The 57,540-nt window shown below is 36.8% G+C and carries 60 protein-coding genes and 3 pseudogenes (2 of these 63 only partly in view); 12 read left to right on the forward strand and 51 right to left on the reverse strand.

What is annotated here, in order from left to right; all coding sequences use genetic code 11:
• The 4 genes in view from ATCC51562_RS01920 to ATCC51562_RS01935 are tightly spaced (at most 48 nt apart) and all read right to left on the reverse strand, a layout consistent with a single transcriptional unit that may run on beyond the window.
• On the reverse strand, nt 1-17 hold the 5' end (the start) of the coding sequence (locus ATCC51562_RS01920; RefSeq protein WP_021090584.1) for a hypothetical protein. The gene continues 415 nt to the left of window position 1, outside the view; the window shows 17 of its 432 coding nt (coding positions 1-17); the start codon lies at nt 15-17; its stop codon lies off the left edge, out of view.
• Entirely contained in the window at nt 10-264 is a 255-nt protein-coding gene (locus tag ATCC51562_RS01925) for a DUF2018 family protein (RefSeq protein WP_012001636.1), read from the reverse strand. Before ATCC51562_RS01925 ends, ATCC51562_RS01920 begins: the two co-directional genes overlap by 8 nt.
• A gap of 48 nt (nt 265-312) precedes the next feature.
• On the reverse strand, nt 313-936 hold the full coding sequence (locus ATCC51562_RS01930) for an HAD family hydrolase (RefSeq protein WP_021090612.1): 624 nt from the start codon (nt 934-936) through the stop codon (nt 313-315).
• A complete protein-coding gene (locus ATCC51562_RS01935; protein WP_021091008.1) occupies nt 933-1,265 on the reverse strand; it encodes a hypothetical protein in 333 nt (110 codons plus the stop codon). The genes ATCC51562_RS01930 and ATCC51562_RS01935 overlap by 4 nt, the downstream gene beginning before the upstream one ends.
• A gap of 106 nt (nt 1,266-1,371) precedes the next feature.
• On the opposite strand from ATCC51562_RS01935, the gene ATCC51562_RS01940 reads away from it, so the two are divergent.
• Nucleotides 1,372-2,643 (forward strand): O-acetylhomoserine aminocarboxypropyltransferase/cysteine synthase family protein, encoded by a 1,272-nt coding sequence (locus ATCC51562_RS01940; protein WP_021090554.1) that lies wholly within the window; start codon nt 1,372-1,374, stop codon nt 2,641-2,643.
• Nucleotides 2,644-2,681: 38 nt separating this feature from the next.
• Here ATCC51562_RS01940 and ATCC51562_RS01945 read toward each other — a convergent pair whose 3' ends face one another.
• From ATCC51562_RS01945 to ATCC51562_RS01970, 6 genes and pseudogenes are all read right to left on the reverse strand, one after another.
• A complete protein-coding gene (locus ATCC51562_RS01945; protein WP_021090815.1) occupies nt 2,682-2,861 on the reverse strand; it encodes a hypothetical protein in 180 nt (59 codons plus the stop codon).
• Nucleotides 2,862-3,364: 503 nt separating this feature from the next.
• Nucleotides 3,365-4,807 carry a potassium/proton antiporter gene (locus ATCC51562_RS01950; protein WP_021091042.1) on the reverse strand — a complete coding sequence of 481 codons (1,443 nt, stop codon included), beginning with the start codon at nt 4,805-4,807 and terminating at the stop codon, nt 3,365-3,367.
• 20 nt (nt 4,808-4,827) lie between these two features.
• Nucleotides 4,828-5,265 (reverse strand): hypothetical protein, encoded by a 438-nt coding sequence (locus tag ATCC51562_RS01955; protein WP_021090991.1) that lies wholly within the window; start codon nt 5,263-5,265, stop codon nt 4,828-4,830.
• A 31-nt stretch (nt 5,266-5,296) separates the two neighbouring features.
• Nucleotides 5,297-6,538, reverse strand: coding sequence for an ArsS family sensor histidine kinase (locus ATCC51562_RS01960; protein ID WP_021090943.1), 1,242 nt, complete (start codon nt 6,536-6,538; stop codon nt 5,297-5,299).
• The gene (locus ATCC51562_RS01965) at nt 6,538-7,215 is read right to left on the reverse strand and encodes a response regulator transcription factor (RefSeq protein WP_021090796.1); all 678 of its coding nucleotides are present in this window, start codon (nt 7,213-7,215) and stop codon (nt 6,538-6,540) included. Before ATCC51562_RS01965 ends, ATCC51562_RS01960 begins: the two co-directional genes overlap by 1 nt.
• A 97-nt stretch (nt 7,216-7,312) precedes the next feature.
• A pseudogene (locus ATCC51562_RS01970) lies at nt 7,313-8,716 on the reverse strand (Do family serine endopeptidase).
• 155 nt (nt 8,717-8,871) lie between these two features.
• Between ATCC51562_RS01970 and ATCC51562_RS01975 the strand changes: the two are divergent.
• The 3 genes from ATCC51562_RS01975 to ATCC51562_RS01985 are packed head-to-tail and all read left to right on the forward strand — an operon-like array spanning nt 8,872 to nt 11,775.
• The gene (locus ATCC51562_RS01975; protein ID WP_021090570.1) at nt 8,872-9,768 is read left to right on the forward strand and encodes a DnaJ C-terminal domain-containing protein; all 897 of its coding nucleotides are present in this window, start codon (nt 8,872-8,874) and stop codon (nt 9,766-9,768) included.
• 3 nt (nt 9,769-9,771) lie between these two features.
• A complete protein-coding gene (locus tag ATCC51562_RS01980) occupies nt 9,772-10,146 on the forward strand; it encodes a heat shock protein transcriptional repressor HspR (protein WP_021090676.1) in 375 nt (124 codons plus the stop codon).
• 3 nt (nt 10,147-10,149) lie between these two features.
• The gene (locus tag ATCC51562_RS01985) at nt 10,150-11,775 is read left to right on the forward strand and encodes a cation:proton antiporter (protein WP_021090872.1); all 1,626 of its coding nucleotides are present in this window, start codon (nt 10,150-10,152) and stop codon (nt 11,773-11,775) included.
• A 103-nt stretch (nt 11,776-11,878) separates the two neighbouring features.
• On the opposite strand, the gene ATCC51562_RS01990 is transcribed toward ATCC51562_RS01985, so the two are convergent.
• From ATCC51562_RS01990 to secA, 3 genes and pseudogenes are all read right to left on the reverse strand, one after another.
• Nucleotides 11,879-13,078: an ABC transporter permease gene (locus ATCC51562_RS01990; protein WP_021090655.1), complete on the reverse strand. Its 1,200-nt coding sequence runs from the start codon at nt 13,076-13,078 to the stop codon at nt 11,879-11,881.
• A 52-nt stretch (nt 13,079-13,130) separates the two neighbouring features.
• Nucleotides 13,131-13,232 (reverse strand): annotated as a pseudogene (locus ATCC51562_RS09950) (SEC-C metal-binding domain-containing protein); the annotation flags it as partial.
• A 108-nt stretch (nt 13,233-13,340) separates the two neighbouring features.
• Nucleotides 13,341-15,737, reverse strand: a pseudogene (gene secA / locus ATCC51562_RS01995) (preprotein translocase subunit SecA); the annotation flags it as partial.
• 97 nt (nt 15,738-15,834) lie between these two features.
• Here secA and lolA point away from each other — a divergent pair.
• The gene (gene lolA / locus ATCC51562_RS02000; RefSeq protein ID WP_021090819.1) at nt 15,835-16,347 is read left to right on the forward strand and encodes a LolA-like outer membrane lipoprotein chaperone; all 513 of its coding nucleotides are present in this window, start codon (nt 15,835-15,837) and stop codon (nt 16,345-16,347) included.
• A gap of 26 nt (nt 16,348-16,373) precedes the next feature.
• Here lolA and ATCC51562_RS02005 read toward each other — a convergent pair whose 3' ends face one another.
• From ATCC51562_RS02005 to ATCC51562_RS02025, 5 genes are all read right to left on the reverse strand, one after another.
• Nucleotides 16,374-16,913, reverse strand: a complete 540-nt coding sequence (locus ATCC51562_RS02005; protein WP_021090947.1) for a hypothetical protein — start codon at nt 16,911-16,913, stop codon at nt 16,374-16,376.
• Nucleotides 16,910-18,229 carry an ATP-dependent DNA helicase gene (locus tag ATCC51562_RS02010; RefSeq protein ID WP_021090788.1) on the reverse strand — a complete coding sequence of 440 codons (1,320 nt, stop codon included), beginning with the start codon at nt 18,227-18,229 and terminating at the stop codon, nt 16,910-16,912. Before ATCC51562_RS02010 ends, ATCC51562_RS02005 begins: the two co-directional genes overlap by 4 nt.
• Nucleotides 18,230-20,239, reverse strand: a complete 2,010-nt coding sequence (locus ATCC51562_RS02015) for an SH3 domain-containing protein (protein WP_021090850.1) — start codon at nt 20,237-20,239, stop codon at nt 18,230-18,232.
• A gap of 231 nt (nt 20,240-20,470) precedes the next feature.
• A complete protein-coding gene (locus ATCC51562_RS02020) occupies nt 20,471-20,917 on the reverse strand; it encodes a DUF523 domain-containing protein (RefSeq protein WP_021090936.1) in 447 nt (148 codons plus the stop codon).
• Nucleotides 20,914-21,780: a D-amino-acid transaminase gene (locus ATCC51562_RS02025; RefSeq protein WP_021090894.1), complete on the reverse strand. Its 867-nt coding sequence runs from the start codon at nt 21,778-21,780 to the stop codon at nt 20,914-20,916. The genes ATCC51562_RS02020 and ATCC51562_RS02025 overlap by 4 nt, the downstream gene beginning before the upstream one ends.
• Nucleotides 21,781-21,884: 104 nt before the next feature.
• On the opposite strand from ATCC51562_RS02025, the gene ATCC51562_RS02030 reads away from it, so the two are divergent.
• Nucleotides 21,885-22,388: a hypothetical protein gene (locus ATCC51562_RS02030; RefSeq protein WP_021090515.1), complete on the forward strand. Its 504-nt coding sequence runs from the start codon at nt 21,885-21,887 to the stop codon at nt 22,386-22,388.
• A gap of 137 nt (nt 22,389-22,525) precedes the next feature.
• Here ATCC51562_RS02030 and ATCC51562_RS02035 read toward each other — a convergent pair whose 3' ends face one another.
• A complete protein-coding gene (locus ATCC51562_RS02035; RefSeq protein WP_021090986.1) occupies nt 22,526-22,819 on the reverse strand; it encodes a hypothetical protein in 294 nt (97 codons plus the stop codon).
• Nucleotides 22,820-22,821: 2 nt separating this feature from the next.
• Nucleotides 22,822-23,745 carry a 16S rRNA (cytosine(1402)-N(4))-methyltransferase RsmH gene (rsmH, locus tag ATCC51562_RS02040; RefSeq protein ID WP_021090942.1) on the reverse strand — a complete coding sequence of 308 codons (924 nt, stop codon included), beginning with the start codon at nt 23,743-23,745 and terminating at the stop codon, nt 22,822-22,824.
• Nucleotides 23,746-23,872: 127 nt separating this feature from the next.
• On the opposite strand from rsmH, the gene ATCC51562_RS02045 reads away from it, so the two are divergent.
• The 4 genes from ATCC51562_RS02045 (at nt 23,873) to ftsZ (ending at nt 28,645) form a co-directional block, all read left to right on the forward strand.
• Nucleotides 23,873-24,460, forward strand: coding sequence for a class II aldolase and adducin N-terminal domain-containing protein (locus ATCC51562_RS02045; protein WP_021090776.1), 588 nt, complete (start codon nt 23,873-23,875; stop codon nt 24,458-24,460).
• 139 nt (nt 24,461-24,599) lie between these two features.
• Nucleotides 24,600-26,057: a peptidylprolyl isomerase gene (locus ATCC51562_RS02050; RefSeq protein WP_021090834.1), complete on the forward strand. Its 1,458-nt coding sequence runs from the start codon at nt 24,600-24,602 to the stop codon at nt 26,055-26,057.
• Nucleotides 26,058-26,063: 6 nt separating this feature from the next.
• Complete coding sequence (gene ftsA / locus ATCC51562_RS02055; RefSeq protein ID WP_021090773.1) at nt 26,064-27,491, forward strand: cell division protein FtsA; 1,428 nt, start codon at nt 26,064-26,066, stop codon at nt 27,489-27,491.
• Nucleotides 27,492-27,505: 14 nt separating this feature from the next.
• Nucleotides 27,506-28,645 (forward strand): cell division protein FtsZ, encoded by a 1,140-nt coding sequence (gene ftsZ, locus ATCC51562_RS02060; RefSeq protein ID WP_021090604.1) that lies wholly within the window; start codon nt 27,506-27,508, stop codon nt 28,643-28,645.
• Between the two features lie 89 nt (nt 28,646-28,734).
• Here the strand turns inward: ftsZ and ATCC51562_RS02065 are convergent, their stop codons facing one another.
• The 17 genes from ATCC51562_RS02065 to rpmH form a co-directional block, all read right to left on the reverse strand.
• Nucleotides 28,735-29,028 (reverse strand): metal-sulfur cluster assembly factor, encoded by a 294-nt coding sequence (locus ATCC51562_RS02065; RefSeq protein WP_021091019.1) that lies wholly within the window; start codon nt 29,026-29,028, stop codon nt 28,735-28,737.
• A gap of 3 nt (nt 29,029-29,031) precedes the next feature.
• Complete coding sequence (locus ATCC51562_RS02070) at nt 29,032-30,222, reverse strand: hypothetical protein (RefSeq protein ID WP_021090759.1); 1,191 nt, start codon at nt 30,220-30,222, stop codon at nt 29,032-29,034.
• Nucleotide 30,223: 1 nt separating this feature from the next.
• A complete protein-coding gene (locus ATCC51562_RS02075) occupies nt 30,224-30,562 on the reverse strand; it encodes a hypothetical protein (protein WP_021090578.1) in 339 nt (112 codons plus the stop codon).
• 73 nt (nt 30,563-30,635) lie between these two features.
• Nucleotides 30,636-31,676, reverse strand: coding sequence for a peptide-methionine (R)-S-oxide reductase MsrB (msrB, locus tag ATCC51562_RS02080; protein ID WP_021090851.1), 1,041 nt, complete (start codon nt 31,674-31,676; stop codon nt 30,636-30,638).
• 176 nt (nt 31,677-31,852) lie between these two features.
• Nucleotides 31,853-32,500, reverse strand: coding sequence for a TIR domain-containing protein (locus ATCC51562_RS09520; protein ID WP_021090805.1), 648 nt, complete (start codon nt 32,498-32,500; stop codon nt 31,853-31,855).
• 17 nt (nt 32,501-32,517) lie between these two features.
• Entirely contained in the window at nt 32,518-34,050 is a 1,533-nt protein-coding gene (purH, locus tag ATCC51562_RS02090) for a bifunctional phosphoribosylaminoimidazolecarboxamide formyltransferase/IMP cyclohydrolase (RefSeq protein ID WP_021090869.1), read from the reverse strand.
• A gap of 22 nt (nt 34,051-34,072) precedes the next feature.
• Nucleotides 34,073-34,645 (reverse strand): hypothetical protein, encoded by a 573-nt coding sequence (locus ATCC51562_RS02095; protein WP_021090448.1) that lies wholly within the window; start codon nt 34,643-34,645, stop codon nt 34,073-34,075.
• Nucleotides 34,646-35,380: a TerB family tellurite resistance protein gene (locus ATCC51562_RS02100; protein ID WP_035167181.1), complete on the reverse strand. Its 735-nt coding sequence runs from the start codon at nt 35,378-35,380 to the stop codon at nt 34,646-34,648.
• A 1-nt stretch (nt 35,381) separates the two neighbouring features.
• Nucleotides 35,382-36,443 carry an SDH family Clp fold serine proteinase gene (locus ATCC51562_RS02105; protein WP_021090859.1) on the reverse strand — a complete coding sequence of 354 codons (1,062 nt, stop codon included), beginning with the start codon at nt 36,441-36,443 and terminating at the stop codon, nt 35,382-35,384.
• A gap of 3 nt (nt 36,444-36,446) precedes the next feature.
• On the reverse strand, nt 36,447-38,636 hold the full coding sequence (gene purL, locus ATCC51562_RS02110) for a phosphoribosylformylglycinamidine synthase subunit PurL (RefSeq protein WP_021090695.1): 2,190 nt from the start codon (nt 38,634-38,636) through the stop codon (nt 36,447-36,449).
• 259 nt (nt 38,637-38,895) lie between these two features.
• Nucleotides 38,896-39,483, reverse strand: a complete 588-nt coding sequence (locus ATCC51562_RS02115) for an NAD(P)H-dependent oxidoreductase (protein WP_021090662.1) — start codon at nt 39,481-39,483, stop codon at nt 38,896-38,898.
• 41 nt (nt 39,484-39,524) lie between these two features.
• Nucleotides 39,525-40,850, reverse strand: a complete 1,326-nt coding sequence (mnmE, locus tag ATCC51562_RS02120; protein WP_021090767.1) for a tRNA uridine-5-carboxymethylaminomethyl(34) synthesis GTPase MnmE — start codon at nt 40,848-40,850, stop codon at nt 39,525-39,527.
• On the reverse strand, nt 40,847-41,908 hold the full coding sequence (locus ATCC51562_RS02125) for a Jag N-terminal domain-containing protein (RefSeq protein ID WP_021090789.1): 1,062 nt from the start codon (nt 41,906-41,908) through the stop codon (nt 40,847-40,849). The genes mnmE and ATCC51562_RS02125 overlap by 4 nt, the downstream gene beginning before the upstream one ends.
• Entirely contained in the window at nt 41,908-43,461 is a 1,554-nt protein-coding gene (gene yidC / locus ATCC51562_RS02130; protein WP_021090463.1) for a membrane protein insertase YidC, read from the reverse strand. The genes ATCC51562_RS02125 and yidC overlap by 1 nt, the downstream gene beginning before the upstream one ends.
• A 1-nt stretch (nt 43,462) precedes the next feature.
• Nucleotides 43,463-43,804 (reverse strand): membrane protein insertion efficiency factor YidD, encoded by a 342-nt coding sequence (gene yidD / locus ATCC51562_RS02135; protein ID WP_035167183.1) that lies wholly within the window; start codon nt 43,802-43,804, stop codon nt 43,463-43,465.
• Complete coding sequence (gene rnpA / locus ATCC51562_RS02140; RefSeq protein WP_080658720.1) at nt 43,801-44,136, reverse strand: ribonuclease P protein component; 336 nt, start codon at nt 44,134-44,136, stop codon at nt 43,801-43,803. The genes yidD and rnpA overlap by 4 nt, the downstream gene beginning before the upstream one ends.
• The gene (gene rpmH / locus ATCC51562_RS02145; RefSeq protein WP_002940373.1) at nt 44,124-44,258 is read right to left on the reverse strand and encodes a 50S ribosomal protein L34; all 135 of its coding nucleotides are present in this window, start codon (nt 44,256-44,258) and stop codon (nt 44,124-44,126) included. Before rpmH ends, rnpA begins: the two co-directional genes overlap by 13 nt.
• A gap of 122 nt (nt 44,259-44,380) precedes the next feature.
• Between rpmH and ATCC51562_RS02150 the strand changes: the two genes are divergently transcribed.
• Both ATCC51562_RS02150 and ATCC51562_RS02155 read left to right on the forward strand, forming a co-directional pair.
• Nucleotides 44,381-45,034: a uracil-DNA glycosylase gene (locus ATCC51562_RS02150; protein WP_021090513.1), complete on the forward strand. Its 654-nt coding sequence runs from the start codon at nt 44,381-44,383 to the stop codon at nt 45,032-45,034.
• Nucleotides 45,031-46,281 carry a periplasmic protein gene (locus ATCC51562_RS02155; protein ID WP_021090476.1) on the forward strand — a complete coding sequence of 417 codons (1,251 nt, stop codon included), beginning with the start codon at nt 45,031-45,033 and terminating at the stop codon, nt 46,279-46,281. The genes ATCC51562_RS02150 and ATCC51562_RS02155 overlap by 4 nt, the downstream gene beginning before the upstream one ends.
• Nucleotides 46,282-46,325: 44 nt before the next feature.
• Here ATCC51562_RS02155 and ATCC51562_RS02160 read toward each other — a convergent pair whose 3' ends face one another.
• From ATCC51562_RS02160 to ATCC51562_RS02220, 14 genes are all read right to left on the reverse strand, one after another.
• Nucleotides 46,326-46,715, reverse strand: a complete 390-nt coding sequence (locus ATCC51562_RS02160) for a YbgC/FadM family acyl-CoA thioesterase (RefSeq protein ID WP_021090498.1) — start codon at nt 46,713-46,715, stop codon at nt 46,326-46,328.
• Between the two features lie 9 nt (nt 46,716-46,724).
• Nucleotides 46,725-46,877: a hypothetical protein gene (locus tag ATCC51562_RS09605; RefSeq protein WP_021091007.1), complete on the reverse strand. Its 153-nt coding sequence runs from the start codon at nt 46,875-46,877 to the stop codon at nt 46,725-46,727.
• A gap of 10 nt (nt 46,878-46,887) precedes the next feature.
• Complete coding sequence (locus ATCC51562_RS02165; RefSeq protein ID WP_021091043.1) at nt 46,888-48,081, reverse strand: Cj0814 family flagellar-dependent secreted protein; 1,194 nt, start codon at nt 48,079-48,081, stop codon at nt 46,888-46,890.
• Nucleotides 48,082-48,194: 113 nt separating this feature from the next.
• On the reverse strand, nt 48,195-48,719 hold the full coding sequence (locus ATCC51562_RS02170; RefSeq protein WP_021090760.1) for a threonine/serine exporter family protein: 525 nt from the start codon (nt 48,717-48,719) through the stop codon (nt 48,195-48,197).
• Nucleotides 48,712-49,494, reverse strand: coding sequence for a threonine/serine exporter family protein (locus tag ATCC51562_RS02175; protein WP_021090502.1), 783 nt, complete (start codon nt 49,492-49,494; stop codon nt 48,712-48,714). The genes ATCC51562_RS02170 and ATCC51562_RS02175 overlap by 8 nt, the downstream gene beginning before the upstream one ends.
• Entirely contained in the window at nt 49,478-49,957 is a 480-nt protein-coding gene (locus tag ATCC51562_RS02180; RefSeq protein ID WP_021090786.1) for a DUF4149 domain-containing protein, read from the reverse strand. The genes ATCC51562_RS02175 and ATCC51562_RS02180 overlap by 17 nt, the downstream gene beginning before the upstream one ends.
• Nucleotides 49,958-49,967: 10 nt before the next feature.
• The gene (gene prmC, locus ATCC51562_RS02185) at nt 49,968-50,780 is read right to left on the reverse strand and encodes a peptide chain release factor N(5)-glutamine methyltransferase (protein WP_021090981.1); all 813 of its coding nucleotides are present in this window, start codon (nt 50,778-50,780) and stop codon (nt 49,968-49,970) included.
• Nucleotides 50,770-51,972, reverse strand: a complete 1,203-nt coding sequence (locus tag ATCC51562_RS02190) for a M48 family metallopeptidase (protein ID WP_021090785.1) — start codon at nt 51,970-51,972, stop codon at nt 50,770-50,772. The genes prmC and ATCC51562_RS02190 overlap by 11 nt, the downstream gene beginning before the upstream one ends.
• An 11-nt stretch (nt 51,973-51,983) precedes the next feature.
• On the reverse strand, nt 51,984-53,357 hold the full coding sequence (locus ATCC51562_RS02195; RefSeq protein ID WP_021090886.1) for a sodium-dependent transporter: 1,374 nt from the start codon (nt 53,355-53,357) through the stop codon (nt 51,984-51,986).
• A 180-nt stretch (nt 53,358-53,537) separates the two neighbouring features.
• A complete protein-coding gene (locus ATCC51562_RS02200; RefSeq protein ID WP_021090888.1) occupies nt 53,538-53,978 on the reverse strand; it encodes a hypothetical protein in 441 nt (146 codons plus the stop codon).
• 106 nt (nt 53,979-54,084) lie between these two features.
• Complete coding sequence (locus tag ATCC51562_RS02205; RefSeq protein ID WP_021090954.1) at nt 54,085-54,885, reverse strand: 3'-5' exonuclease; 801 nt, start codon at nt 54,883-54,885, stop codon at nt 54,085-54,087.
• Nucleotides 54,882-55,529: a ribulose-phosphate 3-epimerase gene (rpe, locus tag ATCC51562_RS02210; protein ID WP_021090444.1), complete on the reverse strand. Its 648-nt coding sequence runs from the start codon at nt 55,527-55,529 to the stop codon at nt 54,882-54,884. The genes ATCC51562_RS02205 and rpe overlap by 4 nt, the downstream gene beginning before the upstream one ends.
• 9 nt (nt 55,530-55,538) lie before the next feature.
• Nucleotides 55,539-56,861 (reverse strand): hypothetical protein, encoded by a 1,323-nt coding sequence (locus tag ATCC51562_RS02215; RefSeq protein ID WP_021090945.1) that lies wholly within the window; start codon nt 56,859-56,861, stop codon nt 55,539-55,541.
• A gap of 47 nt (nt 56,862-56,908) precedes the next feature.
• On the reverse strand, nt 56,909-57,540 hold the 3' portion of the coding sequence (locus tag ATCC51562_RS02220) for a hypothetical protein (RefSeq protein WP_021090464.1). It continues 115 nt past the right edge of the window; only the last 632 of its 747 coding nucleotides appear in the window; the start codon falls outside the window, past its right edge; it ends in the stop codon at nt 56,909-56,911.

Below are 57,540 nucleotides of genomic sequence, written 5' to 3' on the forward strand. Positions count from 1 at the left end.
GCGAAAATCTTACTCATTTTGGCTTAAAATTTCTCCGCTAAGCTCGATATATAAGTCATTTACTCCGTTATAAACTTTATCTTGCTCTGAGGCTATAAAATTTCTGATCTCGTCCTCGCTAACGCCATGCTTTTCACAAAGCTCGCTCATAGCCACAAATTTCTCAAAAATTTTATCTATCTCGTTTTTAACTAAAACGGCATTTGCGTTAAACAAAATGTCATAAAATTTATCTCTCGCACTGCCCTCAAATATATCTATCATCGCTGTTTCTTTGAAAATTTCTTAAGATTATAGCCAATTAAAACTAAGTTAAAAATTTAATATTATCTCCCACGCCTCGCTGACATTTTTAGCGTTATAAGTTGCAGTTTTGCTCTCCTCGCCAAATCCCCAGCTAACTTGCAAGAAAGGCATATTTGCATTTTTGGCAGCTAGCTCGTCCTTTAAGCTATCTCCGACAAAGATCGCCTTGTTAGCTTTAGTTTTACTAACAGCTAGGTAAAGCATCGCAGGATCTGGTTTTTGCGGTATCTCCTTGCTAGCGCCGATAACCTCGTCAAATAGCTCATAAATTTCATTTTTTTTTAAAATTTTCTCTAGCGTATCATGTGGCGCGTTGCTTGCCAAAACGACTTTGTAGCCAGTATCTCTGCACTTTTGCAAAAGCTCTTTTATACCCTCATATGTAGTCGCGCACTCATCGTAAAATTTCTTAAATTTCTCTTCAAAACCCTCTTTTAAGCTCCTGCTTGGCGTGTCGATGCCGTAAAATTCAAGGGCTAAATTTCTACCTGGCTCGTTTATCGCTTTTATGATAAATTCTTTTTCAAGTGGCGGCAAATTTAGCTCATCTCTTACTTCATTTACCGTTTTATATATCGCCTCGCCGCTATCGATCACCGTGCCATCCATATCGAAAATAACTACTTTCAATCCTCATCCTTAAATTTATTTTTATGTTTTTCTTTTTTATATGTCTTTTGATTTTTGAGCTTATCAAGTAGATTTGCCGCCTTTAAAAGCTCATCTTTTGGGGCATTTTTGATAAGCAAATTTATAAAATTTTCTAGTGCCTTTGAGTATGGCTGATCAAGATAGACAGCCTCGACTTTTTCGATGACTTTCGAATTTTTCTCAACTCTTTGGCGAAATTCAGCCTCGTCAAAATCATCTCTTTTTAGTCCGTTTATCGCTGATTTTGCAAATTTTTCTAGCGCACGAAGGTATTTTACACGCTTAAATTTGTCCGTAACTTGGTTCAAATTTTTCCTTTTTTTTGGCAAATTATATCAAAAATTGATTTTATCCCCTAAATTTTGGCTTTGCTAATGTATAATTTACGCCAAAATTACCTTAAAAGGAGCAAAAATGAAGCAAGAAACCGCTGCGATTCACGTAGGCTACGATACACATGAAGGCTTTGGCACGATGGCTGTGCCTATTTTTCAAAGCACGGCTTACGACTTTGGAAGTGCCGAGACCGCAGCTGCTAGGTTTGATTTAAAAGATAGTGGTTACATCTACACAAGACTTAGCAACCCAACGACAGATATCTTTGAAAAAAGGGTCGCCGCACTTGAGGGCGGAGCCGCTGCGATAGCGACTGCGAGCGGTCAATCAGCTTTGTTTTACAGCATCATAAATTTAGCCCAAGCAGGCGATAACATCATCATCGCCAAAAAAATTTATGGCGGCACGACAGTACTTTTTACGCACACGCTAAAAAGATTTGGCATAGAGGCTAGAGTCTTTGACAGCGACACTGCTGATGATCTGGAGGACTTGATAGATGATAAAACGAGGGCTATATTTTTTGAAACGCTTTCAAATCCGCAAATTTCTATCCCAAATATCGAAAAAATCGTAGAAATTTCAAACAAATATGGCATCATCAGCATCACTGATAACACCGTACCAACGCCTATCATCTTTCAGCCACTTCGCCACGGTGTCGATGTTTGCGTGCATAGTGCGAGCAAATATATGAGCGGTCAGGGCCTTAGCCTAGCAGGTGCGGTCGTAAGTGCAAATCACCTAAACGAGAAGCTAAAAGGCAACAAGAGATATGAGCATTTTAACGTGCCAGATGCGAGCTATCACGACATCGTCTATGCTGATATGACGGATCGTTTTGACATCTATACGCTAAGAATGAGGCTTGCTATCGTGCGCGATATCGGTGCTGTAATCTCTCCGTTTAACTCTTGGCAACTCATACAAGGGCTTGAAACGCTTGCTGTTAGGGTTGAGAGACACTCGCAAAACGCGCTAAAAGTAGCTAAATTTCTAAACTCTCACAAACATATAAAAAGCGTGGCTTATCCTGGACTTGCCGACAACGTAGATCACGCAAAGGCGCAAAAATACTTTAAAGACGGCATGGCAAATGGACTATTTTGCTTTGAGACTGATAGCTTTGAGCGCGCAAAAAAGATGCTAGAGCGCGTAAAACTCTTTAAGATCGTGGTAAATATCGGCGATACAAAGTCGCTCATCACACACCCAGCATCAACTACGCACCAACAGCTAAGCAGTGAAGAGCTTATAAAAGCTGGCATCACAAAAGAGCTAATAAGAGTTAGTATAGGCCTTGAAAACGCCGAGGATCTGATCGCTGATTTAGCTCAAGCTTTAGAATAAAGAAATTTCTAGCTCATTTTGGGCTAGAAATTTAAATTTTACTCAAGCTTGCCACATATCCTCTCGCACTCTTTTGCGTGCCTTATAAATTTTATAACGATATAGATGACAAGTAGCGGCATGCTTATATACCAAAAGGCAAAAAAGGCAAGCAGAAAAAACAAAAATAAGAATGTTGCAAAATATACCAAGACCGCAAGGATGATATTATCAAGCATTTTGCCTCCCATTTTGCTAGTGTTTTAGTGATTTTAAAAAAGCAAAATAAAATGAGACTGAACGGATTTATTTTCGGCTCTAAAATTTGAGCTAAATGGTAAGCGAAGCCAAATTTTTAGTAGGTAACTCTTGCGAGTAAATAGAATTTCAAAAATTTGTAAAAATATAAAATCCCATTTGTGATACTTCTATTCAAAAGGGAGACAAGGGGACTCAAGTTACGGTCTGCTTGCAGTTGCGAGCTTGCGAAGCAAAGCCGTCCCCTTATCCCCCTTTAATCCCTCAATCACCTCGCACATCAGAGGTAGCACACAAAGGTGCTAACGCACCGCATGCTATTAAAAGCTCTGGCAAATTTTAAAATTTATGAGCGAGCATATCACGGCTCTAAATTTAGTGCTAAACGAAGTGTAGCCTAAATTTAGTAGTCTGCTAAGGCAAGCGAGTAAAGTTTTAAAAATTTACAAAGAGAAATGAAATGTGGCAAGTTTTATCAAAAATTTTAATAGGTCAAATACTTAATCGTATCTTGATAAAGCACTTGATTTTCGCATTGTATCAGTAACAGGTCATTTTCTTCAAAGATTGTTGAGCCAGTCGGCTTTTGATACTCGTTTTTACGCTTTATTAGGATGATTAAAAACTCAGTTGGAAGCTCAAGCTGAGCCAAATCTTTGCCAATTAGTTTTGAGCCATAGTGGATGGTATGCTGGCGAAGTGTGTAGCTTAAGATCGGCGAGTTTTCTACTACCTTAACATCCTCTTGCTCACTCTCTTTGACCTTAAATTTATCAGCCGCAAAGCCAAGCGACATGCCCTGTATCAAAATAGAAATCAAAACCATAAAAAATATAATGTTAAAAATCATATCTGCATCACGTACGCCATCGACATAAACATAGGTAGCTAGCACAACTGGCACGACGCCTCTTAGCCCAACCCAGGAGATAAAAATTTGCTCATTTATCTTAAATTTTGAAAATGCAAGTGATGCAAAAACACCAAGTGGCCTTGCAAAAAACATAAGCCACAAGGCCAAAACAAGCGCCATTAGTGCTGTTGCTGGAAGCTCGGAAGGATTTACCAAAAGACCAAGTGTTAAAAAGACAACTATTTGCATCGTCCAAGCGATACCGTCATGAAAACCGACTAAATTTTTCTTATGAGAAAACTCTTTTTTATTTATAAAAATTCCAGCTATATAAACAGCCAAATAGCCATTGCCACCAACCTTAAAGCAAAGCGTGTATAAAAGCAATATCCAAGCGATAGAAAAAACTGGATAAAGGCCCCAACTTTTTAGGCGAAGTCTATTAAAAATGGCTGGCAAAGCAACACCAAATAAATAACCCATAGCGATACCTATGCCAAACTGCTTAACTAGTGTAATCGCCCACTCTGACGCACTTGGAGTGCTATTTAATGAGATCATTTGAATGATGGTCATAGTTAAAAATATCGCCATTGGATCGTTTGAGCCAGATTCAAGTTCAAGCAATGGCGCAATGCTATTTTTAAGTGAAATTTTCTTAGCTCTTAGTATGGCAAATACCGCTGCTGCGTCCGTTGAAGAGATGATGGAGCCTAGCAAAAAGGCCTCTGCCCAAGTAAAATCAAGCAGATATTTTGCTACTGGAGCGATAGCTAGCGCGGTTAAGGAAACACCGAGTGTAGCAAGCGCTAAACCTCTACCAAAAATAGGCTTAATCGCTACAAAATCAGTATCTAGCCCGCCAGCATAAAGTATAAAAATAAGTGCTAGCATGCCCACATTTTGAGCGATCATTTGATCATCAAAATTTACGCCAAGCAGCCCATCTGAGCCAGCTAGCATACCAACACCTAAAAATATTATTAAAGATGGAATTCCAAATTTATCAGAGATCTTACTTAAAAGAATGCTAGTTATAAGCAAAACTGCAAAAAATAGTAGTAAATTCTCCAAACAAACTCCACAAAATTATATTAAATCATACTTTCAAAAGCTTCAAATTTTTCTTGATTTGAAAGCATTTCAAGCAATACACCGTAGTTATCTTTTATCTCATCTTGAAGCTTAGTAGTAAGCTCTTTAGCGTTTCTTCCGTCTTTTGGATAGCTCACTATCAAATCAATTGGCTCAGCGTTTAAAAACTCTTGAATACCTGATAATAGTTCGCTAGCTCCTCTTTCATTTGTTCCATGAAGTACAACCACATAATGTTCATTCTCTCTTACAACAACATCAGTTTGTCTTAAAAATTTTTCAAAGAGTTCACTATACTCTTTAGTACTTGGCAAAGAAAAATATATCAAAGATAAATTTTTTGCATAATCTTTTACATTTTTATAACGATTTATAAAAGCTATTTCAAGATCTATTATTGATAAGATATCAACTGGTGAGAAAATTTTTGCTGCCATTTTTAGCCCTCTTTTGTTTATTATGTTTTATTTAAGTCACTATTATATCTTGTAAATTTTCAAAAACAAAGACATTCATTCCATTTTTGTATTCGTATCTAAATTTGAGTCCATGAGCATCAAGTATATTGCTAACAATATATAAACCTAGGCCAAAACTCTTTTGCGTATCCTCTCCTTTGATAAATGGCTGGATATAAAAGTCAAGATCATTTTTTAGCTTCTCGCCTTGAGTTATAAATTTCATATGATCCTTGCTAACAACGATATTTACGTGCTTATCAGTTGAATATTTTATGCCATTGTCTATCATATTTTTTATAGCAACTGAAAATAGCTTGAAATCAACGAGCACCCTAACCTCATCAAGCTCACTGACACCAACACACTCTTTTTCTACCATGGCTATATCGATGGCCTCATCGATGAGATCCCTCATAAAACATGGCGTTTTACTGCTAAGTCCTATTTTTGATGTTATTTGCTCTATCGCTGCAAGTTCGTTTATCAAATTTTCAAGCTTGTGAAAGACAGAGATTAGCCTCTCTTGATTTTTGCTTTTTTCTATCATTTGAGCGGCTATTAGGCCTTTTGTGATAGGAGTTTTTAGCTCGTGCATTATATTTCTTAAAAAAAGATGCCTTGAGTCATTAAGCGCCTTGATCTGACAAACTGCCTCATAAAATGCCTCTGAAACCTCAGAAATTTCATCCTTGCCGTTGCCAACATTTTGCACGCCATCAAGCTCACCATTTGCAAATTTTACGATCTGACGCTTTAGCTTTCTAAGTGGTTTTATCTTATAGATAACAAAAATGTAAGCACCTAGCAAAATGACCGCAACCACCAAAAAAACAGCCTTTATCACCTCGTATCTGTAAGGCTGAAATTCTTTATCCATTAAAAGCTTTAGCTCGTCTAAATGCTCAATCCTTAAGTAATGATGCTTATCATAAAGCAAGATCGCACTTGAGCCTAGATCACTTGAAATTTCTTCTAAAACGGTCGCTTGTTTTAAAATTTCATCCTTTTTCTTCTCGTCTTTGATCTCTGGCATATCGATATTTGAAAGCTGGCGGTCGTACTGAGCTTTATTTATGATGCCACCCATATAAAATAAATTTGTCCTAGCAACGTTTGAGTATTTGTTATTTAGCTCTCTTGTATAGTTTTGCTTATCAAAGCCCATGAGCCATAAAAAAGCTAGAAATATCGAAACGAGCGCAAGAGCAAAGATAAAAGTTATGGTTATAAAAATAGACGATCTTGGCATCAAAGAACCAATTTATAGCCGATACCGCGGATCGCGTGGATGTATTTTGGCTCTTTTGGATTTTCATTTAGTTTTTGGCGAATCCTGCCGATGATGACGTCAATACTTTTGTTTGAGCTATCTTCATTTATGCTCTCGCAGTTATAGATGAGTTCCTCTCTAGTAACCGCTCCGCCCTCTTTTAAAAGTAGATATTTTAAGATGTCGTATTCTGCGGCAGTTAAATTTAGTACGTTTCCTTTAAATAAAATTTCATGTTCAAATTCTTTTAAAACTAGGTCTTTATTTAAATTTCTCGCCTCACTTGCTGGAGTGATGCTCTGCCTTCTTAGATGACTTTTGATACGAGCCAAAAGCTCTTGTGGGTCATATGGCTTTGGCAAATAATCATCTGCTCCGTTATCAAGAGCATTTACCTTATCTGTTATATCATGCCTTGCACTTGATATGATAATAGGGATATTGTGATTTTTCCTGATCTCTTTACAAACTTCCAATCCATCCATACCAGGCAATGTAAGATCTAGTATCACTAAGTCAAACTTACTTGTATTTAGCGTAGAAAGTCCGATATATGGCTCTTCAGCAGTTACTACTTCAATATCGTAGTTTTCTAGATATTCAGTTAAAATTTCAGCAAGCTCCATATCATCTTCTATCATTAAAATTCTAGTCATGATCTTTCCTGTTGTAAATTTATTTTTAAGGATTATAGCAGATTAAGATTTTAAAAATTTAAAAGAAAAAAGAGCTGAAATTTCAGCTCTTAGATGATTATTTTATAACAAGGCCTTGTATGATACCACCGCGATTTATCCACACTAGCGTCTTTTTACCTTTTGTATTTTTGACCGTATTTGCAAATGTTTGAAGATCTTTTATACTCTCTTCGCCAACTTGAACGATCACATCACCTCTTTCAAAGCCAAAGTCTTCAGCTTTTGAGCCTGATTTCACATCAGTTACTAGCACGCCTTGAGTATCTGGGCTGATTTTGTATTTATATCTTATCTCATCGCTTAGATTACTGACGCTAAGTCCTTCGATGATAATGCTTTTTGCTATGTCTTTTGAATTGTGATCAGCGTTTGCAAGCTTGATTTTTGCATTCATTATTTTATTTGATCGCTCGTAAGTTATATCAACACTACTATTTGGAGTTAGTGAGCCAATGAAATTTTTAAGATCATTTGCATTTTTTATGGCTTTATCATTAGCTGATATGACCAAATCGCCTCTTTTTAGCCCAGCCTCATCTGCTGGCATGCCTTGCTCTACGCCACTTATTAAAGCACCCTCTTTATTTGTATAAAGCTCTTTTTGCTCGTCAGTTAAATTTGCAATCGTAACGCCTATAAAGCCACGCTAGATCTTGCCGTCAGTTATCAGCTTTTTAGCGATATCTTTGACCATATTTGATGGGATTGCAAAACCAATGCCGTTATTGCCACCACTTTTTGAAAGTATGGCTGAGTTTATTCCAACCAAATAGCCCCTGCTATCAACCAAAGCGCCGCCTGAATTTCCTGGGTTTATAGAGGCGTCTGTTTGGATAAAATTTTCATATTGATTAAGGCCGATATTATCTTTATTTAGGCCTGAAATGATACCTTGAGTGATACTTTCACCAACGCCAAATGGATTACCTATTGCAAATACAACATCTGCATCAAGTAGCTTTGACGAGTCTGCAAAAGTGATCGCGTTTAACCCGTTTGCTTCTATCTTTACGACGGCTAGATCGGTTTTTGGATCACTTCCTATTAATTTGGCTTTAAATTCTTTGCCACCATTTGCAAGAGTTACGACTATTTGATCACTATCTTCTATAACGTGGTTATTTGTAACGATATATCCATCATTTGAGATGATAACACCAGAACCAAGCGAAGTAGTTTTTTCTTTTTCTTTTGGTTTTGCAAAGTTAAATCCAAAAAATTCATTGAAGAATGGGTCATTAAACATCTGCTCAATGCCTGCGTTATTTACTGTTTTTGTAGTTGAGATATTTACAACTGAAAGTTTTGCCTGAGCGATCGAGTCATAATAAGAAAGTACGCTATTTTTATCGCTAAGTGGCGAGACTCTCGTGATATTAGAGTTAGCTTCATTAAATTTAATATCAGCCCCCACTAAAAAAGAAGCTGCTACTAATGAAATTAGCACAATCTTTTTCATTTTTTTCCTTTAAACTAAAAATTTTTGCAAATTATAAATATAGTGAAAAAATAAAATCTTAACACTTTTTCTTGTTATTAAACAAAAATAAACTTGACTTGCATAGACTAAAGCTTTGTGATATAATCCGTATCAAAAAAATATAAGGAGAATATATGAGTGAAAGCTTGTATGAGACTTTAGGGGTTTCAAAGGGTGCCTCAAGTGACGAGATAAAAAAAGCTTATAGAAAACTTGCTAGAAAATATCACCCAGACATCAACAAAGACCCTGGAGCAGAAGATAAATTTAAAGAGATAAATGCCGCTTATGAAATTTTAAGCGACGATAAAAAACGAGCTCAATACGACCAGTACGGCGATACTATGTTTGGCGGTCAAAATTTCCACGACTTTGCTAGTAGTTCAGCCGATATGGGCGATCTAAATGAAATTTTAAAGAATATCTTCTCAGGTAGCTTTGGCGGCGGTGGAGCTAAATTTAGCAGCGGATTTGGTAGCAATTTTGGAGGATTTGACGGATTTAGTAGTGGTGGATTTGGCTTTGGCGGAGCTGATCTAGACGTAAATGCAAAAATTTCTATACCATTTGACGTAGCTGTAACTGGCGGTGAACATAAGATAAATTTTAATGGCGAAAGCATTAAGATAAAAATTCCAAGTGGCATAGAAGGCGGCGAGAAGCTTCGTGTAAAAGGCAAAGGTAAAAGCGCTGGTGGTCAAAAAGGCGATCTTATACTTGCTATTAGCGTTGAGCCAAGCGACGAATATGAAAGAGTTGGAGACGATCTTTATAAAGATATAGAAATTCCACTAAAAACTATGCTTTTTGGCGGAAAAGTCGATGTACATACTTACAAAAAAGATGTCACGATTAAGATCGCTGAGAACTCAAAAACAGGCACAAAGATCCGCTTAAAAGGATATGGTGTGCAAAATAGAAAGAGCGGAATTTATGGCGATCTTTACTTAAAAGCCAGGGTAAAACTTCCAAATATCAGTGAGCTTGATGAAGGCTTAGTAAAAGAGTTAAAAGAAAAATTACCGGAGTAAAAAATGCAAAATTATGAAGAACCACTTTTTTTAATAAGCGTTGTTGCAAAGGTTTTGAGCATACATCCACAAACTTTAAGACAATATGAAAGAGAGGGACTTATCGAGCCATCAAGAACAGATGGCAAGATGAGGCTCTACTCACAAAAAGACGTTGATCGCGTAAAAACTATACTAAATTTAACCCGCGAATTAGGTGTAAATTTAGCCGGCGTTGATGTGATACTTCAGTTGAAAGAAAAAATTGACGATTTAGAATCAACTATTGATGAGCTAAATAAAAAATTACACGAAGCTACCAGCCAAGCTAGCACAAAAAGATCGCTCGTAAAAAGAAAAAATAGCTTTGATCTAGTCTTTTATGAAGGTAAAAAATAATTTATGGAACAAATTTTAGAAGGCTTCTTGCTTGTTGCAGCGATCTCAGTTGCATTAAACGTCATTTTTAAAAAATTTCAGATACCAACTATTATCGGCTACATCGTAACAGGTACGCTTATATCAGAATTTTTCAACCTAAAAAGCAATGATGAAATTTCTCATATCGCGGAATTTGGTATCGCGTTTTTGATGTTTACCATTGGGCTTGAGTTTAGCTTTAAACACTTAATGGGAATGAAAAAAGAGGTTTTTTTAAACGGTGGCTTACAGGTTTGTTTAAGTGGCTTTATAATGGGCGTTATGCTTTATTATGCCCTTCACTTAAAAGACGAAACGGCACTTATTGCAGGTCTTGCGCTTGCACTCTCATCAACTGCGATCGTGCTAAAGACGCTAAACGATAGTGGCGATGTAAGTAAAATTTACGGCAGAAAAGCACTTGGAATTTTACTATTTCAAGATATTGCAGTCATTCCTATTTTGCTTATGATAGATATGTTTAGCTCGCAAGATGCTTCAATAAATGAGCTTTTGCTAAAGACATTTACAAGTGCGATTATTCTTATTGTTGTGCTATTTTTACTTGGTAAATATGTTATCAACTGGATATTTTATAAAGTCATTCAAACAAATTCGCAAGAAGTTTTTATAGCTACGATTTTATTTATGGTCGTTGGCTCCAGTACTTTGGCTCACTTCTTTGGCTTCTCATACTCTTTGGGTGCATTTTTAGCCGGTATGATGATGGCTGAGACACAGTATAAACACCAAATCGAAGTTGATCTCATACCTTTTAGAGATTTGCTCTTAGGGCTATTTTTTATAACCGTTGGTATGCAAATAAATTTTGCTGTAGTTATCTCAAACATCTGGCTTGTTCTTGGCCTAGTATTTAGTGTCATGGTGATAAAAGCAGTTGTCGTTTTTGCTATCTTAAACATCTACTTAAAGCGAAGAGTTGCTGCAAAAACTGCACTTAGTGTTTGTCAAATAGGCGAATTTGCACTAGCTGTTTTTGGACTAATGACTACTAGAAATTTACTTGATATACAAACTGCTCAAATTTTTATCGCAGCCTCAGTTGTGTCGATGTTTGCTACGCCTTTTATACTTAAAAAACTAGACGCAATAGCAGACCTCATAGAACGTGAGATCGTTGTTGAACCAAATGAAACTCTAAAGCCGCAAAAAATAAAAAATCACATCGTAGTCTTTGGCTATGAAAGGCTTGGACAAGAGGTCGTTTTAAGGCTAAAAGAGACAAAGCTTTTATACCTTGTGCTTGATAATGATATTAGTCTAGTTGAGCTTGGTAGGAGCCGCGGGGAAAATGTATTTTTAGGTAATGTTCTTCAAAGCCACACACTTGAAAATGCCTGCCTAAGCGATGCAGCCGCTGTTATTATAACTGTTAACAATGAGCAAAGAGTGGAGCTCATCGCGCAAAAGATAAAAGACTACGGTGTAAATACCCAAACTATAATAAAAATAAATGGTGAGGGTAATAAAGATATTTTTGGTGAGTTAGGTAAAAATTTCCACCTAATAAACGAAGAGCGTGTCATGGCAAAAACACTCGTACACGAGGCTCTTCAATGCAAAATCGATCATGATATAAGAGCGTAAAAGTATAAATTTATCCTAGAATTTTTACGAGTTTATGTTCGGTTTTAAAATAATCTTTTAAAAATAACTTTTACAAGCAATGAGTAAGCCTAAATCTCTAGGCTTACTCATTTCTTAACGTTTGAAGCACATTTACTTCCGTGGCTTTTTTAGCTGGGTAATAAGACGATATAGCCACGATAAATACAGCTCCAACTACAATAAGCACAAGATCGATGGTTGAAAGCTCGAGTGGTAGTTTGCTTGAGCCATAAACGTCAGCCGGCAAATCTATGATGTTGAAATTTCCAAGTAAAAATAGCCCCAAAAAGCCAAGTATCAAGCCAAATATAATGCCGCTTCCGCCTATTACTAGCCCTTGATAAAAGAAACTTCTTTTTATCTCACCTTTGCTAGCACCAAGTGCTAAAAGCAAAGCGATCTCCTGCCTGCGGTTCATCACTGTCATTAGCAGCGAGCTTATGATATTTAGCGACGCCACAAGTATAATTAGCATCAAAACGATAAAAAGTGCTCGTTTTTCAAGTGCGAGCGCTGAGAAAAAATTGCCATTTTGCTCCCACCAGCCAATAGCTACCGTGCCAGCCGGAAGTCCCTCACGCACTCTTTTTATATCATCAAATGGCTTATTTGAAAAGATATGAATTCCATCATAAACGCCTTTTGGATAGTCTAAAATTTTCCTCAAAGCATCAACTGAAGTATATGAAAATGCCTTATCATAGGCGATTAGCCCAGATGTAAATGAGCCACCTATATCAAAGCGCTTCATCTTTGGTGTTAGCGAAAAGCCAGCTGGATCGGCCTTTGTAAAGATAAGCGTTAATTTCTCATCATTTCTTAGTCTAAACTCACTCGTTATGCCACTTCCCACAAGTATCTCAAAACCATCTAGCTCTTTATCTTTTAAAGCTTCATTTACGACTGAGTTTATCTGTTTTTCATCTTTAAAATTTACGCCATAAACCAGTCCGCCCTCAAGAGCATTTGCCGAGCGGTAAATGACCTGTGTGCTTATAAATGGACTAAATTTTAGGTCGCTAAATCTAACCTTGAGCTCATCAACAAAATCATCATCAATAGAGCCTTTAAAGGCACTTTGAACGGTTATTGGATAGTTCATCGTAAAAAGTTTGCGCTCAAATTCCTTATCAAATCCATTCATAATAGCCATCGCAACGATCAAAACCATAAGCCCTATGCTAACACCAAGAAAGGCGAGCAAGGCACTTAGAGTGATAAATGGCTGAGTTTTATCAAATCTTAAATATTTAAAAAGTAGGTACTTTGGTAAGCTTGTCATTAAATAGCCTTTAAAAGATTAAGGCGCTTTACACGCCTTAAAAGTAGAAATTTTAAGCAAATATGCCTTTTTTAGGACCACTTTTTCCGTGGCAATCTTTATATTTTTTACCGCTTCCACAAGGGCATGGAGCGTTTCTTGGTATCTTTTTTTCAGGCGTAAATTTATCGTCCTCGCCTTGGTTGTTGTAGCTTAAATTTTCATTTTCAGCATTTTGACTAGCTTCAAGCATCATTCTAGCTTGCTCTTCTTGCTCCTCACGACTCTTAAATCTAACAACCTGAAGCGTCTTAACACTCTCACTTTTTAGCCTACTAACTAGCTCCATAAAGAGGTTATAGCTCTCTTTTTTGTATTCAACAAGCGGATCTTTTTGATTATACCCTCTAAGGCCGATACCAGTTTTTAGGATATCCATTTGATAAAGGTGCTCTCTCCACGCATTATCAAGCACTTGAAGGTATAAAATTTTCTCTATCTCTTTTCTTTGATCTTCATTTAGCACGCTCATTTTTTCGTTATATCTTACTTCAAAAATTTGTGCAAGCTTTTCTATTAGCTCATCATACTCTAGACCTTTTAACTCACTCTCGTCTATTTCTTCACCGCAGTCTGCAAGGATGATAGAGCATAAATTTTTAATATCAAAGTCATCTTTCAAGCCGCCATGGAAAATTTCAGCCGCGTCAAGTAAATTTGCAGCGTACTCTTTTCTATTTTGAGCTATCTTTTCGCTCATATCGTAGTTTTTATCAAGTAGCTCGTCGCGGTATTTATAGATAGTCTTTCTTTGCTCATTTGCCACATCGTCATACTCAAGCAAGTGCTTTCTAGCCTCAAAGTGCAAGCTCTCAACTTTCTTTTGGGCGTTTTCAACAGCCCTTGTTACCATTCGACTCTCGATGCTCTCGCCCTCGTCGATACCAAGCCTATCCATGATCGCCTTTATGCGGTCGCTACCAAAAATTCTCAAAAGATTATCTTCAAGACTTAGATAAAATCTACTCATACCAGGGTCGCCTTGACGTCCAGCACGACCACGGAGCTGATTATCTATCCTTCTACTCTCGTGCCTTTCGGTACCGATGATATATAGACCGCCTAAATTTCTAACCTCATCATCGATCCTGATATCAACACCGCGTCCTGCCATGTTTGTGGCGATAGTCACAGCACCTTTTACACCAGCTTGTGCGATGATCTCGGCCTCTTTTTCGTGGTTTTTAGCATTTAAGACAGAGTGTGGGATGCCAGCTTTTTTAAGCATCTCATGAAGCACCTCACTACGCTCGATACTTGCAGTTCCTACAAGCACTGGCTGACCTTTTTCGTGAGCTTTTTTAATCTCGTCGATGACCGCTTTAAATTTCTCGTTTTGAGTTTTGTAGATAAGGTCGTTTTGATCGATCCTCTTAACTGGCACGTTTGTCGGGATCGAGATAACTTCAAGGTTATAAATTTGAGAAAACTCAGTAGCCTCAGTCTGAGCCGTACCAGTCATACCTGCAAGCTTTTTATACATCCTAAAGTAGTTTTGATATGTTGTATCGGCAAGAGTTTGGCTCTCTTCTTGAATCTTCACGCCCTCTTTTGCCTCAAGTGCTTGGTGAAGCCCCTCACTAAAGCGTCTGCCTTCACTTAGGCGTCCTGTAAATTCATCAACTATGACAACCTCGCCATCTTTTACGACGTAATGAACGTCTTTTTCAAAGAGATTGTGAGCTTTTAGAGCTTGATCTAAGTGGTGGCTTAGCACGGCGTTTTCAAGGTTGTATAAATTTTCAACTCCAAAGAGCTTTTCAGCCTTGCTTATGCCAGCTTCTGTGATCATTATCGTTCTATTTTTTTCATCTACTATAAAATCCCCCGTTGGCTTTGAGCCTGGTACGTTTGGATCAGCTGGAGTGCCTCTGGTAAGCTGTTTTGCGACTTGATCAGCTCTTATGTAACCATCAAGTGTGCGGTTTGTTGGACCAGAGATTATAAGTGGTGTTCTAGCTTCATCTATCAAGATACTATCGACCTCATCGACGATAACGAAGTTATGGCCTCTTTGCACCTTTTGACCAGCTTCAAATTTCATATTATCACGCAGATAGTCAAAGCCAAATTCTGAGTTTGTGCCGTATGTTATGTCAGCGTTATAGGCAGCTTGCCTTACCTCGTCGTCGTATCCACCACTTAGTATCACATCAACGCTTAAGCCCAAAAAGTTATAAAGCTCGCCCATTTGCGTCGCGTCACGCTTTGCAAGGTAGTCATTTACTGTTACTACATGCACACCCTTGCCACTCATCGCGTTTAATATAACTGGCAAAGTCGCAACCAAGGTCTTACCCTCGCCTGTCTTCATCTCAGCGATCCTGCCCTCGTTTAGCACCATGCCGCCTATTAGCTGCACGTCAAAATGGCGCATCTTAAGCACCCTTTTACTAGCCTCTCTAACGATCGCAAAGACATCATTTAAAATTTGATCTAAAGTGACTTTCTCTTCGACGACTTGGGCTTTAAGCTCGTTAAATTTGATCTTAAGCTCATCATCGCTCATCTTCTCATATGTAGGCTCTAGCGCGTTTATCTGCGCCACGCGTTTTATGTATTTTTTGACTTCTCTATCGTTTTTCGTGCCAAAAATCTTTCTAAATACCGATGAAATCATTACTTTACCTTCCTAAATTTTTAAACTTTGGATCTTAGCATAGTTTAACTATTTATTTAATTAAACTGGGCTAGAATACGCCAAAAAAGGATAAAAAATGAGAAAATTTTTAGTTGCATCTCTTGTCGCAGTTTGCTCATTTGGTTCTGGCTTAAATTTTAAAAGCCTGCAAAGTGACTTTACGCAAACTGTATTTAGCGAAGGCAAAAGTATAAATTATAAGGGTAGATTTTACGCGAAAAATGACAATACTGCACTTTGGATATATGAAAGTCCAACGCCAAAGAGAATTTATTTTAACAAAGAGCGTGTGATCGTGATTGAGGACGAGCTTGAGCAAGCCATCATTTCAAAGCTTGATGATACGCCAAATTTGACGCAAATTTTAGCTCACGCAGAGCAAATTCAGCCGACACTTTATAAGGCGATATATGACGGAGTTGAGTATTTTATAACTATTAAAAACACGCTTCCAACGACGATTGACTATAAAGATAAACTTTCAAATAAAATAAAAATAACCTTAAGCAATCCAGTAAAAGACGCGCTCATACCGCAAGAGACGCTAACTCCTGTCATTCCTCAAGGTTACGACATCGTAAATCAATAAATTTGGCTAGCTTTAGCCAAATTTACTCACTTCTCTCCAAAATCTTTTCCAAATTCTTGAACATTATTTAGATCAATAGGCTTTTGAACTACATCATTTGGATCTGGCGAAATGATGATCTCATTGCCCTTTTTCTTCTTTTCTGGTTTTGTTACAATCTCTTCATTAGCACTTGGATCGGAGCATAAATTTTGGCTTTTTATTGCTTTTATGATCTCGCTTAGCTCAAGATTATTTATCACTTTTATATTTAAGATAAGCACATCATCAATATCAAGAGAGTGCTTTTTGGCTGCGTATTTTATGAAAAGCTCTTTAAATTTCTCTTTTCCCATTGAGGTTAGGATATCCTCCACGTAAAAGCTACCAACTATTATGTTTAAAGCATCAAGCACATACGCTTCATTTTCTTCAACGTCACGTCCGACAACTTCAAGGTTCATATTTATCTTTTTTGTTAAATTTTGTCCAGCTTTTGAGTAGATATCTGTTTGAAAATCTCTTACTTTTAGCACGTCTGCAAATACAAAAACACAAAAAGCAAGGCTTAAAAATAGCTTTTTCATAAATTCTCCTTAATATGCAAAAATACGTTTTCTTGGTAAAATTTCTTAACTTCGTCGTCAATTTTAACCACTTTTCTTAAATGCTGCCTAAAATCACTTTTTTTATCATAAAAAAGTTTTAAATTTTTAGGACTTATTGCACGAGAAAGTGCGACATAGAGTTGTCCTTTGGCAAAAATGTGGTTGATATTACAAATGAGCGAGTTTATGCTCATTCCTTGAGATTTATGGATAGTTAGAGCGTAAGCAAGCTTAAATGGAAACTGATAGAGCGATGCCTGTACATTTTCTTCGATCTCATCTTCGTTTAAATTTAAAGAACTAAATATATAAGCGGCTTTTTCTATCTCACAAATTTCGCCGCTATCTTTTTTCACGATCACGCTTGAAATGACGCCATTTTCTTTTAAAATTTGCATGATCTTGCCTTGCTCGCCGTTATAGTACTCGCCCCATTTATTTGAAGTAAAGATGATTTTTGCACCTATCTTCATCTCCAAATCCCTTGAGATATTTAGCGTATTTGCCCATTTTTCAAACTCTTTTTTATCTAAATTTTCATCCAAAATGCTCACATCTGAGTTTGAAATTTCAAGCGGCGTGCCAAGCTCTGAAAGCCTTTTTTGATTTAGCATTTCAGCCTCGGCGTTTCTGCCAAAAAGCACACTCGTATCATCATCTGGCTCTATCTTGGCCACTCTTAAACTCTCTATATAGCTCATTATTTCATCATCTAGCTCGCCTACCCTTAGGCGGGAGAGAATTTCGTAGAATTTAAGATCGCTTGTACGCTTTGAGACCAGTAGCTCGACATTTGTAAATTTCATATCCTCCCACGCACTGGAGTTAAAAGCGTATAAAAAATTAAAAAGCCTATTTTCGTTTTGCTCCTTTTGCACTGGAGGAAGCTGATAAAAATCACCCACTATAAGCACCCTACCTTTAAATTTGGAAGTAAGTAAGCGGTATCTTATCATCTCCATTAAATCTGAGCTCACCATTGAAATTTCATCAATTACAAGCAGATCACATGCATCTAGCATATTTCTTAGCTTGCTTAGTTTGTCTTTTTGATGATAGTCAAAGTGCCTTAGCTCCTCATAGTCCTTACAGTAGCCAAATTTAAAAAAACTATGCAAGCTAACTCCTCCAAGACTAACGGCACTTATGCCAGTTGAGCCAAGGATTATGACGTTTTTAAAATTTTCTTTGTAGTGTCTGATGACAGAGGCAGTTAGATAGCTCTTGCCAACACCGCCACCGCCTGTTAAAAAGACGTTTGAGTGAGATAAAATTTCTAAAATTTGCTCTTTCATCTACTCAAACATCTCTGGGCGATACTCAAAGTGCATCGTATCAAAGTGCTTCCAGCGTCCACCCCAGATAAATTTATGTTTTTCAAAAACACGCACTATCTTTTCAGGAATTAGGTTTTGATAGCCATTGCTCCACTGCCAATAGTGGCTCTTTTTCACATTTATATCGATCGCAATGCCGTAGCTGTGAGCGCTCAAGCGGTTTGTGCCAGCGATGATGCGCCATTTAAATGTCCCGCCTGGATCTTTTAAATACTCAAGCAAGCTCGCATCACTTTTTACCATCTCATTTAGCTCATTGCTTACGTCTTGCAAGGCGGCTGCAGCTCCATTTTTAGAGTTAAATGGTAGTTTCAGCGCAAGGCTATCTTTTAGCCAAATGACATCTACTAAATTTGCCTTTACCGCGCTCTCGCTTGAGCCATAAATTTTGCCTAAAAGCTCGTAGTTTCTACATCTACCAGCATCACTTAAAGACGCGCTAAGTGGCGCAAACGCAGCGTAATCAAGCGCGTTCATATCCTCTATGTCAGCCCCAGTGCTACACTCATCATCTTTTTGTTTAAAGTCATCATAGACAAATATTACTCCATCACCGAATTTGACCAAATTATCCTCAACCTTAACACCATAAGCCCTTTGTAAAGCTGAAATTTTTCTAGCTTTATCACTTATTACACTTTCGGGCTTTATCACATTTATAGAATCGACCTTTGAAATGAGCAAATTTGAGTTTTGTATATCGCTTCTATTTTGTCCGATATTTAGCGTAGTTACTGCCGTAGCACCGATTAGCGCACGGCCGTTGTTTTCAGTCTTTATCCCCCAAGCGTCATGCACCACGTAGATATCATCGCCCTTGTATCCAGCATAAAGCATGATATGCCCTGGCAGATGCACAAGCGTAAGATATGGCACGCCTTTTTCTTTTATCTCTTTTGTCTTAGCGGCGTTACTAAGTCCTTTTAGATCAAATTTTTGTCCCATATTTGCTTGAGCTCTTGAGTTTCTGGGCAACCACACGCCAAAACTTGCTAGCAAATCTTTGGTAAAAAGCGAGCAATCCCTTAGCTTATCGACCCCACCCCAACCATAAGGCTGAGTAAGAAGAGAGCTAATAAGTGTTTTTAGATTTGAGTCATTAAATTTAAGAGGAAAAAGAGCGCCAACAGACTTTGGCAACACAAATTCTCTCAAGAGATTTCTTACATAAATTTTTCCGTAGTAGTTTTTACTATCCTGCGCCAAAACAGGCAGTATCGCTCCAACTCTTGAATAAAATAAAAAATTTCCAGCCTTGTCATAAACTGGCATTTTATCCGTTTTTATAGTCACAAAACTTGACTTTTGATAGGCATTTGCCTCATCATCGCTTATAAATTTTATATCCTCGACCTTTACCCAGCCCCAAACCGCATCATCGCTAACAAACGCCCATGCCCTGTCTTTAGAAAGATGTGACACAAAAAGTGGATGAGCGATGCTTAGTGTTGATTCTTGCAGATAATCAAACGGATAGCCCTCTCCTGGAGTTTGCGGATTTAAAAATATCGGCTCATCGGTTGGAAAATTTCTTAAAGCTGTGTTTGCCGAAGTTAGAGCATAAGCAGAGATGCTTGAAAGAGCTGAAAAATTTGCATTGTCCTTTTGTGTGTCAAACCAGCTTTGTGGTATCTGCCTAAAATTTGAACCAAAATACTTTCTCTTTTCGCTTGGCTTATATATATTAAATGCCCAAAAGACATCGTTTGGATTAAATTTTACGCCCCTTAATGTAAAAACCTTAAACCTTCTTTTTAAAATTTCCTCTTGGTCAAAGCTTGCACTTTGCATATTTTGCGGTAGCGACGAGGCATCTTGCCTCATTTCAAAATCAAGCAAACTAATGCGTTCATTTGGCTTATATACATTTTCATCTGGTAAAGAATTTTGCAAACTTGGCTTTGGCTGGGTCTGCGAACATCCCAAAAATAAAGCAACACTAAATGCTAAAAATATACCCTTTTTCAACTTTTTTCCTTATCCTTAAATATAGCTTCTACAAATCAAAACAAAAATATAAAACAACTTTTCATCGTTATTTTTACAAATTTGCCTCATCGTCTCATTCTTTTTTACTTTTATATCGTTTGAGCTTTTTCATTAAAGCCTCGCCTACTTTTACATCATTGAGAGCATTTACAAAACCTTACCACGACGCACTTAAAGATCACCTCAAGCATAATGTTGTCTTTTAGTCTATCAAGCATCAAGCCCTGCTATCTCATCTTCGCCGTAAACTAAAATTTCATTTTCTTTTAACAGTTTTGCTGTGATACCATCGCCCAAAATAAGTCTCTTACTAAAGCTTCCATCATAAATTTGCCCACTTCCACAACTTGGACTTTTTGATTTTAAAATAGCCTTTTTACAACCATTTAGTTTGGCTATCTTTAGGCAAATTTCTGCTCCTTTTTTAAAATTTTCACTCACATCTTTACCTGAAAATTTACAAATAACTGCACCATTTTTCATCTCAGCTGGTTCCCTTGGCGTACTAAGCCCACCATAAACCTCTGGACAGATAAAAAGCAGATGATATCTCTTTGAAATTTCATCTAAAACATCTTTATTTAAGAGATTATTTTCGCCGTTAAATTTACAATTTATGCCGACTAGACAAGCACTTATTAAGATTTTTTCTCTCAAAGCCCGGCTTCTTTTAAAAGTTCACCAGCATAAATTTCACGAAGTTTGCTTGAAATTTTTCCCACTTTTGCGCCATTTATCGCCTTGCCATCAGCATAAACGACTGGTAGGAGTATGAGCGTCGCAGCCGAGATAAAGACTTCATCAGCGCCATAAACTTCATCCATGCTAAATTTTCGCTCCTCTATCTTAAGGCCAATATCTTTAGCAATCCTTAAAAGTCTCATACGGCGAATCCCTGGCAAAATTTCATTTGAAAGCGGTTTTGTGATTAGAGTTTTATCCTTGATGATAAAAGCACTTGAGCTACAGCCCTCTGTAACAAAGCCATTTTCTACCATAAAGCCCTCATCTGCACCCTTTTTGTGAGCTTCATTTTTAGCGTAGCACTGAGCTAGAAGTGAGATAGACTTGATATCACGCCTCTTCCACCTAATATCCTCGACGCTTACGACTTTTATGCCAGTTTTTGCAGCAGGATTATTTAAAATTTCACTCTCGTAGCAAAAGATAAAGACGCTTGGTGTTAAATTTTCTATGAAATAGAAATTTCTAAATGCCACGCCTCTTGTTACTTGCATGTAAATTCCGCCCTCTTTTAAGGTGTTTTTAGCGATTATCTCGTTTAAAATCGCTTCAAATTTTTCCTTTTCGTAGGGCAAGCTTATATCTATCTCGTTTAAGCTTCTTTCAAATCTCGCCCAAAATCCATCTTTATCAACCATTTTTGAATTTATCACAGGCACAACCTCATAAATTCCATCGCCAAATATAAATCCTCTATCAAAAGCACTAACTTTTGCCTCGTCTTTTTGCAAAAATTCTCCATTTAAAAAGACGGTTTGTAAAGCTTGATCTGCCATTTTTAGCTCCTTAAATTTTGGGCAAATTGTATCTAATTTTGTTTGAATTTATAGATTCTTAGATATAATGAGCCAAAATTTCAAAGGTAAAAAGTCTATAAAAAATGCAAGAAACTTTAAAAGATAGAATCATAAAAAACGTTTTTTTTGTTTCAAAACAGCCAGTTTTATTCAGGGATCTACTTGAAGCAAATGCCCTTTTTAACGAAGGTATGCTAATAGATGGAGCAAAGCTAAATTTTAGATTTAATCACATCAAGCTCTATCAAATTTACGCACTTATCTGTTTTGTCATTTTATTTCCATTGTTAATCATCACGCATCATTTTTTAGCAAAAACTGACGCACATATATCGATAATAGCGACTGCTGTCGTCACTTCGGCCGTTTTCATTGGCTTTGATATGTTTAAAGTTTGGGCAAGAAGAGAGATAAGCCACGATCTTATCAAGAAAGCTTGGAGCGTGCATTTTCCTTATTTTAGCTATGAAAAATACTCAAGCAAGGTCGAAGAAATTTATAATACTGCTATAAAAAATGACATATCAAAAAAAGATTTAGAACAATATATATATGAAAAGCTAATCTCTCAAAAAGAGAGTAATTAATTAGTAAGTTAAGCTAGGCTTTGTTTATTGAGCTAATTTTATTTTTGTGCAGTTATATACAAAATGGCTATATTATTTGCCAATATAATTGAATCGCCAAGATTTAGATGAGAATAAATAAAAATTTAAATATTTCGTTATTTCCATTGACGCTCTTGCATATTGTTTAAAATTTGATTTTTATAACGTAAATTTTCAAGCTTTATATTAAGAGCTCTATTTTCCTCTAAAAGCATATCTCGTTTACCGCTAATGTCCGCTATATCTCTACTTATATAATAAATTTGATTTGCTATGTAAATTTTTGGCAAAAATATAGCTAGAGCTATAAAAACAGCTAAATAGACCATCACTAATGTCTTAAAGCTTAAATTTACCTCACGTTTTTGCTCCTCGTCGTGAAGCGTTAGTAGCTCTTCTTTTTCTTGCATCTTTATCCCTTTATCTTAAAAACCCGCAGTTTTGCGCTCTTGCTTCGTGAGTTTATCTTTAGCTCATTTTGGCTTGCTGTTAGTGGCTTCTTGGTTAAAATTTCTCCTAGCTCATGGTTATTCCCGCACTCACATCGGTAGACGCCAGGCAGGCAGATACAGCTATTTGCCCATTTTTTAAAGCGCTCTTTTACGATCCTATCTTCAAGCGAGTGAAATGTAATAATCGCCACAAGACAATCTTTAAACCCACATTTTTCTATACTATCAAGTAAATTTGTTAGCTCATCTAGCTCACCATTTACCTCTATCCTGATGGCTTGAAAGGCAAGTATTGCAGGGCTAACTCCGCGCCCTTTTATCTGGGCTGTACCTATTAAATTTGCAAGCTCTTTTGCACTCGTTATCTTGCCTAAATTTCTAGCATTTATAATCTTGTTTGCGATCCCGGCAGCATTTTTTAGCTCGCCATAATCTCTAAAAATTCTAACCAACTCATCAAAAGAGTATCCATTTACAACGTCATATGCGCTAAAATTTCGCTCTTTATCCATTCTCATATCAAGCGTGCTTGAGCCAAGACTAAAGCCTCTATCATCTTTATCTATCTGAAGTGAGCTAACACCGATGTCAGCCAAAATTCCTCTAACATTTAAAATTTCTTCTTGACTTAGCTTGCTAGTCAATTCAGAGAAGTTACTTTTATAAATTTTAACCCTACTACCAAATGGCTCAAGTTTTTTTATTGAAAAATTTATAGCTTCATTATCTCTATCACAGGCAATTAAATTTAAATTTTCATTTTGAGACAAAATGGCACTAGAATGTCCGGCATATCCAAGCGTGTAATCTATAAAATTTCCATTTAAATTTTTAAAAAAAGATAGAACTTCATCAAGTAAAACACTAATATGTGGACTTTGCAACACTGCCTCTTTATAGTAAATAGTGTGGAAAATTTATCGAAATTTTACTTAAAAAGCTATCATTACACAAAATTTTACATAAATTTTAAGATAGCTTAAATATAATCACTTAAACGTAGGAGAAAAAATGGAGCTAGAACACTCAATAAACGAGATAAAAACAATATCACTTTCTATGTTTAGAAAGAATTTTTTTGGCGTCTTTCACGGCTCGATTTCGGCAAGAGTCGAAAAAAATCAATTTATAATCAATAAACAAAATGCCATTTTTGATAATTTAAAAGATGATGACTTGACGCTTCTTTCATCAAAAAAAGACTATCGTTGGAATGAAGCTAGTCTTGATGCTGATATACACTTAAATATTTATAAAAATATAAATGAGGCAAGATTTGTTTGCTACGCGATGCCACCATACGCAACTGCCTACGCAATGAAACATGAAAAAATTGTACCGAAAGATTATTTTGGGTATATGAGATTTGATAAAATTTCTGTTTATGATCCAAAACAATATGATGACTGGTATGAGCGCGCAGAAACTGAAATTTATAGATATATGCTAGAAAAAAATACAAACATTATTATCATTAAAGGATATGGCATTTATGCCTACAGCAGAAGCCCTCAGCTTCTTGCAAAAGAGATAGCTTTGCTAGAAAATAGCTGCAAATTGCTTCATTTAACTAGTGGTTATAGCGATTATAGTATTTAAAAATTTTGCTAACAATACTAAAAAATTGTTAGCAAAATCCTCCACAAAGATATTTTTAAAGCCCCTATTTTAAGCTTATTTAAGGCAATTTTATATAATATATCATACAAATTTCGTTAGTCTTTTAAAGGAAAATTTAATGTTGTCTTGGATGCAAAAACATAAAAAATACCTAGTTGTTACCATTTGGGTAAGTACAATAGCCTTTGTCGGAGCAGGCTTTGTAGGCTGGGGAGCATATGATTTAAACAGCAATCGAGCCACTTCAGTAGCAAAAGTAGGACACAGAAATATAAGCATTCAAGAACTGCAACAAAAATACGATAGTTTGTATCAATACTATAATAATCTTTTCGATGGTAAATTAACACAAGAAAAGGCCAATGAGTTAGGATTACAAAATGCTGCACTTCAGGCTACAATTCAAGAGAATTTACTGTTAAACTTTGCAGACGATATAGGTCTTAGTGTTAGTAAAGATGATATTTTAAAATATATAATCGTTGATCCAACATTTCAAAAAGATGGTGCTTTTGATAAAAATTTATACTACGATATTTTAAGAAGAGCCAGAATAAATCCAACCGATTTTGAAGAAAATTTAAAACTAACAATACTACTTGATAAACTTAGAACTATTTTAAATTTACCAGCCAATAAAGAAGACATTGCAATGATGGAAGCAAGCTTTTTTATGCAAGACAAATTAGCAATACAGATAATAAATGCTAATCAAAGTGATATAAAAATAGATGAAAAAGAGCTAAAGAATCTTTGGGAAACAAATAAAAACAACTATATGACAAAGACTATATATGGTCTAGAAACATACTTTATAGAGTCAAACAAAAATGATGTAAATCAAACTACTTTGAGTGACTACTATAACGAAAACAAGGAGAGATATAAAGGTTCTGATGATAAAATCAAATCATTTGACGAAGTAAAGACTGAAGTTATCAAAGACTACAATATCGAAAAAAGCAAGACTGATGCTTTAAAAAAATATACCTCTATCAAAAAAGCTGAGCTTGCAACAAATGAATTTGTTAGTATAAATGAAGATAATGCGACATTCTCACTCGATGAAATAAAAGGTGCAAAAGTTGGTGAAGTTATAAAACCATTTACATATAAAGATGGATATTTGATAGTTAGGGTAAAAAGCATAACTCCTCCACAACCTATGAGTTTTGACCAAGCAAGAGCAATGGTACTTGAAATTTACAAAGATAAAAAGAAAAAAGAAAACTTAACAACTATGGCAAAAGAGTCTTTACAAAATTTCAAAGGTACTGATATAGGCTTTATTAGTAGAGACATAAATAGCTCTATCTTAGGACTAAATGAAAGTGAGACTAGAGCTTTTGTTTCTCAACTTTTTGAAACTAACAACAAAAAAGATTATGTTATATTAGAAGATAAGGCCGTTGTATACGATATTTTGGAACAAAGGTTGCTTGTAGATAATATAGATAATAACTATAAGCAAATAACACAGCAAAACGTTACAATGCTTAAAAATAATGAGTTAATAAAAGATTTAACAAACAAACTAAAAAAATACTATGAAATTAAAGAATATATCAAAAGGTAATTTATCTTGAGTACAAAAATTTTAGGTATAGATATCGGCTCTTTCCAGATTTGTGCAGTAATAGCACAACATGATGAAAATGGTATTAAGATAATTGGAATTGGAACTGAAAAAACGCAGGGAATAAGAAAAGGTGTTATAACTAATATTGAACAAGCTGCAAAGTCGATAAAAAATGCATTAATAGAAGCACAAAGAGTTGCAGGAACACGCTATGAAAAAGTCATAGTTTCTATTTCTGGTGCGTATACAAAAAGCGTTGACAGTAGTGGTGTAGTGAATATACCAAATCATGAAATAGGCATAAAAGAGATCGAACGTGCTATGCAAATGGCCGATCATACAGCTGATATACCTCATGAATATGAAAAATTACATGTTCTTCCTTATAATTTTAAAGTAGATGGACAAGAACACATTGAAGATCCAATAGGCATGAATGGTAGTAGACTGGAAGTGCAAACACATATTGTTACAGTACAAAAATCATCTATTAGCAACCTAAGAAAAGCCGTAAATTTAGCAGGCGTTCAACTAGATAACATAGTCCTTTCAGGATATGCTTCTGCGATAGCAACATTAACAAAAGATGAGAAAGAACTTGGTGCCGCACTTGTTGATATGGGTGGTGCGACTTGTAATCTTGTGGTACATTCTGGAAATTCTATAAGATACAATGAATTTTTACCTGTTGGCTCAGCAAACATTACAAATGATCTTTCTATGGCTCTGCATACACCACTTCCAAAGGCAGAAGAGATAAAATTAGGCTATGGCGCTTTAATAAATAAGTCAGTTGATCTAATAGAGCTCCCGATCCTTGGAGATGAAACAAAAAGCCACGAAGTTTCACTAGACATAATATCAAATGTTATATATGCCAGAGCAGAAGAAACCCTTATGGTACTTGCTAAGATGCTAGAAGATAGCGGCTATAAAGATAGCATTGGTGCTGGAATAATACTTACTGGTGGCATGACTAAATTAGAAGGTATTAGAGATCTTGCATCTGCGATATTTGATAAAATGCCAGTTCGTATAGCAAAACCAAAAGAAATGGATGGATTATTTGAAATTTTAAGAGATCCAGCAAATTCTTGTGCTATAGGGCTTTGTTTGTATGGTGCTGGCAACTTTAGCCCATACGAGATTGATTCTGAGAAAAAAATGAGATACCAAGGGGAAATAGCCTCAAAACCGAAAGCAAATTTTAGAAATGTTTTTGTAGAAGAAGAAAACGTACAAAATTTTGGACAAGAGGTGCAGGATCCAAATGAAAAAGAGGATAGTTTTTCTGATAAAGATTTTGAATTAGAGATAGCAAATAAATCAAAAAACAAAGAAGAGCTTGCCAATATTGCAGATATTAGCAAACAAGAAAAAAAGCCAAATGCTTTTGCAAAATTTTGGTATAGTATTACACAATTATTTTAAGGAGAATTTCAAAAATGAGTAGCTTCACAGTAGAAGAAAATAAAAGCATCTATGGTGCAAAGATAAAGGTCGTAGGTGTAGGTGGAGGTGGTGGCAATATGGTCAACCACATAATAAGAGTTAATCCGAATTTAAATATAGATCTTATTGTTGCTAATACAGATGCTAAGGCTCTTGAAAATTCTCTTGCACATACAAAAATACAGCTTGGAGAAAAGACAACAAAAGGTCTAGGTGCAGGCATGAGACCTGAAATAGGAAAAGCTGCTGCTGAAGAGAGCTACGATGAAGTAAAAAGTGCACTTGAGACATCAGATATAGTTTTCATTGGTACAGGACTTGGTGGGGGAACTGGTACAGGCGCAGCTCCAGTAGTTGCTCAAGCTGCAAAAGATATTGGTGCACTAACAGTTGCAGTTGTTACTATGCCTTTTATGTTTGAAGGAAAAAAACGTAGAAAATTGGCTGATTGTGGCCTTGAAGAGCTCAGGAAAGAAAGCGATTCTATTGTTGTCATTCCAAACGATAAACTCCTAACATTAATTGATAAAAATGCTGGCATAAAAGAAAGCTTCGAAATGGTTGATGAAGTGCTTGCAAGAGCTGTCAATGGCATGAGTACGATCGTGCTTGACTCAGGAAAAAGTGATATAAATCTAGACTTTGCAGATGTTAGAACGATTATGAGCCATAGAGGACTAGCTTTAATGGGTGTTGGCGAAGCAAGTGGCGAGGATGCAGCGCAAGAAGCTATAAAAAATGCTATACAATCACCACTTCTTGATAACATGACAATAAATGGTGCATTTGGTATTTTAGTTCATTTTAGAATAAGCCCTAGTTGCCCACTAGCTGATATCAATAATGCGATGAGTATTATTCATGAGGCAGCAGATGAAGATGCTGAAATTATATTTGGTACAACAACTGATGACAAAATAGAAGACAATAAGGTTGAAGTTACAATAATAGCAACAGGTTTTCAAAGCTCACAAAAAGAAACTGAAAAAAAAGATGAAGTACAAACTTCTAATGCAAGCGATATCATAAAAAAAGAGCGTATATTAAGACTTAAAAAAGTTAGTGGTGGATATGACGAAGACTATATGTCACAGCTTGATGTACCATCATTTATGCGCCATCAAATGGACTAATAAAAACAAACTCCTTAAAATTTCTAGAGAGCTTTTGCTCTCTAGATTATTAAAAATTTACAAACCTTTAAATCTAAAAACTTAAAAATTTAAACTCCAAGTTGGGCTTTTACAAAATCACTTGCCATTTGTATATTCCACTCAGGCTCCCAGACAAGATCGATCTCGCACTCTTTGACACCCTCTATATCAAGCACGGCAGTCTCTACCCAGCCAAGTATCATTTCATGTAGCGGGCAAGATTTGGTTGAAAGCGTCATAGTAACTTTTGCTTTGCCATTTTCATCGCAGCTAGCATCATATATAAGCCCAAGCGAAACGATATCAAAGCCAACTTCTGGATCAACGATATTTGACAGTGCGTTATAAATTTTTTCTTTCATTTTTTATCCTTTAAAACCAGTAAATCTAAAAATATTTATTATATTTATCGATAGTAAAACTATACTAAGAGCTATAAAAATCATACCTGCTTGCACTAAAATTTCTAGTTCAAAGCAAGTTGAGAGAATATAGCAAAGAAGTGAGATAGCATTAAAAGCTATACCAAAATAAGCTATCTTTTTTAGTATCATGGCATCAAGAAGTGGCACTTTTACCTTTCCGACAAAAGGTGCTACGTAGTGATACCATATGAGAAATGGTGCGATCTTGTAAAGATGAGCTACGATAAAAGCAAACAAAAAGCCATATATTAAAAAATATGCAGCTAAATTTAATTTGCCTAAGGCTATAAAAACAGCAGCACCAAGTAAAGCCACCAACGAAAGCACGATATTTACATTCCAGTAATCATACGCCTTTCTAACGCGCTTTTTTAAAATATAAAGTGCTTGAGCTATAAAAAGTAAAGCCGCCACACATATTGACAAAATAGACAAATTTTCATTAAAAGCTAGTAAGATACCACCCAAAATATAGCATGCTAGTGAGGCCTTGCTAAGTGTAAATTTTAGATCATGAGCTAGCGCAAACATAGGCAAGAGTACGCTAGCAGCTCCAAGTATCACAAGAAATACAAATCCCAGCACAAAATAGACGTGAAATTTTAGTGTCATCTCAAAATCAAGCATCAGCGTGCCACTAAGTATCATAAGCAAGCAAAAACCAAGCGTTATTCCAATTACCAAAAAGATAGCTGAAACAAAAAGTGCAAAGGCTGCAAAGCTCTTTTTTTCATTATCCATAAAGCTTAATGCGTAAGTCGTAGCAAAGAAAGCGAGCGAGCAAAAAAGCAAAACTCCACTAATTTGTAAAATTTTAGCCTCAGCAAATAACATCCCGTAGCACATGCCCAGCAATGATAGACAAAAAATAGCCAAATTTGAAATAGCACCTTTTGCGGTAAAAAACGGCTTTTCTAAGATGACTGAAGTTAGCTGATAGAGTGCTCCGATAATAATACTCATAACAAAGCCAACAAAAAATATATGCAAAAAACCAGCTGTGTTTAGTGAGCTAATCGCATCAAAATCTGCATAAAAGAATGCCGGCACACTTAATGCCAAAAACAAAATTCCAGCAATAAAATATCCACCAACTAACTTAAATGGTGGTGCGTAAGTATTTAAAAGCATCTTAGTGGCAAAGACTCGTATCTACGTCTTCTATATTTGCGCCGTCTTTTAGGCTAAAAATCATCTTTACAGCCCCACCATCTATATCTTCACGCTCTATATCAAAGCTCTTGTCTATCTTTGGTATAAGACCGGCTGGAAATTTATGATTTAGCATCATAATTTTTGTGTTTTTATCAGCAAATTTAATAGCGATTAATGCATTGACCATTGGCTCTGGCGGTACGCAAGGACGTGAATCAAAACCAACAAAATTTACACCATTTTCATTAAATTTATAAAATGGTACGGTTGCACCATCGACATTAAACTGCTCCGCATTTTTGAAAAAATCACTCATTTTTTCTCCTTTTAATTTTGGAGAATTATACTCTGATTAAACTTTTTAAACTATTGATTTGCTTCAACAAAAGCTATTTTACGTAAGGTATAAATTCCTCATACCCTAGTCTTGTCATATCTTCAAGCGGTATAAATTTTAGACTAGCTCCGTTTATGCAGTACCTTAGTCCGCCCTTATCGCTTGGTCCATCATCAAAGACATGACCAAGGTGCGCGTCGCTATTTTGTGACTTCACCTCAACCCTTTTCATCATAAACGAGTTGTCCTCCTTATATGAAAGTGCTGTTGTCGTGATAGGCTTTGTAAAGCTTGGCCAGCCACATCCTGCATCAAATTTATCTGCACTTGAGAAAAGTGGCTTTCCACTCGTTATATCTACATAAATGCCTTTTTTATCAAATTTATCATACTCGCTGCTAAATGGCCTCTCAGTCGCTGCTTCTTGCGTCACGGCATACTGCTCGCTACTTAAATTTTTCTTTAGCTCATCTTTACTAAGCGGCTTAAATTTCGCCTCATCGTAAAGCGGTTTATCAGCTAAGCCTAGATCAATGTGACAATATCCAAAAGGATTTTTATCAAGATAATCTTGATGATACTCTTCGCCTAAGACAAAATTTTTAAGTGGCGCCACCTCAACCACGATCTTATCTTTAAATTTCTTTTGTTCTATTTTCATAAAGCTCTCTATCGTTGGCAGATCACTTTCGCTCACATAGTAAATTCCGCTTCTATACTGCCTACCAACGTCATTGCCTTGTTTGTTTAGCGAGGTCGGATCGATCACTCTAAAAAAGTGAGCCAAAATTTCAGCCAAAGCGACTCTATTTTCGTCGTATTTTACATAAAGTGTCTCAGCATGATCACTCTCATGAAGCTCGCGGTAGCTAGTATTTTCGCTCTTGCCATTCGCGTAGCCTACCTTTGTATCCACTACGCCAAATATCTTTTTAAAATATCCCTGCATACCCCAAAAGCAACCACCTGCTAGATAAATTTCTTTTAAATTTTGCCCTGCCATCGTCTGCTCCTTTATAAGCTCATCTTTTGCCATCAAATTTAGACCAAAAAACACTGCTGCCATTAAGATAAATTTTAAGATCTTTTTCATTCTATCTCCTTTTATTTTTGAAAGATTATACGAAAATTAAAGTTATAAAGTGTGAAGTAAGGGGCAAACGCCCCTAAATTTTAGTGTAAGAAGTGTCTAACGCCAGTGAAATATAGCGACATGCCATGCTCATTGGCAGCCTATAATCATCATATAAAAAACCAAAAATATATCTACTAGATTCTACTGGAATCAATAATATACCCTTGTCGTGTTAGTTCTCTAATTAGATTTGTAGTCGCCTCTTCAATCTTATTTTTAAAAGGTATGTATATCAAGCCATCAATGTCTGATGGTTTTTCAAAATTATCCGCTTCTTTTAACAAAATAGCAACTTTTTCTCTACCAAGTCTTGCTAAAAACATTCCAAGCTCAAGTACAACATTTTGTCTTACCCTTGATCTACAGATCTCTTCACTCTTTGCTTTTCCCTCATCATCAGGAGTTGCCAAAACAATAGCGTATCCAACATCCTTAGAATACTCCTCTAGCTTTTCTATAATTGTCTTACCAATAGATGCCTTTTGATCTAAAATTATCGGCTCCAAATCCCAACGTCTTAAAAGAGCTTCTAATTCTATTTTTGCATGCTCATTATGTCCATAAACAACAAAAACTTTCTTTATTTTTTTAGTTGAACACTCCAAAATTCCTTTTATTTTATCTTGATTTTTCCCTTGTATATTAACTTTACCACTATCATAGCAATTTATAATACATTCATTATTTAGTTTAAGTTTTCTTCCATATTGAATTTCAGCATCTGTTTGAATTTCTACACCTTCTAGCTCTTGTATTTTCTTAACAACCTCTTCATACTTCATAGATATGCCCCCAAATTTTAGTGTAAAAAGTGTCTAACGCCAGTGAAATATAGCGACATGCCATGCTCGTCAGCAGCCTCTATCACCTCATCATCTCTGATACTGCCACCTGGCTCGATGACGCATTTTACGCCGACCTTACTAGCGATGTCGATACTATCTCTAAATGGAAAGAATGCCTCACTTGCAAGTACGCAGCCACTTAGATCGATCTTTAGCTCTTTTGCCTTTGCCACGGCTGCACGAGCAGCATCCACGCGGCTAGTCATACCCATGCCAATAGCTACCATAGCACCATCTTTTACATAAACTACGCAGTTGCTCTTCGTTAGCGCAGCCACTTTCCACGCGATCTGAGCATCTTTTAGCTCGCTACCAGTTGCAAATCTCTTACTCATTTGCTTCATATTTTCAAGCTCTTCGTCCTTTACATAGTCTCTTTCTTGAAATACAAATCCACCATCAACGTGTTTAAAGTCAAATTTATCATTTGAGCGAACTAAAAATTTATTGTCTTGAGTGAAAATTTTGATACGTTTTTTACTCTCAAATACTTTAAGAGCTGCTTCATCAACATTTGCAGCGATTATTACCTCAACATAAATTTCATTTATCTTTTTAGCTAGCTTTTCATCAAGTGTGCCATTTATCGCGACTACACCGCCGTAAGCTGAGATCGGATCGCATTTAAGCGCAGCCTCGTAGCTCTCAAGCAATGTATCTTTTACCGCAAAGCCGCAAGGATTAGCGTGCTTGATGATAGCCACAGCTGGCGCGTCATCAAAGCTAGTTGCAAGCATTAGCGCGCCATTTATATCGGTCATATTATTGAAACTTGCCTCGCCTTTTAGCGCTCTAAAGTTGTTCGTAAAGAAATAATCAAACTCATAAAGTGCCCCTTTTTGGTGTGGATTTTCGCCGTATCTAGTATCAAAAACCTTGCTTCCCACGATAAATCTAGCATCGCCAAAACCGCCATTAAATCTATCATTCATATAGTTTGCGATCATGCTATCATAAGCTGCCGTATGTTCGAACGCCTTTATCATCAGCGATCTTCTAAACTCAAAATCATCGCTTTTTTCTCTTAGGCGCTTTAAAATTTCATCGTAGTCAAGCACGCTCGTGACTATAAGCACGTCTTTAAAGTTTTTAGCAGCGCTTCTCACCATGGCTGGGCCGCCGATGTCGATGTTTTCGATGATCTCGGCAAAGTCATCAGTCCTTATAGTAGTCTCTTTAAAAGGATATAAATTTACGCAAACTAGGTCGATGCCCTCGATGCCATACTCCTTTGCCTGAGCCACGTGTGTAGCGTCATCGCGTTTGTGCAAGATGCCACCATGTATCTTTGGATGAAGGGTCTTTACCCTACCCTCAAACATCTCAGGTGAGCCCGTAAATTCGCTAACCTCAGTGGCTTTGACGCCCTCGCTCTTTAAAAGTTTGTAGGTGCCACCAGTTGAAAGTATCTGCCAGCCAAGCTCTTCTAGCCCCTTTGCAAACTCTACAATGCCCTCTTTATCGCTAACGCTAAGCAATGCTCTCATTTTTTCTCCTTTATTAAATTTTTTATCTTTTTGTTAAACATATACCTTTTACAAGCAGAAGCTGCCCCATTTTTATATCTTTTGCGATATTCTTTATCGATAAGGCTTCTAGCGTAACCATAACATTTACAGCTGCATCTATATAATAGTCTTTTCTCTCTACAAAGTTTTCACGCTTTTGACCAACAATATCAACGCTAAAGGCATAGCTTGAAATTTGATTTCCATCAAAATATCTCGCATCTAATACTCTTAAATTTACAGGTTCCTCTTTCTCAAGCGCCTCGCATATCGGCTTTTTCGAGCTAAATTTCATCACCTTTATGCCGCGATCATACGAAAAGATATACTCACTAATTTCATTTAATTTTTTTGCTTGAACTGACATAATGTCGCTCTTGTTGCCATCTTTATCGACAAATATTATGCTCACATTGCTATCTTTAACATCGTAGTTGCTGATGACCAACCTTTGATCTTGATAAAGCTCACTTTGCGTAAGCTTAAATTTTATCTCTTTTCCATCGACATTTACCACTTTAAAATCATTACAAAAGCCAGCCACCGCTAGCAGCAAAATAATAAATTTCTTCATCTAAACTCCAAATTTCTCTTTTAATCGCCCATAAGCCTCGTTTATCTCCTGAAGCTTTTTAGTTGAGCGCTCGATCACCTCTTTACTCTCACCCCTGCCCATCAAAATATCGGGATGATACTGTCTTACAAGCTCTTTGTAACGAGCTTTTACCTCTTCAAGACTTGCATTTTTGCTAAGTCCTAAAACCTCAAAAGCATCTTTTTCTTGGACTATTTCATCGGGATTTGCCTCAAATCTTGAGCCATAAAAACTATCAAATTTAAAGATGATCTCATCAAGCGTTTCTTTATCAATGCCAAATCCATAAGCGATATTTCTTATAACATCTTGCTCACTTTTGTTAAATTCTCCATCGATGTAGGCTAAATTTAGAAAAAATGTGAGCCTAGCGACGCATATATCGTAGTTTAGATTAAAAGCACTCTTGTAGTTTCTAGCGGTTTCATAGGCATTATCTATATTTTCTTTTTGGCTCTTATAAACCTCTTTTAGATACTCACGCACGCCGCTAACGCCACTAACTTTCTGGCTTAGATCATCTAGCACTTGAGTGATCAGCCTAGCCTCTAGCTCGCTAACTCTGCCGTCACTTTTAGCTACTTTTGCAAGCAGTGAGACTAGAAATTTAGCCTCATCTACATCTGCTTGTTTCTTGCGGTTACTACCTATTTGGACATTCATAAAGAGAAATATCGCACCGCCTAATATCAGTAAAAACAGGACTCCAGACATATTACCACAAGTGATAGATAGTATTTTTTATTTTGCCATTTACTAGTTCGTTTTTACGCCAAGAGCTCTCGTCGTTCATCACATTCCAACGGCGCTCTTCAGGGCGGTAAAACCAGTCTTTGTCTATCTGATAATAAATTTGCTTGCCATTTGTTTCAATGATGTTTGCGATATTGTTATCATGGTAGCTATTTTCATCGTAGTCAGTAAAAGCTCGCTGTCCCATCTCAGAGTAAAGTAGCGTTAGCTCTTGAAGCATTTCATTTAGATCATCATCCATCTTTTTTACATGAAGGCCGATCTCGTGCGCCTCTCTAAAGAGGATCGGATATTCGTGAGCTGGGTAGTCGCCATTTAGCCTTTCAGAAATTTCTGCGATCTTTTTATCATCATCTATGTGATACCTAAGAAGCTCGGTGCAAATCTTAAGCGATAGCGAGCTAGCACGATCAACCGCACCAAAGACTAGCGGATGAATATACTCATAAAGCGAATTATAAGGGTTTGTATCGTTTGGCCTATCTTTGTCTTGCTCTTTCCAAAGCTTCACCACACGACTAAGTTCATCCATCGAAACGCTCACAAGCTCATTGCCTTTGTTTGTCGGGCTAAGCTCGTGTTTGAGTGAGGTATCAACAGGCGTTAGATAGGCAAGTGGGCCCATGACGATCTCATTTGCGCCAAGTGCCATCATGGTAGCAGCTGAGGCGCAGTTTGCAGGTATTAGAGCTATTAAATTTTTGCAGTAATTTCTAAGTGTAGTGATGATCCTAAGAGCGGCAATACCGCTTCCACCGTCACTTTTTATAAAAAGATAAGCAGTATCTATCTTTTTACCCTTTAAAATTTCATACATAGCACTCGCATCATTGCCGCAAACGCTACCAGCATTTGAATTATAGTAAGTTATCAAGGTGGCGTTTAGTCTTTTTTCGATCGATTTTATTAAATTTTGTGTCTTACTAAAAAGCACTGGCGGCTTTGCTACGCCTCGTTTTTCAACTTGTTCTGTTTCCTTTTGCTCATTTTCAGCCTCAGCGACCTTGCTCTTTTTTAAAGCCATTTCTTAATCCTCTTTTCTAACGATTTTTGCAAACTCATTTAGATAAATTTCTCTTATCTCATCCAAACTCTCATCAATATCATTTAGTTTAAATCTTCTGCCACCACTAACGCCGATCTTTTCAAATTTCACACCAAATTTAGCAGCAAGCGCTTCAAATTTAGCCTCGTCTTTTACTCCCACAACTGCTCTTGAAAAGCTCTCATCAAAGATAAAATTTGGCTCTTTAAATTTCGCCTCGCAATTTACGCCGATGTTTGATATGCTAGCCATTTTTGCTAGCGTGATAGCAAGACCACCTACGCCTACGCTATTTGCAAACTCTAAAATTTGCTCTTTATTTGCTTCGATCACTAGGTCCCAAAGGGCTCGCTCAGCTTTATAATCAACCTCTTTTAGCTTGCCACCAACCACGTTAAATAGCGCCTTTGCATAAAGTGAAGCAGCAAATTCTTCACTTGTCTCGCCAAGCAAGTAAATCGCCCTACCCTCTCTTAAAAATGTACTTTTTAGGCTTAAGTTCGCATCCTCATTTACACCTACTGTAACAATGGCTGGTGTCGGATAGACGCTCACGCCGTCAGTGTCGTTATAAAGGCTCACGTTGCCACTAACAACTGGTGTATTTAGCTCACGGCAAGCCTCTTTTATCCCTTCACATCCCTCTTTGAACTGCCACATAACCTCTGGATTTTGAGGATTGCCGTAGTTTAGGCAGTCAGTTATCGCAAGTGGCACAGCGCCACTCATCGCGACCTTTCTGCCAGCTGCAGCGACGGCTCTTGCAGCGCCAACTTTTGGATCAACAAAATTTGCTCTAGGATCGCACTGAGCAGCCATAGAGACGGCTTTTTTAGTGCCTTTTACTCTGATGCTTGCAGCGCCTAAGTGGCCTGGCTGTTTTATCGTATTTGTCTGGATATTTGCGTCATATTGGTCGTAGATGAAGCTTTTATTTAACACTTCTGGCTCTTTTAAAAGCTTGAAAAATGCAGTTTTGTTATCAACATTATTTGGTATTTTTAAATTTGCTATCTCATCAAGGTATTTTGGACGTGCGACTGGGCGATCAAGCACCGGAGCTGCCTCGCTAAGTGGGCCGATAGGGATTTCGCCTGCAAGCTCACCATGCCAGTAAAGCTGCATCACGCCGCTACTTGTGACCTCGCCGATGATCTCAGCGTCAAGGTCCCACTTTCTAAAAATTTCAAGTACCTTTTGCTCATAGCCTTTTTTGGCGCATATTAGCATACGCTCCTGAGACTCACTTAGCATCAGCTCATAAGGCGTCATGCCAACTTCGCGCATCGGCACGCGATCTAGATACATCTTCATACCACTACCGCTTCTGCCAGCCATCTCAAAGCTAGAGCTTGTTAGCCCTGCTGCGCCCATATCTTGGATGCCAATGATGTAGTCTTTTTTAAAGAGCTCCAAGCAAGCTTCCATGAGCAGCTTTTCGGCAAATGGGTCGCCCACTTGCACCGTTGGGCGAAGTGATTTATTCTCGTCGTTAAAGCTATCACTCGCCATCACAGCGCCACCAAGTCCGTCTCTACCGGTCTTTGAGCCAACGTAAATGACTGGATTGCCTACGCCTTCAGCCTTGCCGTAGAAAATTTCATCACTTTTGCAAAGGCCAAGCGCAAAGGCGTTGATTAGGATGTTGCCATTAAAGCTAGGATCAAACGTAGTTTCGCCACCAACTGTTGGAATACCCATGCAGTTGCCATAGTGTCCTATGCCAGCGACACTTCCTTTTAGTAGATATCTATGCTTTTTAGCTAGTTCGCCATCGCCTCTTATCTCGCCAAAACGAAGCGAGTTCATATTCGCAACGACTCTTGCGCCCATCGTAAAGACGTCTCTTAAAATTCCACCAACGCCAGTTGCAGCACCTTGAAACGGCTCGATAAAGCTTGGATGGTTGTGACTCTCCATCTTAAAAACAGCTGCAACCCCATCGCCAACGTCGATGACGCCGGCATTTTCACCAGGTCCTTGGATGACCCAAGGCGCCTTTGTCGGAAAGCCATTTAGATATTTTTTACTTGATTTATAGCTGCAGTGCTCGCTCCACATCGCCGAAAATATACCAAGCTCTAGCAAATTTGGCTCACGTCCTAAAATTTTTAAGATCTCTTCATACTCTTCGTCGCTGATTTTATGTGCTTGTATGGTAGCTTTATCCATTGATGTAACCTTTTAAGAATTTTAAGCCATTTTACAATCTTGCTTATAAAAAGTTACTAAAAAGCCTTTTGAAATTTAGCAGAAAAAAGCATTATTGAGAGAAATTTGCCTACTTTGATAAGGCCTTTTTATATTAGCATTTTTAAAATTTATACCAGTGCTTTATTTTTGCTAGCATAGTAATAAAAAGTGGCAAAATTTTCAAAACTAGCTCGTAGCTATTTTATTGCCACTTTTATTTATATTTGCGGTTTTGTTTCTATTTTGTATTTTTAAAAACTTTTTCAAGATGCGCTTCGTACTCTTTTAGATATCTTGGCAGATCCGGCATCTTGATCACATCATTGCACATAAAATATGGAAGCGATTTCATGCCCAAAAACTCATTTGCCTTTCTAAAATGAAAATAAACCCCATCAACGCCGCGCGCTTCAAAAAACTCGTTTGGATTGCTAAATGCCTCGGCCGGGGCATTCCAAGTAAGGCTTAGCATAAATTTCTTACCATTTAGCAAGCCGCCTTTGCCGTAGTTTTTAGTTGGATCAACCCTATGCCTGCCATCACTCGTATAAAGCTTGCCATGACCTGCGGTAAAGACCTCGTCGATATACTTTTTCACTATCCAAGGCTCGCCCATCCACCAAGCTGGCATCTGCCAAACTACGGCGTCCATCCAGAGAAATTTCTCAACTTCATCCTCGATATCATAGCCTTGATCTATCACAGTTTGCTTTATCTCGTGACCCATTTTTGCGAGCTTCTCGCATGCAAGGTCGTGAAGTGTTTGATTTAGTCTGCCATCTGAGTGGGCAAATTTTTTACCACCATTTATAAGTAAAATTTTCATCGTATCTCCTTAAAAAACGAAAATTTTAACCAAAAAAAGTATCATTTTCCTAAACAAAAATGGCTAAACATTTCGTCTAAAATTTCACTTCTTTCAAATGGCTTTGTGATGCTTGCAAGCGCCTTTATCGCACTATTTAGCTCATAAGCAAAAATTTCTAGCTCCTCTTCGCTGAGTCTCAAAAAGGCTCTTTTTAAAGCCTCACTAGCCTCTTTACAGCTTAAAATTTGGCGGTTTGAGCTTAGCATGATCTCATCAGTATCCTGTGTCTTAAGATAAGCTTCAAGCTCTTTTAAAACTATGCTCGTATCATTTTTTGCTGAAATCTTGATAGCACCTTCTAGCTCTATATCAAATTTAAACGCTAGATCGCTTTTGTTTAGGATAAAAAAGGCTTTTTTACTTGAGTTAGAAACGAGTCTAATTATCTCTTTGTCTTGCTCGTCGCTTATATTTGAGCCGTCAAAGATAGCTAGGATGATATCAGCTTCGTTTATGGCTGAGATTGAGTAATTTATGCCGATTTGCTCGATCCTTCCAGCATTTTTTCTTATGCCAGCGGTATCTATTATACGAACTAGATGTGAGCCGATCTTGAAATTTTCTTCTATTCTATCTCTGGTCGTGCCCGCCTCGTCGCTAACGATTGCTCTCTCGTATGCCAAAAACGAGTTTAAAATAGAGCTTTTACCAACATTTGGCTTACCAACGATAGCGATCTTAAAGCCATCTATTAGCCCTCTTCTTTGCTCGCTAAGTGTGGCTATGCGCTCTAGTTTCTCACTATTTTTTAAAAGCATCTGCTTGGTCTGCTCTAGTAAATTTGCTGGCAGATCATCATCAGCATAGTCAATCATCGTCTCAACAAAAGCAAGAGTTTTGACCGCTTCGCTTCTGATCTCGCTTACAAATTTACTAAGATCGCCTTGCATCTGGCGGGTCAAAATTTTAGCAGCGATCTCGCTTTTTGAAGTAATGAGCCCTTGCATAGCCTCAGCCTTAGCTAGATCCATCTTGCCATTTAAAAATGCCCGCTTGCTAAACTCGCCTGGCATAGCAAGCCTTGCGCCAGCCTTTATTAGCTCATTTAAAATTCTCTCACTCACCATCACGCCACCATGAGTTTGAAATTCAACGATATCCTCGCCTGTAAAGCTTGCTGGGGCTTTAAAATATATAACGACGCCCTCGTCTAAAATTTCATCATCAAGGGAGTAGATTTTGGCTAGTTTTGCGTATCTTGGCTCTAAATTTGAAAGTTTAAGAAGTTTTAAAGAGGTGGCCAGAGCGTCTTTGCCACTAAGCCTTACGATAGAAACTGAGCCGATGCCATAAGCTGTGGCAAGGGCTGCAATGGTTTCACTCATTTTTTGAAAAAGTCATTTACGACGACAAATTTGCCGTCATTGCCGCTTTTTATGCCGACATATTTATCTGGGAATTTCTCGCGAAGCTTCTCAAGTGCGATCTTGACCAAAACCCCGTCAAGTGGCTTTGTTTGAGCTCTGCCACTATTTTGCACACGCTCGATCACGCCATTTAGATACTGATCCATCATCGCTTCTTGATTTTGCAAAAATTGCGCGATTTCAAGGCGGATAGCAAGGTTATATTTTGAGTTTAGCCAGTTATAAAGCATATAAGATATCGCTTTATACCTATAACCTTCTTTGCCTATAAGTAGAGCCGCATCAGCTCCATCAAGCTCTATAAGCACCGTTTCATCGTCAAATTTGCTAACTTCAATTTTACTAATATCAAAACAACTTGCCTTAAAAAGACGGTTCATGCCCTCTTTGATCTCAGGTAAAATTTTATCAAAGTCGATTGTTGCTTTTTCTTTTTTTTCTTTTTGTAAAGCTTGAGCCACACTATCTTCATCAGTTTGATTAAAATTTTCAATAATAGAATTATCTAAAATATTTTTAGGAGCATTTTTGCTAGCTTGTGACTCCTTTATTTCTTTTGGCTCATCAAGTCTCTTTATCACATATCCTGGCTCAGCCTCTTCTTCACTCTTTTGAGCAAATGCATCTTTAGCTAGAGCTTCATTTTTTTCACTTAAATTTGACTTTTCATTTTTATGCTCTTTTTGCTCAAATTTAGTTTCGCTTTTTTCATCTCTATGTTTTTTAGAGCCTCGCTTTTTATCACTATGATCATGTTTTTTAGCTTGCTTTTTATCTTCTTTTATAGCTTCGTTCTCATCATTTTTTTTAACAAAATTTTTATCATTTTTTGGCTTGTGTTGTGGCTTTGGTTGATTTTCTAAATTTGCTTCAATGATCGCACTTCTTTTAAAAAATCCCAAAAAACCACTACTTGGATGCTGTAAAACTTTTATATCAAGCTGAGTTACTGAGCAGTTAAGCTGCTCGGCTGCTTTTTGAAATGCCTCTTGAAGGGTATTTGCTTCTATTTTCATTAAGCCTTTACCTCCGCAGCTTTTTTATGTTTTTCAAAAAGTTTATTTACAAATACTTGCTGAACAACCGAGCAAACGTTATTTACAAACCAGTAAAGTGTAAGACCAGCTGGGAATGTCACGAAGAAAAATGTAAATATAAGAGGTAAAAATTTCATCACCTTTTCTTGCATAGGATCAGTAAATGTCGTTGGTGTAAGCTTCTGCTGTAAAAACATCGTTAGACCCATCAAAATAGGTAATACAAAATATGGATCCATTACTGAAAGATCGTGTATCCAAAGTATCCAAGGAGCACCTTTTAGCTCGATCGCATTTAGTAAGACGCGGTAGATTGCAAAAAATACCGGAATCTGAAGCAAGATCGGCAAGCATCCACCCATTGGATTTGCGCCATGCTTTTTATAAAGCTCCATCATATGAACTTGCATTTTTTGCTTGTCGTCTTTGTATTTTACTTGAAGTTCTTTTACCTTTGGAGCAAGCTCTTTAAGCTTATTCATAGATAACATACCCTTATATGTAAGTGGGAATAAAACTATCCTTATAACAAGTGTTAGCACAACTATCGCCCAACCCCAGTTGCCAATGTAGTTATGCAAGAAATTTAAAAATGCAAACATCGGTTTTGCTATAAATGTAAACCAACCATACTCAATAACATCATTTAGTCTCTCGTCCATTGAGCTTAAAATTTTATGCTCTTTTGGTCCGATATATGCGCCTAATTTTAAATTATCATTTGCCTTTACAAAAAGAATAGGATTATTGTTAGAACCTTTGTCTACGGCTACTTCAAATGGCTTTTCAAATGAGTAAAATAGCGTTGTATAGTATCTATCAGATGCGGCCGCTATTGTGGTATTTGCATAGTTTTTAACCTCTTTGGCGTCACCATCTTCAATAATATTTAGGCTATCATCAGTGTTTCTAAGCATCACGCCGTGAACCGTATAGCTATCTACTGAGATGTTTGGTCTAAAGCCAGGAGTGATGAAATAATCAACACTTTTACTTAAATTTACTTCAACTTCATATCTGCCATTTGGGTAAAATTTGATATTTTTTGTAACTGTAACTCCATCTAAATTTTGAGTAAGTTTTATGGTTTTAGGCTCGCTGCTAGCATCTATCTCGCTAGCGTCACTACTATATGCAACCTTAAAGGCATCAGTGTTTAAAGTACTATCGTTAAATCTAAGCTCAAGTGGCAATGGATTTTGCGAAACAAGCTCGATTTTGTTGCCATCTTCTGTTTTATACTTATCTTCAGTTAGATAGAATTTTGAAATTCTTCCTAGCTTATCTATTTTTGCTTCGTAGCTTTGACCTTTGATAGTAGCGATTATCTCATTTGAAGCCAAATTTTCATTTGATTTTGGTGTGTTTTGATTTGTATTTGGAGCTTTATTTTGATCTATTGTTTGAGACATTGTAGTTTGGTTTTGCTCAGGCATCACTCTTTTTGGCATAAAAAAATCATACACTATAAAAAAAACAATAGATAAAAGTGCTGCAAGAAGCAACCTTTTTTGCATAGACATCTGTTCCATTTTAATTTTTTTCCTTTAATTTATCTAATACTTTTACGACATAAAATTTACTATTCTGACAAGGGACAAACCAAAAATTTACATTTTTGGTATCACTTTTTTGAAATATAAAACATAAGTTAAATTTTTTGTAGATGATTGGGTAGTTGATACCGCCTTTAAAAAGCTGATTACATTTTAAAATTCGCATAAAGGTTGCAAAAAAAGCAGAAAAAAAACTATTTGTTTGAAATTCCCAAATTGCGTATTGCGAACAAGTCGGATAATAGCGACAGCTTTTTGGTAGAAGTATGGAAATATATTTTTGATAAAAAGCGATAGCTTTAATCGCAATTTTTTTCATTTTAAACATCCCATTTTTTTTGTAGACCAACTTAAATTTTTACAAATTTTTTCAAATGAAATTTCTGTAATTCCATTTTTTGCGATCATAATATATGTGCCATCTTTTAATTCACTAGAAATGTTAAAAAAAGCGGCTCTCAAAAGTCTTTTAGCTCTATTTCTAACTACCGCTTTTCCTACTTTTTTACTAGCAACTACTGCTATTTTTTTTTCATTTGTTGGTTTATAAAAAATAATGCAAGCATCACAATGCCACTTGCTAGCCTCTTTATAAACTTGAGAGAATTCTTTTGAGCCGCTTAACGACTCAAAACCAGCTAAGCAGCCAATCTTTTTCTACCTTTGGCACGTCTAGCATTTATTACCTTTCGGCCATTTTTAGTTTTCATTCTTAAGCGAAAGCCGTGAGTGCGTTTTTTAGGGGTTTTATGAGGTTGATAAGTCCTTTTCATTTCTATCCTTAAAGTTAATATAAAAAGTGGGATTTTATCAAAGCAATACTTAAATTCCTTTGAATAACTTAGCTTAAAAAGCCACAACTCAAACTTTAAGCAAATCAAGTTATAATCCAAAAATGAATTTTAATAAAGACAATAGGCTTTTAAAAAAATTATTTTTCTTAAAACTAATTGGCTATAAGTTTATTGATAAAAATTTTCTTAGTCTAAGCAATTATCATGATTACAACAATATTGATGAGCTAAACCGCGAAGTAAAAAAATGCTCTCTTTGCTCTTTGCGAAATAGTTCAAAAGGCGTAACAGCTGGCATCGGCAATGAAAATAGCAAAATCATGTTTATATTATTTTCTAAAAAAAATGATTCTTATGAAAATAACAGTAAAAAATTTTTAGAAAATGCCATAAAAAATAGTTTAAATTTAGATATAAAAGAAATTTATATAAGTTCTCTACTTCGGTGTGAAATTTCACAAAATGATGATAAAAGTCCAATTTTAAGCCGTTCTATTGAACTTTGTCGTCCTTATTTACTTGAAGAGATTAGGCTGATAAAGCCAAAGATAATCGTGACTTTAGGAGAGAAAGCTTTTATCCATTTATATCCAAATTTATTGTTAAAAGGTGGATTTTCAAGTATAAGAGGTAGTATTTTAAAAAATGAAAACAGTCTTATTTTACCAACGTTTTCACCAGAGTGGATAAGCAAAAATCCTAGTTTTGAAAATATTTTTATAGATGATTTAAGAAAGATCAAAGGAGTGATATGAGAAAAATTTTACTTTTTTTAGCCATTTTTTCAACTATTTTTGCATCACAAGATGAGATAAATTTTGAGAGTAACGTTACAAAAAACCAAAGTCTATCAAGCATACCTCCAGCAAAGATTACTTATATAAATTTAGAACCAGAATTTTGTGATAATACCTGCTTAAATGAGCTTATCAAGGCTGATTTACTGGCCAGCTTTATGGCGAGATTTGAACCAACAAAAATAGACGATAACGCTCTTTTGGAACTTTATATCTCTCTTGGTGGTGAAGCTATTTTAAAAGTTAATAAAAGCGGCAAAATCGCTGTAATCATTCCACAAAAGATTATAAAATCTTATGCAAATGTTGTATCAAATGCAGTCTTAAGCTATGTTTTAAAGCAGGACGCAGATATTGAAATCAAATTTATAAATAGCAACGATGAAAGCCCACAAAGTCTTACAAATGCTATGCAAACGGCTAGAGTCCAAGGCTTTAATTATTTTATCGCAGCCCTTACATCAAATGGTGCAAACATTATAAATTCGCTAGTTCTATCAAATGAGCTTATCTACATTCCAAGTGTTCATAGCTCTTTTATCATAAATCCAAAGCCAAATTTGATCTTTGGTGGCATTGATTATAAAGAGCAAATTTCAGCTTTGCTAGCTTACTCGAATGAAAAGATAGTTGCATTTGATGATGGCAGTTCATTAGGGCAAAAGCTAAATGAATATGTCCGCATGCAAAGTAGTGATTATCACGAGGCCTCTATCGTAGGCAAAGATATAAATTTAAACGACACTTTAAGTAAAAAATCCAAGTTTGATAATGCAAGTATATTTTTAAACATCCCAATCGTCAAAGCTTCTCTTGTAGCAACGCAGATGAGGGGCTTTGAGATAAAACCATACGCACTTTTAAGTACGCAGATAAATTTTTTACCAAATATCTTTAATGCCATCGCGCAAAGAGATAGACAAAATCTTTTCATTGCAAACTCACTAAATCCTATTAACGACTTATTTTTGGGGCTTGGTGATCTTTTTGATGTAGATTTTAGATATTCGCAAATCGGCTATTCAAGCGCTTTTGGTACCGAGTATATATACACAAATTTTATAGATAAAAGTGCCGATAGAATTTTTACCGAAAGAGTTGAAAACTCTCAAGTTTTATATGGAGTTAAAATTTATAACGCAAAAGGCGACCACTTTAACGAAGCAAATCAAGAAATTTTACTCGATCAAAATAGCTCAATGTAAAAGCACAAAGTGGCTAAAGTTAAATTTCTAAACTTAGCCACGATCTAAAATTTAGAATTCTCCAAAAATTTCTTTATCTCATCATTTATCTTAGCAAGCTTCTCTTCTTTCATAAAAGCTAAAGTGATCGTCGCTCTAAAGAGTAGTTTTTCGGCATTTTTGTCATCAAATTTATAAATTTCTTGCTCCAAAACAAGGCTAGCTTTTTTAAGCTCTAAAATTTTAGTTCTAACAAATACTTCATCGCCAAGCACAGCAGAAGCTATAAATTTAGCCTCAAGCGACGAAACTACAAAGTATCCGCCCTCTTTTGTGAAATTTAATCCAGCCTGAAAAAATGCTTCACTTCTAGCTCGCTCGCAAAATTTTATGTAGTTTGTATGATAAACTATGCCACCAGCATCGGTATCTTCGTAGTAGATTCGTATTTTCACGGTATTTCCTTAGACTTTTAGATCAAGCCCCATTTTACTGAATTTTCTTAAAAGCCCCATTATATACGCCTCTTTTTCCTCATGCGTCTTTAAATTTTGCCTGCGAGCGCCGCTAAAATCAAAATTTGCATTTGCGTTAAATCCATTTACGCCGCTTATCATATTAATCCTTTTAAGCCTTTATATCCACGCTCTTAGCATTAAATTTCATCATCGCCCGAAGTTCTTCTAAATTTTTTCTAGTATTTTGCTCTAGCTCTTTGTCGTATTTTCTGTTTTTACCCAGCATCTTTTGCGTTCGCTTTTCTTGCTCTATTAGCTTTTCTAGGCGTTTTTGCGCCTCTTTCATATCCTCTTGCATTATTTCAAAGAGGCTTTTTGATTCTTTGCCGTCGGAAGTCATGTTAGAGTTGCCGCTCAAGGCAGTGCTACCGGGCAAAAGCGACTCTTGCATTTTTTGAAACGTTAGTACATATTCTCGGTAATCCTTGCTAAGCCCGTCAAGCTCGCTTCCTTTGATGCCGTAGATGTTGCGCGAATCAATAAAGGCGTCCAGCTTTTGTCTGTATTCTTTGCCGCTTATGCTTTTGTCATAACCTTGCATCTTGCCCCAAACCGTAGTTTCGCCCTCTCGTACGTCTAAATTTGAGTTTATTACGGCTGCTATCAAGCCCCCTTTGGTTATGCTACCGTCAGGGTTAGTGTATCTTTCGCCGTGAGGATTTATAAACACGCTCATATTTTCGCTCTCTTTGCCGCCGTTATTGTTATCAAAGATATTGGTTGACGGCTTATATTGCGGCGTTGTTGTTAACGCATGATATGAGCTATTAAAAAATAGCGTTTCCATATTAGTTTTCCCGGACTTATCGTCAAAGGCGCTACGTGCCGACGCATAGTCGTAGATGTTTTTATTTACTTTAGTTACTTTTAGACTTGATTTCTCGTACTCGTATCCTTGAGGAAATTTGGCGAGGTCTTCTTTGTTAAAACTTTCTTTGGAATTTAAAACGTCCTCGCCGACTACTTGGGATAAAATTTTATATGCATTACGGGCGGTTTTTACTATGTCGATTTTTGAAAACATTTTATTAAATGCGATCGCTTTATCATTTACGTTCACGAGCGATTTTAAGGTATCTGAGTGGATTTTGTAGTCCTTTGGGATACCTGCGGCTTCGTTAAATTTGGACGTAAAATATCCGTCCACACCTACTTTATAGCCTAAAACTTCGTTAAATTTGTGCTCGACCGTATCCGGCTGCGAGATTTCATTTTTATATATGTTTTGACTATTTATGCTATGTTTTTCATTTAACTGAAAATTTTTAGTAACACTAGAAAACCCACCGATACCGCTTAACATCATAAATCCTTTTAAAATTTAGTTTTAAGCTATATCGGCAAAATTGAGAAAATATCCAGCAAAATAATAAAAACTATCAAAAAGACATACAAATTTCTATGCCAAAGTTAAAATTATCTGCGCGTCTTTCTCGTTGCCAGATCGCACTTGGCACCGCGAGTAATCATCAAGGACTGATCGTAAAATAAAATAAGCACCACCGAAACCCCTACGCCAAGCGCTAGCGAGACTGTCGTGGTCGTGATCGCGTTATCGAAAAATATGATTAGGTATTCGTTTTTCTTAGCGATATCAGGCTCGTTTAGAAACGAAAACAGCGCCAAAATGCCCTTATACGCGTAAACTCCGGGCACCATCGGCAAAAGTGCGGGAAACGCGATGATCTCGGCGGGCACTTTGAGCCGTTTAGCAAAGAGCATACCTAAAATCCCGCTTAAAAACGAGACTATGAGAGTGGCGACGCTGATGTTAAAAAATCCCATCTGCATGATCCAAAAGCGGCTGGCGTGCGCAAACGCCGCAAGTAGCGCGCAAAATACGAGAGTCCTTTTAGGCGGCGAGCTAGCATAGGCAAAGCCAAGCCCCGCCACCGCGGCAAAGGCACCGTCTATAAGAGTCGCAGTAAAAAGCTCAAACATGTAAAATCTCCGCATTGCTAAGCGAGAGCGTGATATAAACGCCCACTGCTATGCAAAGTATCAGGATGCCCGTACTCACGGCCCTGCTGATGCCTACAAGAGTGTTATCGTTTATGATATCAAAGACCGAGTTTATGAGAAAAACGCCCGGCATCAAAAATAGTATCGACGAGCCGATCGCCACGTCGCTAGTGTGCGTAAAGCCGTAAAATACGCCAAGATAGGCGATAAACGAGACGACGAACGAGACTAGGACGTACTGGATTTTTAAATTTACGCCCATTTTAGCAAGCGCAAATCTAAGGCTATAACCCACGAGCGTCGCGACAAATACGCATACCACCGAGCCCACATCGCCACCAAAAAGCTTGCAAAATGCCGCATTTGCAAGGCTTATTAAAATAAGTGAGCTTGCAAATTTATGCGCCCCGATGCGCATGACGCCCTCAAACTGCTCTTTTGCCTCGTTTAAGCTTAAATTTTCATCCAAAATCCGCCAGCTAAGCGACGAAAGCTCGGAAATACGGTTAAAACTCACATGACCAAACGGGATCTTTTTCACGTAGGTTCGGCGCAGAGAGTTGTCGGCCGAGTCCATGACGCTAATAGTAAAATACTTCACGAAAATCGTCACGCTAATATCGTAGCCGTAGTGTTTAGCTATGCGGTCTACGCACTTTTCGACGCGTGCGGTGTAAGTGCCAGCACTCACCATCGCCGCCGTGTATTCAGCTAGAAAATTTGTTAAGACTTGAATATCAGGCTTTGCATTCATTTTGGCTAATCTTAAATTTCACAAAAAATAAAATGATTTGCAAAACAAGCATGATTTTCATCACATATTCACTCGCGCTATGCATTTTGGCAAATTCAGCCGTCTGTGTCGCATCAACACCCAAATTCTGAGCGTAAACTATAAAAGGCGTAAAGAAAAATACAAAACTCAAAGCTAAAGCCAAATTTAAAAAAGCAAGCATTAACATGCTAAATTTTAGTGAAAAAATAAGCTTTTTTCTAAGATCAAATAGCTCGCTAATCATTACAACTATGCTTACAAAAAGCAAAATATAATTAAATTTCAAAAATATCTTTGTCATCATTTGACCGCTCATAAAATGCGTAAGTATGCCATCTCCTATGATACTTTGCGGAAAAAATATGACTGGCGCCACTAAAATACCAAGCGTTAACTCAGCTCCTATAAGTACTGCCAAAAGCAAAAAATAAATTCCTCTCAAACTCTCTCCTTTATATTTTTAACTTCGCGCAAAAGCCTCTATCAAAGCCAGCCAAATCTTTGTAAAAGCTATACTCAAAACCATTGGCCTCTAAGAATTTTTGCATACTTGCTTTTTGATCGTACCCCATCTCACAAGCAACGTTTTTGATATTACGATCTTTTGCTATGAGAATAATGTCTTTTAAGATTTCATCTCCTACTTCACCTCCAAAGAGCGCACTTTCTGGCTCATTTAGTACAAATTTACTAAGTTTATAGCCTCTTGCAATATATGGCGGATTTGAAACCAAAATATCAATATCTTCTAAAATTTCATCCACATAAGAGCAGTTTAAAAATTTGATCCTCCCACCTACATCAAATTTATCTGCATTTTTTCTAGCAAGCATCAAAGCTTTTTCATTGATGTCTGTCGCTACGATATTTGCCTTTGTTTTTAGAGCTAGCATGATACTAATAATGCCGCTTCCTGTACCTATTTCTGCGATCTTTGGTTCATTATATTCGCGTGAAATTTCTATTACTTTATCCACTAAAATTTCTGTTTCAGGTCTTGGGATAAGCACTCCACTTTCCACGTAAAAATCAAGCCCATAGAAGCTAGCTTTACCAGTTATATATTCAAGAGGCTCGTAGTTTTCATACCTTTTAACTAGAGCAAAATAGCCGCTCTCATCAAATTCTTTTTTTTGATTTAAAAATATCCATTCAATGCTCACGTCAAGATAGTTCATAAGCAAAATTTTAGCCACCCTGCTTGGATTTTGGCAAAGTGAGCTTAGTCTTAAACTAGCCTCTTTAAGAGCCTCTTCAATTTTCATTTTCCAGCTCGTTTATACGCTCAAAAAGGCTTGGGTGCGAATGATAGACGAACGCGTAGATCGGATGAGCCTTCGGGAAGGCCTTGTTTTCGGAGCCTAGTTTTTTTAGCGCGCTTATCATATCGGCTTTGTTTGAGACGTCGCCTGCGAATTTATCGGCGCCAAATTCGTTCGCGCGGCTAAAATACGAACTAACCGGCGAAAATAAAAACCCAAAAATCGGTGAAAAAAGTAGTAAAAATACGATCGTTCCGCCGCCTCCGCTATGAAGCCCAAGTGCTTGATACACCGCGTCAGGGATGTTGCCGAATATAAAAAACATCGCAAAAAGCATAACCGCGCTTAGAGCTATCATTTTTAGGATATCTTTGTGCTTAAAGTGCCCCAGCTCATGCCCCAAAACGGCGATTATCTCATCTAAGCTTAGTTTTTTAACGAGCGTATCGAAAAGCACCACGCGCTTAGTCGCGCCAAGGCCGCCGAAATAGGCGTTTAAGCGGTTATCGCGCTTGCTAGCGTCTATCGTAAAAACGCCGCTACTTTTAAACCCGCACTGCGCTAAAAGCCCTTCTATACGGCTTTTTAGCTCGCCCTCTTCCAGCGGCTGCATTTTGTTAAAAATTGGCGCGATGAACGTCGGATAGATGAGATTTATAACAAGCGCGACGGCAAAGCTAAGCAAAAACGCCCAAAACCACCAAAAATCGCCCAAAAATCTAATGCAAAGCAGCACCAGCCACACAAATAGCGTGCCAAACACCAGCGTTAGCGCGAGCGTTTTAAGTAGATCAAGCGCGAAAATTTTAGGCGTTACGTTTGAAAATCCGAGCCTTTTATCTTTGACGAAGGTTTCGTAGATATTTAGCGGCAGTTCTAGCAGCGACGAAACGAGCAAAAATACCATAACCATAAAGACGTTATCGCCTATATCTCCCGTTTTATAAGCATGCCCCGATATCGCGCCAAGCCCCCAGCACGCCCACATCATAAATATCACGGCGTGATAGAGAAGGCTAATTAGCTCGAATTTTTGATTGCTTATCGCTGCGTCGGCGGCGGTTTTATACTCCCCCTGCTCTAGCACGACGGCCGGCTTTTTATCCTCTGCGCGGATAAAATTTATCTGCAATATCGCCAAAATCGCCTTTGCGGCAACGTAAAAAAAGTAAATACCGAGTAAAAAATAAAACATATTTTTACGCCCTATTTTAAAAAATTATCGTAAAACGAGCTAATAAAAAGCACCAAAATGATAAACGGCACGACGAATTTGATATACCAAAACCAGACATTTATTAGTTTTGTATGTTTTTCACTACCTTGCAAAATTTCTTTTTTTGCATCATCTTTTAGCACCCAACCTACGAATATTGCACACCCAAATGAAGTAAATACAAAAAATATCGTTGCACTTATTGCATCATATGCATCAAAAATATTCTTACCAAAAATGCTTACGTGACTTAGTATGTTTGTAGCCATTAGCGAAGGTAAATTTCCTAAAACAAATATACCACCAAGGACCAAAAATATTGCTTTTTTGCGTTTTATCTTAAATTTTTCTTGAAGTGTTGTGATTATTACTTCATATATTGGTAGCGATGTCGTAAGTGCAGCGATCATTAATAGTGTAAAAAATGCAACCGCGAAAAAACCACCAAATGGCATGTGAGAAAAAACAATTGGTAGCGATTTAAACACCAAACTTGGGCCACTATCTGGCGATACACCATAGCTAAAAAGAGAAGGGAAGATCATAAAGCCTGCAAGCACAGCGATTACCGTATTTAAAATGCCTGTAATGATAGAAATTTTAACCAAACCCTCATCCTTTTTCACAAAGCTAGAAAGCGTGATCATCACACCAAACCCAAGTGAAAGCGCAAAAAAGACTTGCCCCAAAACATCAACGAAAAGCTTTAAGTTTATCTTTGAAAAATTAGGCGTTAAGTAAAATTTTACGCCTTCTATTGCACCATCAAGTGTGATATTTTTAGCAATCATAATAAGCATTAAAATAAAAAGTAGTGGCATTAAAAATTTCGCTGATCGCTCGATACCACCGACCGCACCCTGTACCAAAATAGCGTAATTAACTAGCACAAAAACAAGCGTTGCAAAGCTGATAGCAAGTGGATTGCTTACGATATTTTGCTCATAAAACGCACTTGTCTCCTCAAAACTAACCACATGCGAGAGATCAAGCAAACCAAATGAAATTTGTGCGATGTAGTTTAGCACCCAGCCGCCAATAACCATATAGTAAGCCATGATGCCAAAAGCACCAACAAGTCCCATCCAGCCAACGATCTGCCATTTTTTGCTGATCTTTTTGCCATTTATCGATCCACCAAAAGCATCCACGGCATTGCATTTTAGGCGTCTACCGATAGCATTTTCAACTAAAATCATCGGTATGCCAATCACGATCATAGCAATGCAAAACACGAGCACATAGGCACCGCCGCCGTTTTGCCCGACCAAATATGGAAAACGCCATGTCGCACCAAAGCCGACCGTAGCTCCTGCAACAGCTAAAATGTATGTGAGCCTTGAACTCCAAGATTTTCTATCCATCTTTTTGCCTTTATGAAAAATAGGGATTATATAAAAAAATTGATTAAATTTTGCTAGCAGCAAGCGGTGTTAGGATGCAAGCTCAGTTTTTTATTAATTTTAAGAATTTTTACGAATAAATTTTCTTTCACGTTTTGCCTTTTCTGGACAATTTTAGACAACTGCTTAAAAATAAATTTATTAGTGCAAAACGCCAAATTCCACATATCCCTCCATCGCAATAAACAATATCCAGCCCTCCTTGGGACTACAAAAATAGTGATGCTCTGGGATATTTTCAACTATAAATTTTAAAAAATCGCAAAAATACTCAGATGTAAATTTAACCTCTATGCTTGTTATATTGTCGCCGATGTAGCTTATCTCGCCACTTAAAATTTTACTTTTGATGCTTGGATTTGAGCTGAGAAATTTTTCAATGTCGGTAAAATTTTTATATTCAGCCGTTTTGTAACCTTTTAAATTTTGTAAAACTGGCTTTGAGCCAATGAAGGTCAAATTTTGTTCTATAAACTCCGCTCCATCATTACTCACGCACCACTTATTACTAAAATTTGATAAAAAAGTAAGCATCTCATCGCCAGCTGAGATAAAATTTGAAACTAAATTTTTCTGGCTCATTTGTCTCCTTTTTTGTAAAATTTAGCAAACTGCCCACAATCTTTTAAAAACAAAGATCGCATAAAAATTAATGATTAAATTTAGGATTGTGGATAATTTTTTATTGCTAATTCGCACATAAAACTGGTTCAGGTTTTAGCTTCACGCTTGGAGCTGTTTTGCTAAAGCTTATGAGATCCTCTGTCGTTTGGATACTAAAGGGTAGGCGCGTGAGACAAACTTTAAAAATTTCAGCTGCAGCTATTGCGTCATTTAACGCTCTGTGGTGGGTATTGTTTATGCCAAGAAGCTCTTTTAGCGAGCCAAGTCCGTATTTTTGCGAAGCGATAGTGCGGCGGCTAAGATCGATGGTGCAAAGCTTCCTATTTAGCAGCATACCAAGGCCGATCTCATTTAAGCTGTGAGAGATAAAGCCGTAGTCAAAATTTACATTATGAGCGATAAAGACGCTAGTTCCTAGAAATATTTTGAACCGCTCAAGCACGTTTAGCAAATTTGGCGCGCCAACTAAATCGCTCGCCTTTATGCCGGTTAGCTCGGTGATATTTTCAGGCACCACAGGAGCTGCTACAAAGCTTTCAAAGCGCCCTATCTCAATGCCATTTTTCATTTTTATCGCACCGATTTCAATGATCTGACCACTCGTCGTACCGCCAGTCGTTTCGATATCAACCACGCAAAATTCCTGCTCGCTAATATCTCTAAATCTCGTGCCAAGCTCGATCTCATTCTCTTCATTTCTAGTGATGTCAAGCCCAAGAGTTCGCCACATATCAAGATCGCGCACGTCAATGAGTGATGAAATTTCATCAATATCGCCAAATCTTAAAATAAACTCATGATAGCTTAAATTTTGCCTAGCTAAAATTTCTATGCTATTTTCTAAACGCTGTTTTTTTGGTTTCAAAACTCAAGCTTTATGGCGCGAATGGCTTGTTCGTAAGAATTTGACGAGAAGATGTAGTTGCCAGCCACCAAAATGTCAGCTCCAGCCTCTTCAAGTTCAGGCGCATTTAGTCCGTTTACGCCGCCATCTACTTCAATCAGACACTTAGCGTTTTTTCGTTCTATCAGCTCTCTTAGCGCCCTTGTTTTTTCAAGCACGACTGGCATAAATTTCTGACCACCAAAGCCAGGATTTACACTCATCAAAAGCACCATATCCACTTCATCTATGATATGCTCGATCGCACTAACTGGCGTGTGTGGATTTAGCACGATGCCAGGACTTACACCATTTTTTCTGATGTGATCGATGAGCCTTAATGGGTGCTTCTCTTCTTCGATGTGAAAGGTTAGAAATTTTGGCTTTAACGGCAAGAAAAGATCAGCAAAAAATGAGTTATTCTCAACCATCAAATGTATATCAAGTGGCTTTGTAGCTGCTTTTACAACGGCATTTACCACGACTGGTCCGATGGTTAAATTTGGCACAAAATGTCCATCCATAACATCAACATGCACCAGATCGCACCCAGCCTCGCAAATGGCTCTTATCTCAGCTGCCAAATTTCCAAAATCAGCCGATAAAATACTAGGTGCAACGTACATTTCTTCTCCTTACTTGGTTACAAATACAAAGCCTATTTCGTCATCTTTTACATCTAATCTATTCATGATGCCTACACTATTGTGATCAAAAAAAACATCATCGGATAAAATTTTAGGCAAGCTGACTTTTATTTTTATGCCTTTTTGCCAAAGATGAGTCAAAAATTTATCTGTAATGATACTAAAAATTTGAGAATATCCACTTAAATAATCATTTGAATCATCGCCTTCAGGCATAAAAATAGAGCAAATTTTGTCTAATTTATCTTTTTTTACTCCAAATAGCACTCTTGCGTAAATATCACCATAATACTGAACACAAATACGCAAGTAATCGCACTCATTCTCCATATCAAGCGCACTAACTTTGGTATCAACGCACAAAATTTCTTCTTCTGCTAACTGTGAGATAATTTTGCTCGCAATTTGCGTCACATAAGATGAAATTTGAGCAACGCTCTTGTTGATATCTACTGGCTCTGCATCAAACTCTCTTTTTTTAAGATAAAAAATAGTGTCGTCTTTGTAAAAGTCATTTAAATTTTTATAGATAAATATATTTGCATCTTTAAGATACGTTACTAATTCAATAGATAAATTTGATTCGTTTATGCCACAAAGCGAAATAAATGCACCTGATCTTTTGCTAATGCTAGCAAGTTTGATTAGAAATTTTGCACCTCTTATATTTAAAGCACCAGAAATATTTACCCATAAAAGAAAAAATTTATATCCGATTTTTAGCATAATATCATGAGCTGACATATCAAAATCTTCAATAAAATCTGAGTCCATAAAACTTTTTATGGCATAAATAACGACACCATCTTTTATAAAAGTATCTATCTGATTTTGTCTTAATCTTACATGATTTAGCTGCGACACTGTATAACTATATAAATTCTTTTTTTTATTAAACTCGATCGCATCTCTAGCCTCAACCACATCAAATGAGCGATTTTTGAGATAATTAGCTAAATAGTGCTTGTACTGCTCAGTTGAGTTATAAATGAAAACTTTGTCATTTGCATTGTTTAGAAATTTATTTAAAAACAAGCTTGCAATATTTTCACTTTCAAACATTGAAATATTTAAAATATTCTTAACTGTTCTCATCATCAATTCATAAAAAATTTCATTGTAATCGCAAATCGCAAATACCACGCCAAGCTTTTGCGCTTCTTCGCTTAAATTTTCAATTACTCTACCAAGCCAAATAGGGCTAAAAAATGTAACATTTTTTAGTGAAAGCAGTATAGCACTGATATCACGCGATGAAATTTGGTTTATATATTTTTCACTTAATTTTAATGTAACATTCTCTGCTTCCAAAAAACCAAAAGGCCTTATAATTACCATAGAACCATTAAAAGTTAATTTCATTTTTGTAGAGCTTTTTTAATAAATATAATGGTTTGCATCTCTGGATAAACATTGATATCTAAAATTTTATCAACTCCAAAATCATAAAATTCAGGCCTGCTGGACTCATAAGAGAGCAAAATCTCAAAAAAGCAAAGCATCTCTTTATCAATCTTGCTTAATGATTGTTTATTCATATTCATTGCTTTTAAAAAAATATCCCAAAGACTAAAGCCATATTTTTTTTGCAAAATTTCATTATAGCTTACATCAGAATACAAAATAACATCTGACATGCAAGATGGAAATTTCGAAAATAAATTCTCACACACTATAATACAGGCTATAGAATACGGAGCAAGTGATAAATAGTTGTAGCGTTTTTCTTTAAAAGAATTTAATACCTTTAGCCAATCTGATAAAATTTTAGCATTAAGCTCGATCAAATCGACGATTTTAAAATTAAATACCTTATAAATTTTTGGGGATTTTAAAAATATAAAATAAGAAAGCACTATTGCTCTAAAAGTATCAATGCCAAGCATATTTGCTATTACTACCAAATCGTTGCCATCATAAGGAATATCAAATTTTGCACGTTTAAAAATGGAGCTAAAATAAGTTTTAAAAGATGCTATATTTTGCAAAG

The sequence above is a fragment of the Campylobacter concisus ATCC 51562 genome (genome assembly GCF_000466745.1).
In the GTDB taxonomy this organism is placed as follows: domain Bacteria; phylum Campylobacterota; class Campylobacteria; order Campylobacterales; family Campylobacteraceae; genus Campylobacter_A; species Campylobacter_A concisus_B.

Excerpts from the sequence above, each read along its gene's own strand:
- ATCC51562_RS01925 (WP_012001636.1), bottom strand. The coding sequence starts at position 264 with ATGATAGATATATTTGAGGGCAGTGCGAGAGATAAATTTTATGACATT.
- ATCC51562_RS01940 (WP_021090554.1), top strand. The coding sequence starts at position 1,372 with ATGAAGCAAGAAACCGCTGCGATTCACGTAGGCTACGATACACATGAA.
- ATCC51562_RS01945 (WP_021090815.1), bottom strand. The coding sequence starts at position 2,861 with ATGCTTGATAATATCATCCTTGCGGTCTTGGTATATTTTGCAACATTC.
- ATCC51562_RS01955 (WP_021090991.1), bottom strand. The coding sequence starts at position 5,265 with ATGGCAGCAAAAATTTTCTCACCAGTTGATATCTTATCAATAATAGAT.
- ATCC51562_RS01960 (WP_021090943.1), bottom strand. The coding sequence starts at position 6,538 with ATGCCAAGATCGTCTATTTTTATAACCATAACTTTTATCTTTGCTCTT.
- ATCC51562_RS01965 (WP_021090796.1), bottom strand. The coding sequence starts at position 7,215 with ATGACTAGAATTTTAATGATAGAAGATGATATGGAGCTTGCTGAAATT.
- ATCC51562_RS01975 (WP_021090570.1), top strand. The coding sequence starts at position 8,872 with ATGAGTGAAAGCTTGTATGAGACTTTAGGGGTTTCAAAGGGTGCCTCA.
- ATCC51562_RS01980 (WP_021090676.1), top strand. The coding sequence starts at position 9,772 with ATGCAAAATTATGAAGAACCACTTTTTTTAATAAGCGTTGTTGCAAAG.
- ATCC51562_RS01985 (WP_021090872.1), top strand. The coding sequence starts at position 10,150 with ATGGAACAAATTTTAGAAGGCTTCTTGCTTGTTGCAGCGATCTCAGTT.
- ATCC51562_RS01990 (WP_021090655.1), bottom strand. The coding sequence starts at position 13,078 with ATGACAAGCTTACCAAAGTACCTACTTTTTAAATATTTAAGATTTGAT.
- lolA (WP_021090819.1), top strand. The coding sequence starts at position 15,835 with ATGAGAAAATTTTTAGTTGCATCTCTTGTCGCAGTTTGCTCATTTGGT.
- ATCC51562_RS02005 (WP_021090947.1), bottom strand. The coding sequence starts at position 16,913 with ATGAAAAAGCTATTTTTAAGCCTTGCTTTTTGTGTTTTTGTATTTGCA.
- ATCC51562_RS02010 (WP_021090788.1), bottom strand. The coding sequence starts at position 18,229 with ATGAAAGAGCAAATTTTAGAAATTTTATCTCACTCAAACGTCTTTTTA.
- ATCC51562_RS02025 (WP_021090894.1), bottom strand. The coding sequence starts at position 21,780 with ATGGCAGATCAAGCTTTACAAACCGTCTTTTTAAATGGAGAATTTTTG.
- ATCC51562_RS02030 (WP_021090515.1), top strand. The coding sequence starts at position 21,885 with ATGCAAGAAACTTTAAAAGATAGAATCATAAAAAACGTTTTTTTTGTT.
- ATCC51562_RS02035 (WP_021090986.1), bottom strand. The coding sequence starts at position 22,819 with ATGCAAGAAAAAGAAGAGCTACTAACGCTTCACGACGAGGAGCAAAAA.
- ATCC51562_RS02045 (WP_021090776.1), top strand. The coding sequence starts at position 23,873 with ATGGAGCTAGAACACTCAATAAACGAGATAAAAACAATATCACTTTCT.
- ATCC51562_RS02050 (WP_021090834.1), top strand. The coding sequence starts at position 24,600 with ATGTTGTCTTGGATGCAAAAACATAAAAAATACCTAGTTGTTACCATT.
- ftsZ (WP_021090604.1), top strand. The coding sequence starts at position 27,506 with ATGAGTAGCTTCACAGTAGAAGAAAATAAAAGCATCTATGGTGCAAAG.
- ATCC51562_RS02065 (WP_021091019.1), bottom strand. The coding sequence starts at position 29,028 with ATGAAAGAAAAAATTTATAACGCACTGTCAAATATCGTTGATCCAGAA.
- ATCC51562_RS02070 (WP_021090759.1), bottom strand. The coding sequence starts at position 30,222 with ATGCTTTTAAATACTTACGCACCACCATTTAAGTTAGTTGGTGGATAT.
- ATCC51562_RS02075 (WP_021090578.1), bottom strand. The coding sequence starts at position 30,562 with ATGAGTGATTTTTTCAAAAATGCGGAGCAGTTTAATGTCGATGGTGCA.
- msrB (WP_021090851.1), bottom strand. The coding sequence starts at position 31,676 with ATGAAAAAGATCTTAAAATTTATCTTAATGGCAGCAGTGTTTTTTGGT.
- ATCC51562_RS09520 (WP_021090805.1), bottom strand. The coding sequence starts at position 32,500 with ATGAAGTATGAAGAGGTTGTTAAGAAAATACAAGAGCTAGAAGGTGTA.
- purH (WP_021090869.1), bottom strand. The coding sequence starts at position 34,050 with ATGAGAGCATTGCTTAGCGTTAGCGATAAAGAGGGCATTGTAGAGTTT.
- ATCC51562_RS02095 (WP_021090448.1), bottom strand. The coding sequence starts at position 34,645 with ATGAAGAAATTTATTATTTTGCTGCTAGCGGTGGCTGGCTTTTGTAAT.
- ATCC51562_RS02100 (WP_035167181.1), bottom strand. The coding sequence starts at position 35,380 with ATGTCTGGAGTCCTGTTTTTACTGATATTAGGCGGTGCGATATTTCTC.
- ATCC51562_RS02105 (WP_021090859.1), bottom strand. The coding sequence starts at position 36,443 with ATGGCTTTAAAAAAGAGCAAGGTCGCTGAGGCTGAAAATGAGCAAAAG.
- purL (WP_021090695.1), bottom strand. The coding sequence starts at position 38,636 with ATGGATAAAGCTACCATACAAGCACATAAAATCAGCGACGAAGAGTAT.
- ATCC51562_RS02115 (WP_021090662.1), bottom strand. The coding sequence starts at position 39,483 with ATGAAAATTTTACTTATAAATGGTGGTAAAAAATTTGCCCACTCAGAT.
- mnmE (WP_021090767.1), bottom strand. The coding sequence starts at position 40,850 with ATGAGTGAAACCATTGCAGCCCTTGCCACAGCTTATGGCATCGGCTCA.
- ATCC51562_RS02125 (WP_021090789.1), bottom strand. The coding sequence starts at position 41,908 with ATGAAAATAGAAGCAAATACCCTTCAAGAGGCATTTCAAAAAGCAGCC.
- yidC (WP_021090463.1), bottom strand. The coding sequence starts at position 43,461 with ATGGAACAGATGTCTATGCAAAAAAGGTTGCTTCTTGCAGCACTTTTA.
- yidD (WP_035167183.1), bottom strand. The coding sequence starts at position 43,804 with ATGAAAAAAATTGCGATTAAAGCTATCGCTTTTTATCAAAAATATATT.
- rpmH (WP_002940373.1), bottom strand. The coding sequence starts at position 44,258 with ATGAAAAGGACTTATCAACCTCATAAAACCCCTAAAAAACGCACTCAC.
- ATCC51562_RS02150 (WP_021090513.1), top strand. The coding sequence starts at position 44,381 with ATGAATTTTAATAAAGACAATAGGCTTTTAAAAAAATTATTTTTCTTA.
- ATCC51562_RS02155 (WP_021090476.1), top strand. The coding sequence starts at position 45,031 with ATGAGAAAAATTTTACTTTTTTTAGCCATTTTTTCAACTATTTTTGCA.
- ATCC51562_RS09605 (WP_021091007.1), bottom strand. The coding sequence starts at position 46,877 with ATGATAAGCGGCGTAAATGGATTTAACGCAAATGCAAATTTTGATTTT.
- ATCC51562_RS02165 (WP_021091043.1), bottom strand. The coding sequence starts at position 48,081 with ATGTTAAGCGGTATCGGTGGGTTTTCTAGTGTTACTAAAAATTTTCAG.
- ATCC51562_RS02170 (WP_021090760.1), bottom strand. The coding sequence starts at position 48,719 with ATGTTTGAGCTTTTTACTGCGACTCTTATAGACGGTGCCTTTGCCGCG.
- ATCC51562_RS02175 (WP_021090502.1), bottom strand. The coding sequence starts at position 49,494 with ATGAATGCAAAGCCTGATATTCAAGTCTTAACAAATTTTCTAGCTGAA.
- prmC (WP_021090981.1), bottom strand. The coding sequence starts at position 50,780 with ATGAAAATTGAAGAGGCTCTTAAAGAGGCTAGTTTAAGACTAAGCTCA.
- ATCC51562_RS02190 (WP_021090785.1), bottom strand. The coding sequence starts at position 51,972 with ATGTTTTATTTTTTACTCGGTATTTACTTTTTTTACGTTGCCGCAAAG.
- ATCC51562_RS02195 (WP_021090886.1), bottom strand. The coding sequence starts at position 53,357 with ATGGATAGAAAATCTTGGAGTTCAAGGCTCACATACATTTTAGCTGTT.
- ATCC51562_RS02200 (WP_021090888.1), bottom strand. The coding sequence starts at position 53,978 with ATGAGCCAGAAAAATTTAGTTTCAAATTTTATCTCAGCTGGCGATGAG.
- rpe (WP_021090444.1), bottom strand. The coding sequence starts at position 55,529 with ATGTACGTTGCACCTAGTATTTTATCGGCTGATTTTGGAAATTTGGCA.